General features: G+C 65.6%; 47 protein-coding genes and 1 pseudogene (2 of these 48 running past the window's edge). 22 read left to right on the plus strand and 26 right to left on the minus strand.

Annotation, left to right across the window (positions count from 1 at the left end):
• Nucleotides 1-2,184: the 5' portion of a phosphoenolpyruvate synthase gene (gene ppsA / locus N5C28_RS00570; RefSeq protein WP_279818872.1), read on the minus strand. Its footprint begins 189 nt before the window's first position; 2,184 of the gene's 2,373 nt are visible here — the first part of the coding sequence; it begins with the start codon at nt 2,182-2,184; its stop codon lies beyond the left edge, outside the window.
• Between the two features lie 219 nt (nt 2,185-2,403).
• Between ppsA and N5C28_RS00575 the strand changes: the two genes are divergently transcribed.
• Nucleotides 2,404-3,222, plus strand: a complete 819-nt coding sequence (locus N5C28_RS00575) for a kinase/pyrophosphorylase (protein ID WP_279818875.1) — start codon at nt 2,404-2,406, stop codon at nt 3,220-3,222.
• A gap of 22 nt (nt 3,223-3,244) precedes the next feature.
• Here N5C28_RS00575 and N5C28_RS00580 read toward each other — a convergent pair whose 3' ends face one another.
• From N5C28_RS00580 to N5C28_RS00605, 6 genes are all read right to left on the minus strand, one after another.
• Nucleotides 3,245-3,775: a GNAT family N-acetyltransferase gene (locus N5C28_RS00580; protein WP_279818876.1), complete on the minus strand. Its 531-nt coding sequence runs from the start codon at nt 3,773-3,775 to the stop codon at nt 3,245-3,247.
• Nucleotides 3,776-3,808: 33 nt separating this feature from the next.
• The gene (gene prpF, locus N5C28_RS00585; protein WP_279818878.1) at nt 3,809-4,996 is read right to left on the minus strand and encodes a 2-methylaconitate cis-trans isomerase PrpF; all 1,188 of its coding nucleotides are present in this window, start codon (nt 4,994-4,996) and stop codon (nt 3,809-3,811) included.
• 201 nt (nt 4,997-5,197) lie between these two features.
• Nucleotides 5,198-7,807, minus strand: a complete 2,610-nt coding sequence (acnD, locus tag N5C28_RS00590; RefSeq protein WP_279818880.1) for a Fe/S-dependent 2-methylisocitrate dehydratase AcnD — start codon at nt 7,805-7,807, stop codon at nt 5,198-5,200.
• Nucleotides 7,808-8,968, minus strand: a complete 1,161-nt coding sequence (prpC, locus tag N5C28_RS00595) for a 2-methylcitrate synthase (RefSeq protein WP_279818882.1) — start codon at nt 8,966-8,968, stop codon at nt 7,808-7,810. It abuts the gene before it with no gap.
• Between the two features lie 118 nt (nt 8,969-9,086).
• Nucleotides 9,087-9,974: a methylisocitrate lyase gene (gene prpB / locus N5C28_RS00600; RefSeq protein WP_279818884.1), complete on the minus strand. Its 888-nt coding sequence runs from the start codon at nt 9,972-9,974 to the stop codon at nt 9,087-9,089.
• Nucleotides 9,971-10,681, minus strand: a complete 711-nt coding sequence (locus N5C28_RS00605; protein WP_279818886.1) for a GntR family transcriptional regulator — start codon at nt 10,679-10,681, stop codon at nt 9,971-9,973. The genes prpB and N5C28_RS00605 overlap by 4 nt, the downstream gene beginning before the upstream one ends.
• 309 nt (nt 10,682-10,990) lie before the next feature.
• Here N5C28_RS00605 and N5C28_RS00610 point away from each other — a divergent pair, with 309 nt between their 5' ends.
• Genes N5C28_RS00610 through N5C28_RS00620 form a run of 3 tightly spaced genes read left to right on the plus strand, consistent with a single transcriptional unit; the run spans nt 10,991 to nt 14,049 of the window.
• Nucleotides 10,991-11,527: an ATP-dependent zinc protease gene (locus N5C28_RS00610; protein WP_279818888.1), complete on the plus strand. Its 537-nt coding sequence runs from the start codon at nt 10,991-10,993 to the stop codon at nt 11,525-11,527.
• Nucleotides 11,528-11,532: 5 nt separating this feature from the next.
• Nucleotides 11,533-13,059, plus strand: coding sequence for an inactive transglutaminase family protein (locus N5C28_RS00615; protein WP_279818891.1), 1,527 nt, complete (start codon nt 11,533-11,535; stop codon nt 13,057-13,059).
• Between the two features lie 6 nt (nt 13,060-13,065).
• Nucleotides 13,066-14,049 carry an alpha-L-glutamate ligase-like protein gene (locus tag N5C28_RS00620; RefSeq protein ID WP_279820295.1) on the plus strand — a complete coding sequence of 328 codons (984 nt, stop codon included), beginning with the start codon at nt 13,066-13,068 and terminating at the stop codon, nt 14,047-14,049.
• A 90-nt stretch (nt 14,050-14,139) separates the two neighbouring features.
• Here N5C28_RS00620 and N5C28_RS00625 read toward each other — a convergent pair whose 3' ends face one another.
• Both N5C28_RS00625 and N5C28_RS00630 read right to left on the minus strand, forming a co-directional pair.
• A complete protein-coding gene (locus N5C28_RS00625) occupies nt 14,140-16,857 on the minus strand; it encodes a LuxR C-terminal-related transcriptional regulator (protein WP_279818894.1) in 2,718 nt (905 codons plus the stop codon).
• The gene (locus N5C28_RS00630; protein WP_279818897.1) at nt 16,854-19,568 is read right to left on the minus strand and encodes a LuxR C-terminal-related transcriptional regulator; all 2,715 of its coding nucleotides are present in this window, start codon (nt 19,566-19,568) and stop codon (nt 16,854-16,856) included. The genes N5C28_RS00625 and N5C28_RS00630 overlap by 4 nt, the downstream gene beginning before the upstream one ends.
• Nucleotides 19,569-19,730: 162 nt before the next feature.
• Between N5C28_RS00630 and pabB the strand changes: the two genes are divergently transcribed.
• On the plus strand, nt 19,731-21,080 hold the full coding sequence (pabB, locus tag N5C28_RS00635; protein ID WP_279818899.1) for an aminodeoxychorismate synthase component I: 1,350 nt from the start codon (nt 19,731-19,733) through the stop codon (nt 21,078-21,080).
• Nucleotides 21,081-21,128: 48 nt separating this feature from the next.
• On the opposite strand, the gene thrH is transcribed toward pabB, so the two are convergent.
• A complete protein-coding gene (gene thrH / locus N5C28_RS00640; protein WP_279818902.1) occupies nt 21,129-21,746 on the minus strand; it encodes a bifunctional phosphoserine phosphatase/homoserine phosphotransferase ThrH in 618 nt (205 codons plus the stop codon).
• Between the two features lie 220 nt (nt 21,747-21,966).
• Between thrH and N5C28_RS00645 the strand changes: the two genes are divergently transcribed.
• The gene (locus tag N5C28_RS00645) at nt 21,967-22,701 is read left to right on the plus strand and encodes a phosphoadenylyl-sulfate reductase (protein ID WP_279818905.1); all 735 of its coding nucleotides are present in this window, start codon (nt 21,967-21,969) and stop codon (nt 22,699-22,701) included.
• A 61-nt stretch (nt 22,702-22,762) separates the two neighbouring features.
• On the opposite strand, the gene N5C28_RS00650 is transcribed toward N5C28_RS00645, so the two are convergent.
• Entirely contained in the window at nt 22,763-23,245 is a 483-nt protein-coding gene (locus N5C28_RS00650; RefSeq protein ID WP_279818907.1) for a GAF domain-containing protein, read from the minus strand.
• Nucleotides 23,242-24,129 (minus strand): ATP-binding protein, encoded by an 888-nt coding sequence (locus tag N5C28_RS00655; RefSeq protein ID WP_279818910.1) that lies wholly within the window; start codon nt 24,127-24,129, stop codon nt 23,242-23,244. Before N5C28_RS00655 ends, N5C28_RS00650 begins: the two co-directional genes overlap by 4 nt.
• A 107-nt stretch (nt 24,130-24,236) precedes the next feature.
• Here N5C28_RS00655 and N5C28_RS00660 point away from each other — a divergent pair, with 107 nt between their 5' ends.
• Nucleotides 24,237-26,555, plus strand: a complete 2,319-nt coding sequence (locus N5C28_RS00660) for an ATP-binding protein (RefSeq protein WP_279818913.1) — start codon at nt 24,237-24,239, stop codon at nt 26,553-26,555.
• Here the strand turns inward: N5C28_RS00660 and N5C28_RS00665 are convergent.
• From N5C28_RS00665 to msrB, 3 genes are all read right to left on the minus strand, one after another.
• Entirely contained in the window at nt 26,542-27,012 is a 471-nt protein-coding gene (locus N5C28_RS00665; protein WP_279818916.1) for a MarR family transcriptional regulator, read from the minus strand. The genes N5C28_RS00660 and N5C28_RS00665 overlap by 14 nt on opposite strands.
• A complete protein-coding gene (locus N5C28_RS00670) occupies nt 27,009-27,494 on the minus strand; it encodes a glutathione peroxidase (RefSeq protein WP_279818919.1) in 486 nt (161 codons plus the stop codon). The genes N5C28_RS00665 and N5C28_RS00670 overlap by 4 nt, the downstream gene beginning before the upstream one ends.
• Nucleotides 27,495-27,614: 120 nt before the next feature.
• Nucleotides 27,615-28,016, minus strand: a complete 402-nt coding sequence (msrB, locus tag N5C28_RS00675; protein ID WP_279818922.1) for a peptide-methionine (R)-S-oxide reductase MsrB — start codon at nt 28,014-28,016, stop codon at nt 27,615-27,617.
• A 265-nt stretch (nt 28,017-28,281) separates the two neighbouring features.
• On the opposite strand from msrB, the gene N5C28_RS00680 reads away from it, so the two are divergent.
• The 4 genes from N5C28_RS00680 to htpX all read left to right on the plus strand — a co-directional run bounded on the left by N5C28_RS00680 (nt 28,282) and on the right by htpX (nt 31,666).
• On the plus strand, nt 28,282-29,493 hold the full coding sequence (locus N5C28_RS00680; protein WP_279818925.1) for a pyridoxal phosphate-dependent aminotransferase: 1,212 nt from the start codon (nt 28,282-28,284) through the stop codon (nt 29,491-29,493).
• A gap of 12 nt (nt 29,494-29,505) precedes the next feature.
• Entirely contained in the window at nt 29,506-30,249 is a 744-nt protein-coding gene (locus N5C28_RS00685) for an SDR family NAD(P)-dependent oxidoreductase (protein WP_279818927.1), read from the plus strand.
• Complete coding sequence (locus N5C28_RS00690; RefSeq protein ID WP_279818929.1) at nt 30,249-30,701, plus strand: hypothetical protein; 453 nt, start codon at nt 30,249-30,251, stop codon at nt 30,699-30,701. The genes N5C28_RS00685 and N5C28_RS00690 overlap by 1 nt, the downstream gene beginning before the upstream one ends.
• 92 nt (nt 30,702-30,793) lie before the next feature.
• A complete protein-coding gene (gene htpX, locus N5C28_RS00695; RefSeq protein ID WP_279818930.1) occupies nt 30,794-31,666 on the plus strand; it encodes a protease HtpX in 873 nt (290 codons plus the stop codon).
• 56 nt (nt 31,667-31,722) lie between these two features.
• Here htpX and N5C28_RS00700 read toward each other — a convergent pair whose 3' ends face one another.
• Nucleotides 31,723-32,379, minus strand: a complete 657-nt coding sequence (locus N5C28_RS00700) for a thiopurine S-methyltransferase (protein ID WP_279818935.1) — start codon at nt 32,377-32,379, stop codon at nt 31,723-31,725.
• A 253-nt stretch (nt 32,380-32,632) separates the two neighbouring features.
• Between N5C28_RS00700 and N5C28_RS00705 the strand changes: the two genes are divergently transcribed.
• Nucleotides 32,633-33,400 (plus strand): class III extradiol ring-cleavage dioxygenase, encoded by a 768-nt coding sequence (locus tag N5C28_RS00705; RefSeq protein WP_279818937.1) that lies wholly within the window; start codon nt 32,633-32,635, stop codon nt 33,398-33,400.
• Here the strand turns inward: N5C28_RS00705 and N5C28_RS00710 are convergent.
• Both N5C28_RS00710 and N5C28_RS00715 read right to left on the minus strand, forming a co-directional pair.
• A complete protein-coding gene (locus tag N5C28_RS00710; protein WP_279818939.1) occupies nt 33,397-35,337 on the minus strand; it encodes a DEAD/DEAH box helicase in 1,941 nt (646 codons plus the stop codon). The two genes, N5C28_RS00705 and N5C28_RS00710, sit on opposite strands and share 4 nt — an antisense overlap.
• 155 nt (nt 35,338-35,492) lie before the next feature.
• A complete protein-coding gene (locus N5C28_RS00715; protein WP_279818942.1) occupies nt 35,493-35,894 on the minus strand; it encodes a hypothetical protein in 402 nt (133 codons plus the stop codon).
• Nucleotides 35,895-36,099: 205 nt separating this feature from the next.
• On the opposite strand from N5C28_RS00715, the gene N5C28_RS00720 reads away from it, so the two are divergent.
• Nucleotides 36,100-36,987 carry a Ku protein gene (locus N5C28_RS00720; protein WP_279818944.1) on the plus strand — a complete coding sequence of 296 codons (888 nt, stop codon included), beginning with the start codon at nt 36,100-36,102 and terminating at the stop codon, nt 36,985-36,987.
• A gap of 27 nt (nt 36,988-37,014) precedes the next feature.
• Nucleotides 37,015-39,543, plus strand: coding sequence for a DNA ligase D (gene ligD, locus N5C28_RS00725; protein WP_279818947.1), 2,529 nt, complete (start codon nt 37,015-37,017; stop codon nt 39,541-39,543).
• 24 nt (nt 39,544-39,567) lie between these two features.
• Here the strand turns inward: ligD and N5C28_RS00730 are convergent, their stop codons facing one another.
• The 4 genes from N5C28_RS00730 to N5C28_RS00745 form a co-directional block, all read right to left on the minus strand.
• Nucleotides 39,568-40,179, minus strand: coding sequence for a response regulator transcription factor (locus tag N5C28_RS00730; protein WP_347881246.1), 612 nt, complete (start codon nt 40,177-40,179; stop codon nt 39,568-39,570).
• Between the two features lie 79 nt (nt 40,180-40,258).
• Nucleotides 40,259-41,332: an EAL domain-containing response regulator gene (locus N5C28_RS00735; protein ID WP_279818950.1), complete on the minus strand. Its 1,074-nt coding sequence runs from the start codon at nt 41,330-41,332 to the stop codon at nt 40,259-40,261.
• Between the two features lie 187 nt (nt 41,333-41,519).
• A complete protein-coding gene (locus N5C28_RS00740; protein ID WP_279818951.1) occupies nt 41,520-41,867 on the minus strand; it encodes a hypothetical protein in 348 nt (115 codons plus the stop codon).
• Entirely contained in the window at nt 41,864-42,316 is a 453-nt protein-coding gene (locus tag N5C28_RS00745) for a sigma factor-like helix-turn-helix DNA-binding protein (protein ID WP_279818954.1), read from the minus strand. Before N5C28_RS00745 ends, N5C28_RS00740 begins: the two co-directional genes overlap by 4 nt.
• A 348-nt stretch (nt 42,317-42,664) precedes the next feature.
• On the opposite strand from N5C28_RS00745, the gene N5C28_RS00750 reads away from it, so the two are divergent.
• On the plus strand, nt 42,665-43,003 hold the full coding sequence (locus tag N5C28_RS00750; protein ID WP_279818957.1) for an FKBP-type peptidyl-prolyl cis-trans isomerase: 339 nt from the start codon (nt 42,665-42,667) through the stop codon (nt 43,001-43,003).
• 65 nt (nt 43,004-43,068) lie between these two features.
• On the opposite strand, the pseudogene N5C28_RS00755 reads toward N5C28_RS00750, so the two are convergent.
• A pseudogene (locus N5C28_RS00755) lies at nt 43,069-44,773 on the minus strand (DEAD/DEAH box helicase).
• 379 nt (nt 44,774-45,152) lie between these two features.
• Here N5C28_RS00755 and N5C28_RS00760 point away from each other — a divergent pair.
• Entirely contained in the window at nt 45,153-45,944 is a 792-nt protein-coding gene (locus N5C28_RS00760; RefSeq protein WP_279818960.1) for a crotonase/enoyl-CoA hydratase family protein, read from the plus strand.
• Nucleotides 45,945-45,987: 43 nt separating this feature from the next.
• Here the strand turns inward: N5C28_RS00760 and N5C28_RS00765 are convergent, their stop codons facing one another.
• Nucleotides 45,988-46,761 carry a spermidine synthase gene (locus tag N5C28_RS00765; RefSeq protein ID WP_279818963.1) on the minus strand — a complete coding sequence of 258 codons (774 nt, stop codon included), beginning with the start codon at nt 46,759-46,761 and terminating at the stop codon, nt 45,988-45,990.
• 147 nt (nt 46,762-46,908) lie between these two features.
• Here N5C28_RS00765 and N5C28_RS00770 point away from each other — a divergent pair, with 147 nt between their 5' ends.
• From N5C28_RS00770 to N5C28_RS00790, 5 genes are all read left to right on the plus strand, one after another.
• The gene (locus N5C28_RS00770; RefSeq protein WP_279818967.1) at nt 46,909-48,255 is read left to right on the plus strand and encodes an NAD(P)-binding domain-containing protein; all 1,347 of its coding nucleotides are present in this window, start codon (nt 46,909-46,911) and stop codon (nt 48,253-48,255) included.
• Complete coding sequence (locus tag N5C28_RS00775; RefSeq protein ID WP_279818970.1) at nt 48,236-49,165, plus strand: bile acid:sodium symporter family protein; 930 nt, start codon at nt 48,236-48,238, stop codon at nt 49,163-49,165. The genes N5C28_RS00770 and N5C28_RS00775 overlap by 20 nt, the downstream gene beginning before the upstream one ends.
• Nucleotides 49,162-49,944 (plus strand): SDR family NAD(P)-dependent oxidoreductase, encoded by a 783-nt coding sequence (locus N5C28_RS00780; RefSeq protein ID WP_279818973.1) that lies wholly within the window; start codon nt 49,162-49,164, stop codon nt 49,942-49,944. The genes N5C28_RS00775 and N5C28_RS00780 overlap by 4 nt, the downstream gene beginning before the upstream one ends.
• The gene (locus N5C28_RS00785; RefSeq protein WP_279818975.1) at nt 49,944-50,681 is read left to right on the plus strand and encodes a sulfite exporter TauE/SafE family protein; all 738 of its coding nucleotides are present in this window, start codon (nt 49,944-49,946) and stop codon (nt 50,679-50,681) included. The genes N5C28_RS00780 and N5C28_RS00785 overlap by 1 nt, the downstream gene beginning before the upstream one ends.
• Before the next feature lie 90 nt (nt 50,682-50,771).
• Nucleotides 50,772-52,118 carry a 3-deoxy-7-phosphoheptulonate synthase class II gene (locus N5C28_RS00790; protein WP_279818977.1) on the plus strand — a complete coding sequence of 449 codons (1,347 nt, stop codon included), beginning with the start codon at nt 50,772-50,774 and terminating at the stop codon, nt 52,116-52,118.
• Nucleotides 52,119-52,406: 288 nt separating this feature from the next.
• On the opposite strand, the gene N5C28_RS00795 is transcribed toward N5C28_RS00790, so the two are convergent.
• Entirely contained in the window at nt 52,407-53,321 is a 915-nt protein-coding gene (locus N5C28_RS00795; RefSeq protein WP_279818979.1) for a response regulator, read from the minus strand.
• Between the two features lies 1 nt (nt 53,322).
• Nucleotides 53,323-54,639 carry an ATP-binding protein gene (locus N5C28_RS00800; RefSeq protein ID WP_279818981.1) on the minus strand — a complete coding sequence of 439 codons (1,317 nt, stop codon included), beginning with the start codon at nt 54,637-54,639 and terminating at the stop codon, nt 53,323-53,325.
• 366 nt (nt 54,640-55,005) lie between these two features.
• Between N5C28_RS00800 and N5C28_RS00805 the strand changes: the two genes are divergently transcribed.
• On the plus strand, nt 55,006-56,341 hold the 5' portion of the coding sequence (locus tag N5C28_RS00805) for an ethanolamine ammonia-lyase subunit EutB (protein ID WP_279818984.1). The gene runs 59 nt beyond the window's last position; only the first 1,336 of its 1,395 coding nucleotides appear in the window; its start codon is at nt 55,006-55,008; its stop codon lies beyond the right edge, outside the window.

Consider the following 56,341-nt stretch of genomic DNA (forward strand, 5'->3'; position numbering starts at 1 on the left):
CTTGACCGCCGGGTTACGCTCGTCGAACAGGTGCGCCACGATGCCGGAGTCGCGATCCAGACCCAGCGTCAGCTGGGTCAGGTCGTTGGAACCGATGGAGAAGCCGTCGAAGAACTCCAGGAATTCCTCGGCCAGGATGGCGTTGGACGGCAGCTCGCACATCATGATGACCTTCAGGCCATCCTGACCGCGAACCAGGCCGTTCTCGGCCAGCAGGTCAACCACCTGGCTGGCTTCGCCCAGGGTGCGCACGAACGGCACCATGATCTCGACGTTGGTCAGGCCCATCTCGTTGCGCACTTTCTTCAGCGCACGGCATTCCAGCTCGAAGCAGTCGCGGAACGATTCGCTGATGTAGCGCGAGGCGCCACGGAAGCCGAGCATCGGGTTCTCTTCTTCCGGCTCGTACAGCTTGCCGCCGATCAGGTTGGCGTATTCGTTGGACTTGAAGTCCGACAGGCGCACGATGACCTTCTTCGGCCAGAACGCCGCGGCCAGGGTGCTGATGCCCTCGACCAGCTTCTCGACGTAGAAACCGACCGGGTCATCGTAGCCGGCGATGCGCTTGTCGACGCTGTCCTTGATCTCCGGCGGCAGGCCGGCGACGTTCAGCAGCGCTTTCGGGTGCACGCCGATCATGCGGTTGATGATGAATTCCAGACGGGCCAGGCCCACCCCTTCGTTCGGCAGCTGGGCGAAGTCGAACGCGCGGTCCGGGTTGCCGACGTTCATCATGATCTTGAACGGCAGCTCCGGCATGGCATCGACGGAGTTCTTGCGGATGTCGAAGCCCAGTTCGCCTTCGAAGATGAAGCCGGTGTCGCCCTCGGCGCAGGACACGGTCACGCCCTGACCGTCTTTCAGCACCTGGGTGGCGTTGCCGCAACCGACCACGGCCGGAATGCCCAGCTCACGGGCGATGATCGCCGCGTGGCAGGTACGGCCGCCGCGGTTGGTGACGATGGCGCTGGCGCGCTTCATCACCGGCTCCCAGTCCGGGTCGGTCATGTCGGAGACCAGCACGTCGCCCGGCTGGACCTTGTCCATTTCCGAGACGTCATTGATCACGCGGACCTTGCCGGCGCCGATCTTCTGGCCAATCGCGCGGCCTTCGACCAGCACGGTGCCGGTTTCCTTGAGCAGGTAGCGCTCCATCACGGTGGCGCTGGCGCGGCTCTTCACGGTTTCCGGACGGGCCTGGACGATATACAGCTTGCCGTCGTCGCCGTCTTTGGCCCACTCGATGTCCATCGGGCGGCCGTAGTGTTTCTCGATGATCAGCGCCTGCTTGGCCAGCTCGCTGACTTCGGCGTCGCTGAGGCAGAAACGGGCACGGTCGGCGCGGTCGACGTCGACCACCTTGACCGACTTGCCGGCCTTGGCTTCTTCGCCGTAGATCATCTTGATGGCTTTGCTGCCCAGGTTGCGGCGCAGGATGGCCGGGCGGCCCGCTTCCAGGGTTTTCTTGTGCACGTAGAACTCGTCGGGGTTCACCGCGCCCTGCACCACGGTCTCGCCGAGGCCGTAGGCGCCGGTGATGAACACCACGTCACGGAAGCCCGATTCGGTGTCCAGGGTGAACATCACGCCGGCGGTGCCGGTTTCCGAACGCACCATGCGCTGCACACCGGCGGACAGGGCGACCAGCTTGTGGTCGAAGCCCTGGTGCACACGGTAGGCGATGGCACGGTCGTTGAAGAGCGAGGCGAACACTTCCTTGGCCGCGCGGATCACGTTGTCCACGCCGCGGATGTTGAGGAAAGTCTCCTGCTGGCCGGCGAACGAGGCGTCCGGCAGGTCTTCGGCAGTAGCGGAGGAGCGCACGGCGACGGCCATGTTGTCGTTGCCGGCGGACATGGCGGCGAAGGCGGTACGGATCTGCACGTCCAGCTCGGCCGGGAACGGCGCGTCCATGACCCACTGACGGATCTGCGCACCGGTCTTGGCCAGGGCGTTCACGTCATCGACATCCAGGGCATCCAGGGCAGCGTGGATCTGGTCGTTCAGGCCGCTCTGCTCGAGGAAATCCCGATACGCCTGGGCGGTGGTGGCGAAGCCACCGGGAACCGATACACCGGCGCCGGCCAGGTTGCTGATCATCTCGCCCAGGGAGGCGTTCTTGCCCCCTACGTGCTCGACATCGTGGTTGCCGAGCTTATCGAGGGAAACTACGTACTCTGCCAAGGTGATCTCTCCACTAAAATGTTGGAAAAGCTCAGAACCGGGTCGAGGTCCGCCGTGCAGGCTCGAAACGGTTCTCTGGGGCTGGGAAAGCTCGGCGGACATGTCCGCACGATTGTGGCCTGGCCCTGGAAAATAAGTAACAATGCCAACCCGTTCAGGCCAGCAAAAGCGGGCCTATGATAGCCAAGATTCGTCCTCAGCTTAAGGCCCATGGCGCAAATGAAACGAACCGCTTTCTTCATCTCCGATGGCACCGGCATCACCGCCGAAACCCTGGGTCAGAGCCTCTTGGCGCAGTTCGAAACCATCGCGTTCACCAAGCTCACGCGGCCGTACATCGACAGCGTGGAAAAAGCGCGCGCAATGGTACAACAAATCAATACCGCTGCCGAGAAAGACGGCTCCCGGCCGATCATCTTCGACACCATCGTCAACCAGGAGATTCGTGAGGTCCTGGCGCAGTCCAATGGCTTCATGATTGACATCTTTTCGTCCTTTCTTTCTCCCCTGGAGCAGGAACTGACCTCCCATTCGTCCTATTCGGTCGGCAAATCCCACTCCATCGGGCACAACTCCAACTACATGGAGCGTATCGAAGCGGTGAACTTCGCCCTCGACAACGACGATGGCGCCCGCACCCACTACTACGACAAGGCCGACCTGATCCTGGTTGGCGTCTCGCGCTGCGGCAAAACGCCCACCTGCCTGTATATGGCAATGCAATACGGAATTCGTGCGGCCAATTATCCGCTGACCGAAGAGGACATGGAGCGCCTGCAGTTGCCCAATGCCCTGAAGAAGTACAAGGACAAGCTGTTCGGCCTGACCATCGACCCGGACCGCCTCACCGCGATCCGCAACGAGCGCAAGCCCAACAGCCGCTATGCCAGCTATGCGCAGTGCGAGTTCGAGGTGCGCGAGGTGGAGAACCTGTTCCGCCGCGAGAACATCAACTTCATCAATTCCACGCATTTTTCCGTGGAAGAGATTTCCGCCAAGGTCCTGGTAGAAAAAGGCGTCGAGCGGCGCCTCAAGTAACCCCCGCAACGCCGGACGCCACTCAGGCCTGACCTGGCGTCCGGTCGCCCACCCCCAGGCTGCGCTGCATGAGCACCGTGTCCAGCCAGCGCCCGTGCTTGAACCCCACCGACTCGAACACGCCCACCCGGCGGAAGCCCAGGCGCTCATGCAGGGCGATCGAGGCGCGGTTTTCGCTGTCGCCGATCACCGCCACCATCTGCCGCCAGTCGCCACGCTCCACCAGGGCGATCAGCTCACCGAGCAAGGCCCGGCCGATGCCCTGGCCCGCCAGGTCGGCACGTACGTAGACCGAGTTTTCGATGGTGTGCCGGTAGGCCGGACGCGGCCTGTACGGCGTCGCGTAGGCATAACCGAGCACCTCCCCCGCCCGCTCCGCGACCAGGTAGGGCAGACCGGCGGCCAGGACGGCCGCGTGGCGCCGGTGCATGTCCTCGACGCTCGGTGGTTCGATCTCGAAAGAAGCCGTCCCGTGCAGCACGTGATCGGTGTAAATGGCGGCCACCGCCGGGATATCCAAGGCGACGGCGGCGCGTAGCGTCAAAGCGGGCATAAGGTTCTCGGGTTGTTCAGGTCCGGTACAGCATCAAAAGGCATCCCCGGGCACGCGCACCCAGCCTTCCATCAGGATGCGGGCGCTGCGGCTCATGATCGCCTTGGTCACCGTCCATTCGCCGTCGACCTGTTTCGCCTCGGCGCCAACGCGCAGGGTGCCGGACGGGTGGCCGAAGCGCACCGCGCTGCGCTCACCGCCACCGGCGGCCAGGTTGACCAGGGTGCCGGGCACCGCCGCCGCCGTGCCAATGGCCACTGCGCAGGTGCCCATCATCGCGTGGTGCAGCTTGCCCATGGACAGCGCACGGACCAGCAGGTCGACGTCGCTGGCCTGCACTGCCTTGCCACTGGACGCCTGGTAGGTCTGCGGCGGGCTGACGAAGGCGATCTTCGGCGTGTGCTGGCGGGTTGCGGCCTCTTCGGCCGTCTTGATCAAGCCCATGCGCAGTGCGCCGGCCACGCGAATCTTTTCGAAACGCGCCAGTTGCGCCGGGTCGCCATTGATGGCCTCGCGCAATTCGGTGCCCTGGTAGCCAATGTCCGCGGCGTTGACGAACACCGTGGGAATGCCGGCGCTGATCATGGTGGCCTTGAAGGTACCGACACCGGGCACCTCCAGATCATCGACCAGGTTGCCGGTGGGGAACATCGAACCGCCGTCCTCGCCATCATCCGACGGGTCGAGGAATTCCAGCACGATCTCCGCCGCCGGGAAGGTCACGCCATCGAGCTCGAAGTCGCCGGTTTCCTGGACCTGGCCGTTACGGACCGGCACGTGGGCGATGATGGTTTTCTGGATATTGGCTTGCCAGATGCGCACCACACAGGTGCCGTCCTGCGGAATGCGCGCCGGATCGACCAATCCAGCGTGGATGGCGAACGCCCCGGCGGCGGTGGAGAGGTTGCCGCAATTGCCGCTCCAGTCGACGAACGCCTTGTCGATGGACACCTGGCCGTAGAGGTAGTCCACGTCGTGCCCCGGCTGGCTGCTCTTGGACAGGATCACGCATTTGGAGGTCGACGACGTGGCGCCGCCCATGCCGTCGATGTGGGCGGAATACGGGTCGGGGCTGCCGATCACCCGCATGAACAGGCGGTCGCGGGCCTCGCCCGGCACCTGGCAGCGCTCGGGCAGGTCCTGCAGGCGGAAGAACACGCCCTTGCTGGTGCCGCCACGGAAATAGGTGGCGGGGATCTTGATCTGCGCGTGAAAGGCCATGATTGCTTCCTGGCTGACAGGTGACATGAAAAAAGGTGGGTGAATCGCAATGGCGATCCACCGCGGTATTTGCCTGGTGGATGAAAAAAGCGTTAATCCACCCTACGGTACTGCGATGTCTCGTAGGGTGGACCACGCTTCACCGATCCTCCATCGGTGTTTGCCCGGTGGATGAAAAAAGCGTCATCCACCCTTGCTGCGTCAGGCCACCGCCCCTTGCAGGAAGTCCTTGGCAAAACGCTGCAGCACACCACCGGCGTTGTAGACGCTCACGTCCGCGGCGGTGTCCAGGCGACAGGTCACCGGCACCCGGACCACCTCCCCGTTGCGGCGGTTGACCACCAGGGTCAGGTCGCAGCGCGGCGACACCACGCCTTCAATATCGTAGGTCTCGGTGCCGTCCAGGCCCAGGGTCAGGCGCGTGGTGCCCGGCTTGAACTCCACCGGCAATACGCCCATGCCCACCAGGTTGGTACGGTGGATGCGCTCGAAGCCCTCGGCCACGATCACCTCGACCCCCGCCAGGCGCACGCCCTTGGCCGCCCAGTCGCGGGACGAGCCCTGGCCGTAGTCGGCACCGGCGACGATGATCAGGTTCTGCTTGCGGTTCATGTAGGTCTCGATGGCTTCCCACATGCGCATCACCTGGCCTTCCGGCTCGACCCGGGCCAATGAGCCCTTCTTCACCTGGCCATCGACCACCACCATTTCATTGACCAACTGCGGGTTGGCGAAGGTGGCGCGCTGCGCGGTCAGGTGGTCGCCGCGGTGGGTGGCGTAGGAGTTGAAGTCTTCTTCCGGCAGGCCCATTTTCGCCAGGTATTCGCCGGCCGCGCTGTCCAGCAGGATGGCGTTGGACGGCGACAGGTGGTCGGTGGTGATGTTGTCCGGCAGGATCGCCAGCGGCAGCATGCCCTTGAGCGTGCGCTCGCCGGCCAGCGCGCCTTCCCAGTACGGCGGGCGGCGGATGTAGGTGGACATCGGGCGCCAGTCGTACAGCGGGCTTTCCGCTTCCTGCACGCTGCCCAGGTCGAACATCGGGATGTAGACCTGCTTGAACTGCTCGGGCTTCACCGACGCGGCGACGATGGCGTCGATCTCCTCGTCGGAGGGCCACAGGTCCTTCAGGGTGACGGGGTTGCCGTCACGGTCGGTGCCCAGCGGGTCCTGCTCGATGTCGAAGCGCACGGTGCCGGCGATGGCGTAGGCCACCACCAGCGGCGGCGAGGCGAGGAACGCCTGCTTGGCATAGGGGTGGATGCGTCCGTCGAAGTTGCGGTTGCCCGAGAGCACCGCGGTGGCGTACAGGTCGCGGTCGATGATTTCCTTCTGGATCACCGGGTCCAGCGCGCCGGACATGCCGTTACAGGTGGTGCAGGCGTAGGCGACGATGCCGAAACCGAGTTTCTCCAGCTCGGGCAGCAGCCCGGCCTCCTCCAGGTACAGGCGGGCGACCTTGGAACCCGGCGCGAACGAGGTTTTCACCCAGGGCTTGCGCACCAGCCCCAGGGCGTTGGCCTTCTTCGCCACCAGACCGGCGGCGACCACGTTGCGCGGGTTGGAGGTGTTGGTGCAGCTGGTGATGGCCGCGATGATCACCGCGCCATCGGGCATCAGGCCCTGGGCTTCTTCGGCCCGGCCGCTGAGCAGCTTGGCGCCGTCGGCAATGCCGCGCTCGGCCAGGGCCGAGGTCGGCAGGCGGCGGTGCGGGTTGGACGGGCCGGCCATGTTGCGGCCCACGGTGCCCAGGTCGAAGCTCAGCACCCGTTCGTATTCGGCGGTCTTCAGCGCGCTGCCCCACAGGCCGAGGGTCCGGGCGTAGTGCTCCACCAGCGCCACCTGTTCCGGCTCGCGGCCGGTGAGCTTCAGGTAATCGATGGTCTGCTCGTCGATGTAGAACATCGAGGCGGTAGCGCCGTACTCCGGGCACATGTTGGAAATGGTCGCGCGGTCGCCGATGGACAGGCTGTCCGCCCCCTCACCGAAGAATTCGACCCAGGCGCCCACCACCCGCTCCTTGCGCAGGAATTCGGTAATGGCCAGGACGATGTCGGTGGCGGTGATGCCGGGCTGGCGCTTGCCGGTCAGCTCGACACCGACGATGTCGGGCAGGCGCATCATCGACGGATGGCCGAGCATCACGGTCTCGGCTTCCAGGCCGCCGACGCCGATGGCGATCACGCCCAGGGCGTCCACGTGCGGGGTATGGCTGTCGGTGCCGACGCAGGTGTCAGGGAAAGCCACGCCGTCGCGCGCCTGGACCACCGGGCTCATTTTCTCCAGGTTGATCTGGTGCATGATCCCATTGCCGGCGGGGATCACGTCGACGTTCTTGAACGCGGTCCTGGTCCAGTCGATGAAGTGGAAGCGGTCCTCGTTGCGGCGATCCTCGATGGCGCGGTTCTTCTCGAAGGCGTCCGGGTCGAAGCCCGGCGCCTCCACGGCCAGGGAGTGGTCGACGATCAGCTGGGTCGGCACCACCGGGTTGACCTTGGACGGGTCACCGCCCTGCTCGGCGATGGCGTCGCGCAGGCCAGCCAGGTCGACCAGGGCGGTCTGGCCGAGGATGTCGTGGCAGACCACCCGCGCCGGGTACCAGGGGAAATCCAGGTCGCGCTTGCGGTAGACCAGTTGCTCCAGCGAGGCGGTCAGGTCCTGCGGCTCGCAGCGGCGCACCAGCTGTTCGGCCAGCACGCGGGAGGTGTAAGGCAGCTTTTCCCAGGCGCCGGCCTGGATCGACTCGACCGCCTCGCGGGCGTCGAAGTAGTCCAGTGCCGTACCCGGCAGGTTCTTGCGGTAGAGGCTGTTCATTTACTGGCGGTCCTTGAGGGGCACGAAGGCCAGGTCTTCGGGGCCGACATAGTTGGCGCTCGGGCGAATGATCTTGCCGTCGATGCGTTGCTCGATGACGTGGCTTGACCAGCCCGAGGTGCGGGCGATGACGAACAACGGGGTGAACATGGCAGTGGGCACACCCATCATGTGGTAGCTGACGGCGCTGAACCAGTCGAGGTTGGGGAACATCTTCTTGACCTCCCACATCACGCTCTCCAGGCGCTCGGCGATGTCGTACATCTTGGTACTGCCCTGCTCCTGGGACAGCTCGCGCGCGACGTCCTTGATCACCTTGTTGCGCGGGTCGGCCACGGTATAGACCGGGTGGCCGAAACCGATCACCACCTCCTTCTTCTCCACCCGGGCACGGATGTCGGCTTCGGCTTCGTCCGGGTTGTCGTAGCGTTTCTGGATCTCGAAGGCCACCTCGTTGGCGCCACCGTGCTTGGGCCCGCGCAGCGCACCGATACCGCCGGCGATGGCGGAGAACATGTCGGAGCCGGTGCCGGCGATCACCCGGGAGGCGAAGGTCGAGGCGTTGAATTCATGCTCGGCGTACAGGATCAGGCTGGTGTGCATGGCCCGCACCCAGCTGTCGCGCGGGGCTTCGCCGTGCAGCAGGTGGAGGAAGTGCCCGCCGATGGAGTCATCGTCGGTTTCCACCTCGATGCGCTTGCCGTTGTGGCTGAAGTGGTACCAGTACAGCAGCATGGAGCCGAGCGAGGCCATCAGCTTGTCGGCGATGTCCCGGGCGCCCGGGTGGTTGTGGTCGTCCTTCTCGGGAGACAGGCAGCCCAGCACCGACACCCCGGTGCGCATCACGTCCATCGGGTGCGCGGAAGGTGGCAGCTGCTCCAGGGCACTCTTCAGCGCGGCCGGAATCCCGCGCAGGGCCTTGAGCTTGGCCTTGTAGCCCTTGAGTTCGGCGGCGGTGGGCAGCTTGCCGTGCACCAGCAGGTGGGCGATTTCCTCGAACTCGCAGGTGGTGGCGACATCGAGGATGTCGTAGCCACGGTAATGCAGGTCATTGCCGCTGCGGCCGACGGTGCACAGTGCGGTGTTGCCGGCGGCGGTGCCGCTCAGGGCGACGGATTTCTTCGGCTTGAAGCCCGGGGCGGTGGTGTCAGTGGCGCTCATGGTTATCTCCTCCGATCTTTATTGTTCTGGTGCGCTCGGCGTACGGTGGGCTGGGCGGCGATCCGCTCCAGCCCCCCGTAACGCTGATGCGGTGGGCTGAAGCCCACCCTACGTTGATTTACTTTTTACTGGCGAAGAGCGCGTCGAGCTTCTGCTCGAAGGCGTGGTAGCCGATACGGTCATAGAGTTCGGCGCGGGTCTGCATCTGCTCGATCACGTCCTTCTGGTGGCCGTTCTGGCGAATCGAGGTGTAGACACTTTCCGCCGCCTTGTTCGCCGCGCGGAAGGCCGACAGCGGGTAGAGCTGGATCGCCACGCCGACCGAGGCCAGCTCGTCGCGGGTGAACAGCGGCGTGGCGCCGAATTCGGTGATGTTGGCCAGCACCGGCACGTTCAGCGCCTCGACAAAACGCTGGTAGGTCGGCAGGTCATAGGCGGCCTCGGCAAAGATGCCATCGGCCCCCGCCTCCACGTAGCGCTGGCAGCGTTCGATGGCCGCCTCCACGCCCTCGGCCTGGATGGCGTCGGTGCGGGCGATCAGGAAGAAGGCCGGGTCGGTCTTGGCATCGGCCGCCGCCTTCACCCGATCGACCATTTCCTCGCAGGAAACGATTTCCTTGCCCGGACGGTGGCCGCAGCGCTTGGCCCCGACCTGGTCCTCAATGTGCGCGGCAGCGGCGCCTGCCTTGATCAGGCTCTTGACCGTGCGCTCGATGTTGAAGGCGCTGGGGCCGAAGCCGGTGTCGATGTCCACCAGCAGCGGCAGGTCGCAGACATCGGTGATGCGGCGCACGTCGATCAGCACGTCATCCAGGGTGTTGATGCCCAGGTCCGGCAGGCCGAGGGAGCCGGCAGCCACCCCGCCGCCCGACAGGTAGATCGCCTTGAAGCCGGCGCGCTTGGCCAGCAGCGCGTGGTTGGCATTGATCGCACCGATCACCTGCAACGGGTGTTCGGCGGCCACCGCGTCACGGAAACGCTGGCCAGGGGTAGCGGGCTTGTTCATGCATCACCTCGTGGTTCGCGGGCGTCCTGGTAATGACGCTCGATATTGCGCTTGGACGCGCCGATGTGGCGGCGCATCAGGAGTTCAGCCAGCTCGCCATCGCGATCGGCAATGGCGTCCAGGATCCGGTGGTGTTCGGCAAAGGCCTGGCGCGGGCGGTTGGGCGTGGCGGAAAACTGCAGGCGGTACATGCGCACCAGCTGATACAGCTCGCCGCAGAGCATCTGCACCAGCGTGCGGTTGCCGCTGCCCTGGATGATCCGGTAGTGGAAGTCGAAGTCGCCTTCCTGCTGGTAATAGCCGACGCCGGCCTGGAACGCGGCATCGCGCTCGTGCAGCTCCAGCACCTGGCGCAGCTCGTCGATTTCGCCCTGACTCATGCGTTCGGCCGCCAGGCGACAGGCCATGCCTTCGAGGGATTCGCGGATTTCGTAGAGCTCGATCAGCTCGGCATGGCTGAGCGACACCACCCGGGCACCGACATGGGGCACGCGCACCAGCAGCCGCTGGCCTTCCAGGCGGTGGATGGCCTCGCGCAGCGGCCCGCGGCTGATACCGTAGGTACGAGCCAGTTCCGGTTCGGAAATCTTGCTGCCCGGGGCGATTTCGCCCTTGACGATCGCCGACTGGATACGCCGGAAGACGTTTTCGGACAGGGTTTCCGAATCATCCTGAAGCACTTGGGGTGTTTCGATGGTATCCAGCATATTGTCGACACTGCCGTTTCATTTACGGCAAAAACTACGCCTCAAGTCATCAGGAGTCAAACCATGCCAACACATTGTCGACAATCCAGCGAAAGACGATGATTTCGCTCCGTTCGCTGACCTTACTTGCAGAAACCCTTATAAGCGTCTGTCGCAGCAGAAAAACCCCATGGTAGAATGCCGCCCAATTCGGCCTGGCGAGCACGCCCGACAGGCCTGCTAGACTCCAAGCCAGAGGCACGGGGCCACTAGTGTCCTCCCCGCCGGCGTTCCCCCTGATCCACCGATAGCGAGCACCCACCAGGACTCATGAGACTCAAGCCCTTCGCCCTGTTCTTTTGCCTGCTGCTGTCACCCGGCCTGGCGCTCGCCGCCGAAAAGACCATTTATGGCCTCAACGAATACGTCCGCCTGAACACCCTGGACCTGGAAGTCGCCGCCAAACTCGACACCGGCGCCAAGACCGCCTCGCTCAGTGCCCGCGACATCCAGCGCTTCAAGCGTGACGGCGAAACCTGGGTGCGTTTCTACCTCGCCATCGACGACGCCCACGCCCACCCCATCGAGCGCCCGCTGGCGCGCATCAGCAAGATCAAGCGCCGTGCCGGTGACTACGATCCTGATGAAGAAAAGACCTATACCGCACGCCCGGTAATCGAAATGGATATCTGCATGGGCCGAGCCCTGCGCAGGATCGAAGTGAACTTGACCGACCGAAGTGCATTCCAATACCCGCTGTTGATTGGCTCCGAAGCCCTCAAACGCTTCAGCGCACTGGTCGATCCAAGCCTTAAATACGCAGCAGGGAAACCTGGCTGTGCCACTGACGCAAACCCTGGCGAGTAATTTCCATGCGCTCTCTGACCCTGCATCTGAAAGTCCTGATCACGCTCCTGGTGAGCCTGGGCATTCTGATTACGGCTTACCAAATCTTCGTTCTCGGCATTCCGGTCACCGAGGATGAAACCGACGACCTGTGGAACATCGATGCCAGAGTCGAATTCCAGGCCAACCCGCGCGAGCCGGTAAAGCTGCAGATGTACGTGCCGCCGCTCAACCAGGACTACGTCAGCCTCAACGAGAGCTTCATCTCGAACAACTACGGCGTGAGCATCAACCGCGCCGACGGCAACCGCCGCGTGACCTGGTCCGCGCGCCGTGCCAGTGGCAAGCAGACCCTCTACTACCGCCTGGTCCTGACCAAGCGCTACAGCGGTGAGCAGACCACCACCAAGGGCCCGATCTTCCGCGACAGCATCCCGGTCGAAGGCCCGGAGAAAATCGCCGCCGAAGCACTGCTGGCCCCGATTCGCCAGCACTCGGCCGACGTCGAGACCTTCATCAGCGAAACCATCAAGCGTTTCAACAACACCAACGACGACAACGTGAAGCTGTTGCTGGCCGGCGATGCCTCGACCATCAACAAGGCCAAGGCCATCGAGCTGCTGCTGTCCATCGCCCACGTGCCGATGGAGCGCGTGCACACCATCCGCCTGGCCGCCGAGATCCAGCAGAGCCCGGAACTGTGGCTGCGCAGCTTCAACGGCGACAAGTGGCTGTACTTCAACCCCGAGACCGGTGAGCAAGGCATGCCGGCCGACCGCCTGGTGTGGTGGATCGGCGACGACAACCTGGTCACCCTCGAAGGCGGCAAGCAGGCCCAAGTCAGCTTCAGCCTGAACAACAGCGAGATGAACGCCATCCGCCTGGCCAAGCTGACCGACGAGAACACCGACGCCGACTTCCTCGAGTATTCGCTGTACGGCCTGCCGCTGCAGACCCAGCAGACCTTCATGATCATGGTCATGATCCCGATCGGCGTGCTGGTCATCCTGATCCTGCGCAACCTCGGCGGCCTGCAGACCCTGGGTACCTTCACCCCGGTGCTGATCGCCCTGGCGTTCCGCGAAACCCAGCTGGGCTTCGGCATCATGCTGTTCACGGTGATCACGGCCCTTGGCCTGTCACTGCGCTCGTACCTGGAACACCTCAAGTTGCAGATGCTGCCGCGCCTGTCGGTGGTGCTGACCTTCGTGGTGGTGCTGATCGCCGCGATCAGCCTGTTCAGTCACAAGCTCGGCCTCGAACGTGGCCTGTCGGTCGCCCTGTTCCCGATGGTGATCCTGACCATGACCATCGAGCGCCTGTCCATCACCTGGGAAGAACGTGGCGGCAGCCATGCCTTCAAGGTCGCCATCGGCACCCTGTTCGCCGCGACCCTGGCGCACCTGCTGATGAGCATTCCGGAGCTGGTCTACTTCGTGTTCACCTTCCCGGCCGTGCTGATGGTCCTGGTTGGCTTCATGCTGGCGATGGGTCGCTACCGCGGCTACCGCCTGACCGAACTGTTCCGTTTCAAAGCCTTCCTGAAGGATTGAGCCATGATCGGTCTGTGGAAGACATGGAAGGCCCTCGAAGCCAAAGGCATCATGGGCATCAACCGACGCAATGCGGACTACGTGCTGAAGTACAACCAACGGCACCTCTACCCCATCGTCGATGACAAGATCATCACCAAGGAGCGCGCCATCCAGGCCGGGATCCATGTCCCGGAAATGTATGGCGTGATCTCCACCGAGAAGGAAATCGACAACCTCGACACGATCATCGGCGGGCGCACCGATTTCGTCGTCAAGCCGGCACAGGGTGCCGGCGGTGACGGCATCCTGGTGATCGCCGACCGCTTCGAGGACCGCTACAAGACCGTCTCGGGCAAGATCATCAGCCACGAGGAAATCGAGCAGCAGATCTCCAGCATCCTCTCGGGCCTGTACTCCCTGGGCGGTCACCGCGACCGCGCGCTGATCGAATACCGCGTCACACCGGACCAGATCTTCAAGAGCATCAGCTACGAAGGCGTGCCGGACATCCGCATCATCGTGCTGATGGGCTACCCGGTCATGGCCATGCTGCGCCTGCCGACACGCCAGTCCGGCGGCAAGGCCAACCTGCACCAGGGCGCGATCGGCGTGGGTGTGGACCTGGCCACCGGCGTGACCCTGCGCGGCACCTGGCTGAACAACAAGATCACCAAGCACCCGGACACCACCAACGCGGTGGACGGCGTGCAACTGCCCAACTGGGACGGCTTCATGCGCCTGGCGGCGGGTTGCTACGAGCTGTGCGGCCTGGGCTACATCGGGGTCGACATGGTGCTGGACCAGGAAAAGGGCCCGCTGATCCTGGAGCTCAACGCCCGCCCGGGCCTGAACATCCAGATCGCCAACGACTGCGGCCTCACCCACCGCGCCCACGCCGTGGAAGCGCGCCTGGTCGAGTTGGCCGCCAAGGGCATCAAGGAAACCGCGGAAGAGCGCATGCGCTTCTCCCAGGAGCTGTTCGGCCACATCCCGGCCGCCCCGCTCTGAGCCTTGCCTGCCCACAAAAAAGCCCGGCCATGTGCCGGGCTTTTTCATGGGGCAATGACGCGCCTGCCACTCGCAGCGCCCCTCCCCCCATCAGGCCTCGCTCAACAGCCCCAGGCTTTTGCCTTTGAGCACTGCCTGGGTGCGGCTGCGCACCCCGAGCTTGGCGAACAGGTTGTGCAGGTGCCACTTGATCGTCGCCTCGGACAGGTGCACCGCCTGGGCGATATCGCGGTTCGACAGGCCGGCCGCGACAAAGCGCAGGATTTCCCGCTCGCGGTGGCTGACGTCCTGGTTGTCCTCGAAGGTCTCCAGGTCAACGGACAATCGCCGGCACTGCTCGCGCAACTGTTCGGCCAGGCCCTGCCAGGCCCGCGCCTGGTCCGGCTGGGCGGCATGCCAGGCCTCCCACAGCGGCAACAGCCACAGGGCATCGTCCAGGAACATGCGCCGGTAGCCCTCGCGCCAGGCCTCTTCCAGGGTCGGCTGCAGCAAGGCGAAGGCCTTGTCGCTATTGCCCTTGCGCCAGTAGGCCACGGCCAGCAGCAGCGACAGGCGCAGGCTGCGGTCGCGCTGGTGTTCCGCCGACTGTTTCGACAGACAGGCCTCCAGCACGGCCTGGGCCCTGTCGGCACGCCGCTCGACCAACGCCAGGCGCGCCTCGCTGAGCACCAGGGCGGTGCCGGCATCGGTGTAGCGATCGGCCGGCAGCACCTCCAGGTGCCTCTGCAGTTGCAGGCAGATGCGTTCGGCCTCGTTGGGGCGCTTCAGCCACAGCAGGAACTGCACCTTGCAGCTCATGCCCAGGGCGTACACCCGCTCATAGCCTGGCCCGTGCAGGCTGGCCAGCCACTCGTCGAGCTCGGCCAGAGCCTGCTCCCCTTCCCCGGCGAAGAACCGCGCCCGGGCCATCACCAGCTTGCCGCGGCTGATCAGTTCGATAGGCGTGGCCACGTCACGCCAGGTGGTGGCCAGCGGCAGTTCGGCGAGGATCGCGGCGTGCCGGTCCTGCTCGTACAGCAGGTCGGCATAGGCCAGCGACAACGGCCCGCCGACCCGGCTGCGCCGACCGAACACCTGCTCGACCCGCGCCCGGGCGGTTTCCGCCAGCACCCGGCCGCGCTCGGGTTCGCCCAGTTCCTTGCAGATCAGCGATTCGATCAGGCTGACCACCACGTGCAGGTACTCGCTTTCGGTCTGCCGCAGGTTGTCGCGGGCCACGCTGATCGACTTGGCGGCGTCGCCGAACTCGCCCATCAGCCCATAGGCCGCCGCCTGGATGCAGCACAGGCTGGCGCGAAACACCGGCTGGTTGTCCGGCACCAGGCTCAGCCAGTGCCGGGCCACCTTGAGGCAGTTCTCCAGTTTGTCCTGGTAGAGCAGCACCAGGGCCTTGAGCACCTGGGCCGCAGCCAGCAGCTCGGCCAGGCCGAAATGCAGAAGCTTGCCGCGCCCCTTCAGCAAGCGCGTGCTGACCTCTTCGATCAGCGCTTCGGCTTCGGCGTATTTCTGCTCGAACGCCAATTGCCAGGCATAGAAGATCTGAAACACCGGGTGCTCGCGGATCACCTCGGCCGGCATGTCCTTGAGGATCGCCAGGATGCCGTACACCCGGTTGCCGGCGATCAGGCGCGCGCCTTGGCGCTCCAGCAGGTCGGCGGCAAAACCGTAGTCCCGGGCCCGCAGCGCGTACTTGATCGACTTGTCGGCCTGGCCGTGGTTCTCGCACCAGCGCGCGGCGGCATGCAGCAGGTGCGTCGGGTCGCCGTGGCGCGCCAGCCGCCCCTGGAGGAACTCGGCGAACAGGTGGTGGTAGCGGAACCACTGGCCCTGGTCATCCAGGGGGATGATGAACAACTGCTTGCGCTGCAGGCGCTGCAGCATCTCGTTGGCGTCGCTGCGCCCGGTCAGGGCGTTGCACATCTCGGCATTGAATTCATCCAGCACCGAGGTCTGTTCGAGAAAGCGCTGCAAGGTCGGCGGCAGGCCGTCCAGCACGTCTTCCGCCAGGTAATCGGCGATGTTGCGCTCGCTGCCGGACAACACGCGCAGGAACTGGGCCCGGTCCATATGGCGCGACAGCGCCAGCGACACCAGATGCAAGGCGGTGATCCAGCCCTCGGTACGAGCCTGGATCACCGTGAGCTCCGACTCGCTCAAGACCATCTGCTTGACGTCGCGGAAATAGGCTTCGGTCTCGGCCGTGGTCAGGCGCAGGTCTTCGGCCCGAATCCACAGCCCCCAGGACATCAAGGCCGGGTGTTCGTCGGCGAAGATCGAGTTGAAGCGCGTGCTGGCGATCAGGCGGACATTGGCCGGCACATGCTCGATCAGGTGATTGACCAGCGGTCCCAGCGCCGGGTGGCGCACCCGATGAAAGTCATCGAGCACCAGGTACAGCTCGCCCTCGACCCGGCGCAGGTCGGCCACGAAGGCATCGAGCAGCCCCTGGTTGGACAGGTTCTCCTGCAACAGGCGCGCGGTGGTGCGGCCGAACCCCGGCAGCTGCGCGTCGATCGCCGCGAGCAGGTACTGCAGCAGGCGCTGCGGCTCGCTGTCCAGCTCGTCGCAAGACAGCCAGGCGACCCGTGCCCCGGAAGCCTGCAGGCGCCGACGGAACTGGCTGAGCACCGTGCTCTTGCCGAAGCCGGCGGGGGCGCTGAGGACAATGGCGCGGCAAGTCCGGGCAGCGAACAGGCGCTCGATCAGTGCCGCCCGCTCCAGCAGCGGCCCGGCGCCCGAATCGGCGGGAAACAGCTTGGTGCGCAGCAGAGGAACGGCCCGCGGCCGTGGATGGGTCTGACTGTTCATGATTCAAGCAGGCTCAGCTCGCGGGCACGACGGATCGCCTGGGTGCGATTGCGTACCTTGAGCTTCTCGTAGATGTTGTGCAGGTGCCATTTGACGGTGCCCAGGGCCAGCGACAACTGCTGGCCGATCTCGTCGTTGGACATGCCCTGCGCCGCCAGGCACACCACCTCGCGCTCGCGCTCGGTCAGCCCCTCCTCCGTCAGGTCAAGGGCGACACGCGCCGCGTGCCCCGGCCAGCCAGCCAACAGCGAGCGGATGAAGCCCTGCAACGCCGGCTGGCGCTCGGCCGCCTCCAGTTGCTGCAGGAGCAGGCGGATCGCCTCGCCTTCCTCGATGAACAGGCTGCGCACCCCTTCGCGCTCGGCACCGACCAGGCACTGGACCAGCAGGCTCTGGGCACGCTCCTGATAGCCCAGGCGCTGGTAGCTCAGGGCCGCCAGCAGGTCCAGGCGCAGGCGCTGCAGGCCATGCCAGTCATCGATGAGCAGGCTGCGCAGTTGGGTGATTTCGTGCAGGGCCTCGCTGTAATGCCCCCGGGCCTGCTGCAGGCGAATGCGGGTCAGGCCCTGGACCCAGCTCACCGGGTTGAAGCGCAGCCCCTGGTAATGCTCGGCCAGCTTTGGCCAGTCGACGCTCTTGAGGCGCTGCTCGGCGCGTTTCAGGCGGTCGGTGGCCGGTTCCTGGAGAATCTGCGCCACTTCGTCGCCCACGGCCTGGGCATAGAACCGCCAGGACTGGTTGCGCGCGGCCAGGTTCTGCATCAGCACCAGGCTGGCGTAAGCCTCTTTCGGCGCATCCTGGCGCCGCTGCACATGGGCCATGCACAGCATGCCCTGGGCGTAGAGGTCGATGGGGTTGATCACGTCCACCGTGGCCAGGGCCCAGCGCAGGCGCTCTTCGATGCCCTCCAGGCGCCCCTGGTGGTAGGCGATCAGAGCGTCGGTGATGGTCGGCAGCGCCAGGGCCCGGGAGCGCTCGGCGAACCAGGGGATGGTCTTGGCCCGCAACTGGCCGAACAGCAGCTCCGCCTGCTTCACCTGGCCCTGCTCCAGGCACAGCAGAATCTCCACGTTGCCCAGCTGCATGTCCAGGTAGCGCCCTTCCAGGAAGTGGTTGCGCTGCTGGGCCAGGGCCAGCAGACGGCGTGCCTGCTCGGGCTGGGCCAGCACCACATTAGCCAGCGCGCCGACAATCAGTATCGCCACTTCGAGAAAGGCGGTGTGCTGCCCCAGCTGCCCTTCCACCCGCCGCGCCAGGGCGATGCAGGTGCCCAGATCATCCTTCTGCAGGGCGATCACCGATTTGACCGCCAGGGTGGCCAGCAGCTTGTCGCTCAGGGGCTCGCTGGTGGTGCGGTCGCCCCAGCGCTCCAGCAGCTCATCGAGCATGCGGTTGGCTTCCGGCAGGCCCAGCTCGGCGGCGCGGGTCCAGACGTCGGCCAGCACCAGCACCGGGAAGCGCTCGGCGATGGCATCCGGCACGTGCTGGCGCCACTTGTAGATCAGGTTCAGCTGCCCGCGGTTGATCAGTTCCAGCCCGCAGCCATCGACCAAGGCCGCGAGCATTTCCGGGTCTTCGGCCAGGCAGGCGTGCTCGATGGCCAGGTTCTGCATGTGGTGGTTGGTGAACCACAGGCAGGCGTTGAAGTGCAGTTGCTTGAGGCGTTCGGGATCACGGTCCTTCAGGCGCCCGCGCAGGAATTCGGCGAACAGGTTGTGGAAGCGGTACCACTGGCGCTCATGGTCCAGCGGCAGCAGGAACAGCTGCATGGCCTCCAGCTCTTCCAGCAGTTGCTGGCCATCCTGGCGCCCGGTCAGGGCGTTGGCCAGGTCGCCGCTCAACTGCTGGGCGACGCCCAGGGCCAGCAGCAGCTCCTGCTTGTCGACCGGCAACTGCTCGAACACGGTGCGCAGCAGGTAGTCGCCGACCGCGGCCGGGTCGGTGCTCACCTCGACCCGCTCGGCATAGGCCTGGGGCTGATGGCGCAGCCACAGGCTGGCCAGGTGCACGCCAACCATCCAGCCCTCGGTCTGGTTGTAGATCGCCCCGAGGGCCACGGCGTCCACCTCCAGGCCACCGCGGGACAGGTAGTCCAGGGTTTCCGCCTTGCTCAGGCGCAGGTCCTGCTCGCCCAGCTCGACCAGCAGCCCCTTGGCCCGCAGTGTCGCCAGGTTCAGGGCCGGCTGCGAGCGGCTGCCGATGGCCAGGACGAAGCCGCTCGGGGCGAATTTGACCAGGCGATTGAGGGCGCTCAGCAGCTCGCTGTCCTGGATCAGGTGCGCATCGTCGAGCACCAGCAGCAGCGGCTGCTCCAGGGTGGACAGCTCCACCAGCAGGCTTTCCATCACCGCCGCCACCGGCACGCGCATGGTGTTCTGCAGGTAGGCCAGGGCCTCGCTGCCCAGGCCGGGAACGACGCGCGAAAGCGATTCGATCAACTGGCGGAAGAAGCGCGACGGCTCATCGTCCTCAGGACCCAGGGACACCCAGGCAACAGCGGTGCCCGCCTCGATCCGGGACTGGGCCAGCGCCGCCAGGGCGCTGGTCTTGCCGAACCCGGCCGGCGCGCAGACCAGCAGCAGACGGGCATGGGAATGGGCATTGAGTGCGGCCTCGACCTGAGGTCGAGCCAGGTAGTCAGCCGACGCCTGGGGCGGCATGAGCCTGGAGCGCAGCAGGCTCCCGGCGGCTGGATTGAGCACGTCATCCATGGCCTGATCCCTTCATAATTATTGTTTTTGCACGCACGTTCAGCATCGTGGGACCTTTTCATACTAATCAGCCCGGGCCGGCCGAGCAAACCACGCACAGGCCCTAGGATGAATGGTGGCCGCGTTCTACAATCGACGTCCGCGCACCGCCGAAAACCCTGCATGCCAACCTGCGATCTCCACCCTCTGCCCTACCGCGCTGATCCGTCAGCCTACTTTGGCGTCCTTCGCCAGGCGCCTGGCGCCGTGCTGCTCGATGCAGGACGCCCCGTGGCGCAACGTGGACGCTATGACCTTATGAGCGCCTGGCCATTGGCTGTGCTGGCACCCGGCGTCGACGAATCGGCCAACGACTTCCTCGCGCGCCTGCGCGCGGCCCTGGGCCAGCTCGGGCCGGCCCAGGCGCCTACGGGCTACGACATACCCTTCACCGGCGGCCTGATCGGCTACCTCGGCTACGACTTCGGCCGACGCCTGGAACAGTTGCCAGACCACGCCACCGACGACCTGCACCTGCCGGACGCTCAGCTGGGACTCTACGCCTGGGCCCTGATCAGCGATCACCAGCTGGCCACCAGCCACCTGCTGTTTCATCCGACACTGCCCGACGCCGAACGTTACCGCCTGATCGAATTGTTCGAGCAAACCGCCCCCCTGCCAGCCGAGCCGTTCCAGTTGCTGGAGGGGTTTCGGGCCGACCTCGCCGCGGACGACTACCGCCAGGCCATCGAACGCATCCAGGCCTATATCCAGGCCGGTGACTGCTACCAGGTCAACTTCGCCCAGCGCTTCCGCGCGCCCTACGCAGGCGATCCGTGGCAGGCCTACCTGGCGCTGCGCAGCGCCTGCCCGACGCCCTTCGCCGGGTTCCAGGCCCTGGACGACGATGCGGCGATCATCAGCCTGTCGCCGGAGCGTTTCCTGCGCGTCAGCCAGGGCCAGGTGGAAACCCGGCCGATCAAGGGCACCCGCCCCCGCGGTCAAACCCCTGACGAAGACGCCGCCCAGGCCCAGGCGCTGCTGGACAGCCTCAAGGACCGGGCCGAGAACCTGATGATCGTCGACCTGCTGCGCAACGACCTCGGGCGCAGCTGCACCACCGGCTCGGTGCGCGTGCCGGAGCTGTTCACCCTGGAGAGCTACCCGAACGTGCACCACCTGGTCAGTGCCGTGACCGGCGAACTGGCGGCGGACAAGGACGTGCTGGACCTGATCGCCGGCAGTTTCCCCGGCGGTTCGATCACCGGGGCGCCGAAGATCCGCGCCATGCAGATCATCGACGAACTGGAGCCCACCCGCCGCGGCCTGTATTGCGGCTCGCTGCTGTACCTGGACGTGCGTGGGGAGATGGACAGCTCGATCGCCATCCGCAGCCTGCTGGCCAAGGACGGGCAAATCAGTTGCTGGGGCGGCGGTGGCATCGTCGCCGACTCGGACTGGCAGGCGGAGTACCAGGAGTCGATCACCAAGGTGAAGGTGCTGCTGGACACCCTGGAGCGCTTCCAGGCATGAAAAAGGCCCGCAGATGCGGGCCTTTTTCGTACGGGGCGCTGGCGCTGCTTACAGGCTCAGCGGACGGTTCGACGCCTTGAGGAACTCGCGCTTGAGGTCTTCGTAGGTGTGCACTGCCGGGAACTGCGGGAACTCGCGGATCACGTTCTCCGGCGCATGGAACAGGATGCCGGCATGGGCTTCGCTGAGCATGGTGGTGTCGTTGTACGAGTCGCCAGCGGCGATCACGCGGTAATACAGGCTCTTGAAGGCGATGACCGACTGACGCTTGGGGTCTTTCTGGCGCAGTTGGTAGTCCACCACACGATCGGTTTCATCGGTGATCAGCTTGTGGCACAGCAGGGTCGGGAAGCCCAGTTGGCGCATCAGCGGCTGGGAGAATTCGTAGAAGGTGTCGGACAGGATCACCACCTGGAAACGCTCGCGCAGCCAGTCGACGAACTCCACCGCGCCGTCCAGCGGCTTGAGGGTGGCGATCACTTCCTGGATGTCCGACAGCTTCAGCCCGTGCTCGTCGAGAATGCGCAGGCGCTGCTTCATCAGCACGTCGTAGTCAGGGATGTCCCGGGTGGTCGCTTTCAGCGATTCGATGCCGGTTTTTTCCGCGAAGGCAATCCAGATTTCCGGGACCAACACGCCTTCCAGGTCAAGACACGCGATTTCCACAGGACACTCCTAGGTTGGGCTGAAAAGAAGGCCGCACTCTAGGGGCTGTTGCAGGGGCAGCGCAAGCGGCGTGCCCGCGAAAGCGCAGCGGCATCGGGCAGCGACTTATTCCTGAAAAGCAGGTGCACTGCTGTACTTGGTTATTTAGCCGTATAACGCGCTTTTGCTACCATCGCCGCACAAGACGCCCGACGTCACCATAACTAGGAAATTCAGCCTGATGAGCCTTCCCTTCGATGCAGCCGAATTGGCGGCCACCTACGCCAGCAAGTCGCCGCAGGACATCCTCAAACTCGCTTTCGAGCACTTCGGCGATGACCTGTGGATCTCCTTCAGCGGCGCCGAAGACGTGCTGCTGGTGGACATGGCCTGGAAACTCAACAAGAACGTCAAGGTGTTCAGCCTGGACACCGGCCGCCTGCACCCGGAAACCTACCGTTTCATCGAGCAGGTGCGCGACCACTACGGCATCGCCATCGAAGTGCTCTCCCCCGACGCCGCCGCGCTGCAGGCGATGGTCAAGGAAAAGGGCCTGTTCAGCTTCTACCGGGACGGCCATGGCGAGTGCTGCGGCATCCGCAAGACCGCACCGCTGCGCCGCAAGCTGTCCACCGTGAGCGCCTGGGCGACCGGCCAGCGCCGCGACCAGAGCCCGGGCACCCGCAGCCAGGTCGCCGTGGTCGAGATCGACGGCGCCTTCTCCACCCCGGACAAGCCGCTGTACAAGTTCAACCCGCTGGCGCAGATGAGCAGCGAAGACGTGTGGAACCACATCCGCATGCTGGAGATTCCCTACAACAGCCTGCACGAACGCGGCTTCATCAGCATCGGTTGCGAACCCTGCACCCGTCCGGTGCTGCCGAACCAGCACGAGCGCGAAGGTCGCTGGTGGTGGGAGGAAGCCACCCAGAAAGAATGTGGCCTGCACGCCGGCAACCTGATCAGCAAGATCTGAGGCCCCGCCGTCTTTCAGACCCTAACGGCCAGGCCTATGGACCTGGCCGTTCATTTCCCCTTCAGCAGTCGGTAGCCGCCAGGAAGATCGCCGCCAGCGCTTCGATGCCCTGCTGATCAGCTTCGCCAAAACGCGCCAGGCGCGGGCTGTCCAGGTCCAGCACGCCGATCAGTCGACCCTCCTTCACCAGGGGCACCACCAGCTCGCTGTTGGACGCGCTGTCGCAGGCGATGTGCCCGGCGAAGGCATGCACGTCCTCGACCCGCTGGGTCTGCCGGCTGGCAGCCGCCGTACCGCACACGCCACGGCCGAAGGGAATGCGCACGCAGGCTACCTTGCCCTGGAACGGGCCCAGCACCAGCTCCTCGCCGCGGGCCAGGTAGAAGCCGGCCCAGTTGAGGTCCTCCAGTTCCTGGAACAGAAACGCGGAAAACTGCGCGGCGTTGGCAATGAAGTCGCGCTCATCGGCCAGCAGCGATTGCAGCTGTGCGGCCAGCAGCGGGTAGCCGTCGAGGCCTTGGCCCGCCTGGTTCAGATCGATCATGCGTTCTCCAGCATTTTGAGCCCGACCCATTGCCGGGCGAATTGGTAGGCACATCGGCCATTGCGGTTGCCGCGGCCCAGGGCCCAGCGGATGGCGGCCTTCTCCAGGTCCTCGTCCCACTGCCACTGCAGGCCGGCCTGCCTGGCCTGGACGTCGACCCAGTGGCGCACCACGTCGAGGAAGTGTTCCTGGCTGAAGGGGTAGAACGACAGCCACAGGCCGAAACGGTCGGACAGCGCGATCTTGTCTTCCACCGCCTCGTTCGGGTGCAGCTCGCCGTCCACCATCTGCCAGTTTTCGTTGTCGCTCTGCTTCTCCGGCACCAGGTGGCGGCGGTTGGAGGTGGCGTACAGCAGGACGTTTTCCGGCGCCCGCTCCAGCGAGCCGTCAAGTACGCTTTTCAGCACTCGGTAGTCGCCCTCGCCCGCTTCGAACGACAGGTCGTCACAGAACAGCACGAAGCGCTGCGGCAGCTTGGTCAGCAGTTCGACCACCCGCGGCAGGTCGGCCAGGTGGTCGCGCTCGATTTCGATCAGGCGCAGGCCGTTGGCCGCGTGGGCCGCCAGCAAGGCGCGCACCAGGGACGATTTGCCCGTGCCACGTGCGCCCCAGAGCAGCGCGTGGTTGGCCGGCAGGCCCTGGACGAACTGGCGGGTGTTGCGCGCCAGCTGCTCGCGCTGGGTGTCCACGCCGATCAGGTCGTCCAGGTTCAGGTCCAGGCTGACCCGCAGCGGCTGCAGGTAGCCGCTGCGGCCCTCGCGGTGCCAGCGGGCCGCCAGGCTCTGCTGCCAGTCGATGTCATCGCGCTGGGCCGGCAGCAGCGGCTCGAGGCGGGTCAGCACGCGCTCGGCACGCTGCAGAAAAGCGTTCAATTGGGAATCCATGACGTGTTCCTCAAGGGGGATCTAAGCACCGTGCTCCCCCCTGCCGAGAGAGGGGGGAGATGGGCTATGCTAGGCAGGCGGACGGACACGGGGCAACACACTCACTCATGGATATATCGCTAACCCAGCGCCTGTCGTTCAAACAGGCCGGCCTGACCGTTCTGGTGGCGTTTATCCTTGGCACGGCCCTCAGCCTGATCCAGGTGGGCATCGATTATGCCAGTGAAGACGCCTCCATCAACCGCGAAATCAATGCGCTGATGGAGATCAGCCACAACCCCGCCGCCCGCATCGCCTACAACATCGACGCCGAACTGGCCCAGGAACTGGTGCTGGGGCTGTTGCGTTCGCCCGCGGTGATCCGCGCGGAAATCATCGACAACAGCGGCATGACCCTGGCCAGCGTCAGCCGCCCCCCGGCCGACAGCAGCTACCGGGTGTTCAGCGACTCGCTGTTCGGCGAACGGCGTCAGTTCCAGAGCCCGCTGTTCGTCAGCCACGCTCCCGAGGAAGACCTCGGCGTCCTGCGCCTGGAAGTCGACACCTACGCCTTCGGCAGCCATTTCCTCAAGCGCGCCCTGCTCACCGTGGTCACCGGTTTCACCCGCAGCCTGCTGCTGTCGCTGATCCTGCTGGTGCTGTTCTATTTCATGCTGACCAAGCCCCTGGTCGAGGTGATCCGCGGCCTCAGCACCCGCGACCTGCGCTCGCCCAACCCCAGCAAGCTGCCCTGCCCACCCCACCACGAGCACGATGAAATTGGTGTGCTGGTCAACGTCACCAACCAGCAGCTGAGCAGTATCGCCACGGAAATCGAGCAGCGCCGCAACGCCGAGGACCGCCTGACCCAGTACCTCGGCGAGCTGGAAAACATCGTCTCGGCGCGCACCGCCGAGCTCAAGGCGACCAACGCCCGGCTGGTCGATTCCAACCAGGAGCTGGACCAGGCGCGGCGCATCGCCATGGAAATGGCCCAGGCCCGCTCGACCTTCCTGGCCAACATGAGCCACGAGATCCGCACCCCGCTCAACGGCCTGCTGGGCATGCTCGCGCTGTCGCTCGACGGCCCGCTGAACAACGAGCAGCGCCAGCAGCTGTCGATCGCCCATGACTCCGGCAAGGTGCTGGTGGAACTGCTCAACGACATCCTCGACCTGTCGAAATTCGAAGCGGGCCAGCTGGAGCTGGAGCGGATTCCGTTCGACCTCGGCGCCCTGGTCGAGGACACCGCCAGCCTGCTGTCGCAGAACGCCACCCCCGGCGTGGAGCTGACCTGCCTGATCGACCCGCAGTTGCCCGCCCAGGTGATCGGCGACCCGACCCGGGTCCGCCAGATCGTCAGCAACCTGCTGTCCAATGCCCTGAAATTCACCCGCCTCGGCCGTGTCGATGTGCGGGTAGAGCAGGCTCCCGGCGGGATTCGCATCGTGGTGCGCGACACCGGTATCGGCATTGCCGAGGCCGACCACGGCCGGATCTTCCAGCCCTTCGCCCAGGCCGACGTGGGTATCACCCGGCAGTTTGGCGGCACCGGCCTCGGCCTGGCCCTGACCCGCAAGCTGTGCGAGGCCATGCACGGCAAGCTCGACCTGCAATCGAAAGAAGGCTTCGGCAGCCAGTTCACCGCCACGCTGCCCCTGGCGAGCCAGGCGGCCACTACGCCGGAGCCTCGGCTACACGGGCGGGTGATCGCCATGAGCGCCGCCAGCTCGGGGCTCAGCGAGCTACTGGGCACCCTGCTGCCGCGCTGGGGCCTGGATTACCAGCGCCTGGACATCGATGAAAGCCTGGGCAACCGCGAGGCCGACCTGCTGATCAGCGACTGCCCCGAATGCCTGTTCGGCCTGCGCCCGGCCAAGGACATCCCGATCCTGCTGGTGACCGCCTACGGCAGCTTCCTGCCCGCCGAGCAGGCCCAGGAGCTGGCCCCCCTCGAACAACTGGCGCGGCCACTGTCGCGCCAGGCCCTGTTCCAGGCGGTACAGCGTAACCTGGGCCAGCAGACCGAGCAGGGGGCGCCCGCAGCGCCGAGCCTGCCCAACCCCAAGCACCCGGCGCGGGTGCTGCTGGTGGAGGACAACCCGGTCAACCAGTTGGTGGCCAAGGGCATGCTGAGCAAGCTGGGCTACGAGGTCCTGCTGGCCAACCACGGCGGCGAAGCCCTGAACCTGCTGGAGGCGCAGACCGTCGACCTGGTGCTGATGGACTGCAATATGCCGGTGATGGATGGCTACGAGGCCAGTCGGCGTATCCGCCAGGGCGGTCGCCACCCGGACCTGCCGATCATCGCCCTGACCGCCAACGCCCTGTTCGACGAACGCGAGCGTTGCCGGGCAGCGGGCATGAACGACTACCTGGCCAAGCCGTTCCGCCGCGAGGAACTGGCCGCCCTGCTCGACCAGTGGCTACCGGTCAACGCCGAGTGATGAAGCGGTCGAGCAAGGCGCCGACCTGATCGCGCAACGCCGCCAGTTCGTCGGCGCTCACGCCCTGCTCGCAGAGCAATTGGTTCTTCAATGGCAGTACCTGCTCACGCAGCGCCTGCCCGGCCTCGGTCAGCCCCAGGTGCACCTCGCGCTCATCGCTGCGCGAACGCGTGCGCAGCAGGAACCCGAGCTGCTCCAGACGTTTCAACAGCGGCGTCAGCGTCCCGGAATCGAGCAGCAGGCGCTCGCCGAGGGCCTTGACCGTCGGCTGGGCCGGCAGCGCCCCCTGCCACTCCCACAGCACCAGCATCACCAGGTACTGCGGGTAGGTCAGGTTGAGCCGGTCGAGCATCGGCTTGTAGCCACGGATGACCGTGCGCGAGGCGGCGTAGAGCTTGAAGCACAGCTGGTTGTCCAGCAGCAGCGCCGCCTCGGTATCGAACAGCGGCTCGGTCATTTGAGCAGCGCTTCGATCTCGGCCGTCAGGTCTTCCGGCTTGGTGGTCGGCGCGAAACGCTTGACCTGCTTGCCGTCGGCGCTGACCAGGAACTTGGTGAAATTCCACTTGATACCCTGGCTGCCAAGCAGACCGGGGGCGCGCTTCTTCAGCTGCACGTACAGCGGGTGGGCCTGGGCGCCGTTGACGTCGATCTTCTTGAACAGCGGGAAGCTCACGCCGAAGTTCAGCTCGCAGAACTCGGAAATCGTCCCTTCGTTGCCCGGCTCCTGCTTGCCGAACTGGTTGCACGGGAAGCCGACGACCACCAGCCCCTGGTCCTTGTACTGCTGCCACAGGTTTTCCAGGCCCTTGTACTGCGGGGTGAAACCGCATTTGCTGGCGGTATTGACCACCAGCACAGCCTTGCCGCCGAAATCGCCGAGGGTTTTCTGTTCGCCCTGGATGGTGGTGACCGGGATATCGAAGAGTTCGTTGCTCATGCGGGGTCGTCTCGGGAGAGAAAAGGTGCACTCAAAGTAGCGTGCAATTGAATTGCATGCAATTCAATTGCACGAAAATAAGGCCCGCTGATAGCGGGCCTGTGCCTCGACGCTATGCCGTCACTCGGCGTCGCGCGGTATCAGTTTCAGTGACACCGAGTTGATGCAGTAACGCAGGCCGGTGGGCGCCGGACCATCCGGGAACACGTGCCCCAGGTGGGCATCGCACTTGGCGCATTTGACTTCGATGCGGTGCATGCCGTGGCTGAAATCGTCCAGGCTGGCGATGGCGTCGTCACTGACCGGCTGGAAGTAGCTCGGCCAGCCGCTGCCGGAGTCGTACTTGGCATCGGAATCGAACAGTGCCGTGCCGCAGCAGGCGCAGTGATAGAGGCCCGGGGTCTTGCTGTCATGGTATTCACCGGTAAAAGCACGTTCGGTGCCCCCCAGGCGACAGACATGGAACTGCGTGTCCGACAGTTCTTCGCGCCAGGCTTCCAGCGGTTTTTCGAGCTTGTCCACAGGCTGGTCTCCTCAACAGAAAAAAGCCCGACCTGTACCTTTGCCAAGGTCGGGCTGCCACGTATCATTCGCCCCCAGTCTGTCACTGGTATCACACCCTGCCAAGGCTTCGCGGATCGCAGGAAGGCCAGGGCACCCGGTTCGGCCGCTCCTGCGCAACGGACACACCGTTTCGCCACGCCACCGCCATGCCCTCGCCCCTTCGACGATTCGCCAGCCGCACCCCGGGTGTCGCGCGGTATTTCCTCATTTCGGGATCACTCACATGCAACTCAGCAAATCGAACAAGCTCGCCAATGTCTGCTACGACATTCGTGGGCCCGTGCTCAAGCACGCCAAGCGCCTGGAAGAGGAAGGCCACCGCATCCTCAAGCTGAACATCGGCAACCCGGCGCCGTTCGGTTTCGAAGCCCCGGAAGAAATTCTCCAGGACGTGATCCGCAACCTGCCCACCGCCCAGGGCTACAGCGACTCCAAGGGTCTGTTCAGCGCGCGCAAGGCGGTGATGCAGTACTACCAGCAGAAGCAGGTCGAAGGCGTCGGCATCGAGGACATCTACCTGGGTAACGGTGTGTCCGAGCTGATCGTCATGGCCATGCAGGCCCTGCTCAACAACGGCGACGAAGTGCTGATCCCCGCCCCGGACTACCCGCTGTGGACCGCCGCCGTGGCGCTGTCCGGCGGCAAGCCGGTGCATTACCTGTGCGACGAGCAGGCCGGCTGGTTCCCGGACGTCGCCGACATGCGCGCCAAGATCACCCCCAACACCAAGGCTCTGGTGCTGATCAACCCGAACAATCCCACGGGCGCGGTGTACTCGCGCGAAGTCCTGATGGACATCGTGGAGCTGGCGCGCCAGCACAACCTGGTGCTGTTCTCCGACGAGATCTACGACAAGATCCTCTACGACGAGGCCCAGCACATCTCCACCGCCTCCCTGGCGCCGGACGTGCTCTGCCTGACCTTCAACGGCCTGTCGAAGTCCTACCGTGTCGCCGGCTTCCGCTCCGGCTGGGTGGCGATCTCCGGTCCCAAGCACCGGGCCCAGAGCTACATCGAAGGCCTGGATATCCTGGCCAACATGCGCCTGTGCGCCAACGTGCCGAGCCAGCACGCGATCCAGACCGCCCTCGGCGGCTACCAGAGCATCAACGACCTGGTACTGCCCAACGGCCGTCTGCTGGAGCAGCGCAACCGCACCTGGGAACTGCTCAACGACATTCCCGGGGTCAGCTGCGTCAAGCCCATGGGCGCGCTGTACGCCTTTCCGAAGATCGACCCGAAGGTCTGTCCGATCCACAACGACGAGAAGTTCGTCCTCGACCTGCTGCTTTCCGAAAAGCTGCTGATCGTCCAGGGCACTGCCTTCAACTGGCCGTGGCCGGACCACTTCCGGGTGGTCACCCTGCCCCGGGTCGACGACCTGGAGCAGGCCATCGGCCGCATCGGCAACTTCCTCAAGTCCTACCGCCAGTAAGACGGCGCCGCCATGACCCAGGCCAGACGCTACCTGTTGACCGGCGCCAGCTCCGGCATCGGTGCGGCCCTGGCCCGTGAACTGGCGTCCCGCGGCTATGACCTGGCGCTGGCCGCCCGCCGCGAAGAGAGCCTGCAGCAGTTGGCTGCCCAGTTGACCGCGGACTTCGGCCACAAGGCTGTCGTGCTGCCGCTGGACGTGACCGATTACGCTGCCTGCCAGGACACCATCGGGCTGGCCCACAACGCCCTGGGCGGCCTGGACGGGATCGTCGCCAACGCTGGCATCGGCCTCTCCGGCAAGGCTGGCAGCGGGCGCTTCGAGCGCTACCGGCAGACCGTGGAAACCAACCTGCTGGGCGCGATCGCCTGCCTGGACGCCGCCACCGAGCTGTTCCGTGAGCAGGGTCATGGCCACCTCGTGGCCATCGCCTCGGTGGCCGGCAAGCGCGGCCTGCCGGGCACGGCAGGCTATTCGGCGAGCAAGGCCGGGCTGATCAGTTACATGGAAGCCCTGGCGCTGGAGCTGCACCGCAGCCCCCTCGACACCACCCTGCTCCTGCCGGGCTACATCGACACCCCGATCAACCAGAATGGCGGCCCCCGGCCGTTCCTCATCGGTGTCGAACGCGGCGCCCGGCTGATCGCCGACCACATCGACGCACGCACGCGCAGCGCCTACGTCCCGGGCTGGCCCTGGGCACTGATCGGCCGCCTGCTGCCGCTTCTCCCCACCTCACTGATGGCCAGGCTCTGATGGACCTCCAGATCGACGATTTCTACAAGGATGCGGCCAGCGGCCTGCTGATGCTGTACCAGGCCTTCCCGCGCAAGATGGCGCTGTACATCGAAGACCTGATCGGCCGGGAAGAGCCCGACGAGTTCGGCCTGCCGAGCAAACGCCACGAAAGTTGCCTGGGCGCCCTGCTGTGGCTGGCCGAGGAAGGCTACATCCGCTTCGATTCGACCATCGGTTACGACGCCCTCGACCAGGCTGTGCTTACCGAAAAGGGCTTCCTGCGCCTGAGCCGCGGGGTGCCTCACGCCCTGCGCGACGGCGAGCCGTTGCCCGCCAGCGTACGCCGCGTACAGGCCACGCTGGCCTTCCAGTTGCGCGAATCCCTGGCCCAGCAACATGGCGAACGAATTGCCCGGCTGACCCGCCTGCTTTTCGAAAGCACCCTCTCTGGCGCGGGCGACACAGTTTGAAATAGTCCCTGAGTTGAAGATGCCTGGGGCGCACCCTTATATAGCCCGCATTAGCCGTACGTCTTTTTTCCCGTGAGGAGTAGTTTCACACCATGATGCGCATTTTGCTGTTCCTGGCCACTAACGTGGCGGTGCTGATCATCGCCAGCATCACCCTCAAACTGCTGGGGGTCGATCGCTTCACCGGTCAGAACCATGGCAGCCTGCTGATCTTCTGCGCCGTGTTCGGCTTCGCCGGCTCGCTGGTCTCTCTGTTCATCTCCAAGTGGATGGCGAAGATGAGCACCGGCACCGAGATCATCACCCAACCGCGCACCCGCCACGAACAATGGCTGCTGCAGACCGTCGAAGAACTGTCCCGCGACGCCGGCATCAAGATGCCGGAAGTGGGTATCTTCCCGGCCTACGAGTCCAACGCCTTCGCCACCGGCTGGAACAAGAACGACGCCCTCGTCGCGGTCAGCCAGGGCCTGCTGGAGCGTTTCTCCCCCGATGAAGTGCGCGCCGTACTGGCCCACGAGATCGGCCACGTCGCCAACGGCGACATGGTCACCCTGGCGCTGATCCAGGGTGTGGTGAACACCTTCGTGATGTTCTTCGCCCGCATCTTCGGCAACTTCGTCGACAAGGCAATCCTGAAGAACGAAGACGGCCATGGCATCGGCTACTTCGTGGCGACCATCTTCGCCGAACTGGTCCTGGGCATCCTGGCCAGCATCATCGTCATGTGGTTCTCGCGCAAACGCGAGTTCAAGGCCGACGAAGCCGGCGCCCGACTGGCCGGTACCGGCGCCATGATCGCCGCCCTGCAGCGCCTGCGTGCCGAACAGGGCGTGCCGGTGCAGATGCCCAGCAGCCTGACGGCGTTCGGTATCAACGGTGGCCTGAAGAATGGCCTGGCTGGCCTGCTGATGACCCACCCGCCGCTGGAAGAGCGTATCGAAGCCCTGCGTCAGCGCGGCTAAGACCGGCAGCAACGAAAAAGGCGACCCTCGGGTCGCCTTTTTTCATGGTGCAGCAGTCACACCACGCCCAGGCGGTAGACCCGCTCCTCCAGCCGCGTGAGGCCACGTTGCAGGAATCGCCAGTTGTCCCCCAGCACATCCCCCTCTTCCAGTATCTCGACCCGCCAATGTCCGGCGAGCAGCGCCTGCACCTCTGCATCCGGCACCGAGAACGGTGGCCCGCTCATCTGCGCCTGGTCATAGTCCAGGCTCACCAGCAGGCCAGGCGTGCCGGGCTTCAGCAGGCGCTTCAGGTGCGCCGCGTAGGCGACCCGCATCTCGGGCGGCAGGGCGATCAACGCAGCGCGGTCGAACAGGGCGTCACACACACCCAGGTGCTCGGGCGTGAGGGCGAAGACGTCGCCGCAGAAAATCTCCAGGCCGGCGGCGCGATAGACTTGGAACCCATCCCGCTGCTCGACCTGCGGCTGCAGGTGCTGTTCCTGAAAGAAGTCCTCCACGGCCTTGGGCGACAGTTCCACTCCCACCACCCCGTGCCCCTGGGCGGCCAGCCAGCCCAGGTCGAGGCTTTTGCCGCACAGCGGCACCAGCACCCGCGCCTGCGGCGCAAGCCCGAGGGCCGGCCAATGACGCTGTAGATAGGGGTTGACCTCATCGAGGTGAAAACCGATTTCGTTGCGCGACCAGCGCGTCTGCCAGAACTCTGCGTGCATGCTGTCCTCCCTAGGTGACTTGCCAATCCTCGCCTAAACACCAGGGAAAGGCCAACGGCTCGACGCGCCCTGTTCAGGCGTAGATCAGCGCCAGCTGTACGACTGTGGTCACGGATTTCCGCGTCGATATCGAAGCGGCTTCGGCGCCAGCCTGCCCTGATCCATCGAGCCAGTCGATCAAACCGTCGCGCATTCCCGTTTGCTTCCGCTGAATCCCTGATCGAATATCGCTTCACGTCCTCAGGAGTTCACCATGCTACCCAGCCTGTTCATTTCCCACGGCTCCCCAATGCTGGCCCTGGAGCCCGGCGCCAGCGGGCCTGCCCTGGCGCGACTGGCAGCAGAACTGCCGCGCCCCAGGGCGATTCTGGTCGTATCTGCTCACTGGGAAAGCCAGGGACTGTTTCTCAGCAGCGCTGCTCAGCCGGAAACCTGGCACGACTTCGGTGGCTTCCCCCGGCCGCTCTACCAGGTGCAGTACCCGGCACCCGGTTCACCGGCACTCGCTGCCGAGATCGCCGAGCACCTGAGCCAGGCCGGCCTGCCCGCCCAACTGGACGCGCAGCGCCCGTTCGATCATGGCACCTGGGTGCCGCTGTCACTGATGTACCCCGAGGCGGATATCCCGGTGGTCCAGCTGTCGCTGCCCAGCCGCCAGGGCCCGGCCCTGCAGACCCGGATTGGCCGTGCGCTGGCCGGCCTGCGGGAACAGGGGGTGCTGGTGGTCGGCTCCGGCAGCATCACCCACAACCTCGGCGAACTCGACTGGCGCGCCGGTCCCGAGACCATCACACCCTGGGCGAAAGCGTTTCGCGACTGGATCGTGGACAAGCTCAGCGAAGATGACGAAGCTGCCCTGCACGACTACCGCCAGCAGGCGCCCCACGCGGCACGCAACCACCCGAGCGACGAGCACCTGTTGCCGTTGTTCTTCGCCCGCGGCGCCGGTGGATCATTCCAGGTCGAGCACAGCGGATTCACCTACGGCGCGCTGGGCATGGACATCTACCGCTTCGGCTAGCTCCGATTGGCGCGAGCCGCCAGCACCTGGGTCGCCCCCTGGGCTTTCTGGGTGTACCAGAACACTCGGCTGACGCCCCGGGTCACCGCCACATAGGCCAGGCGCAGCGCCTCGTCGCGCATCGCCTGGTCGTAGCTGTTCCTGAAGAAACCAGACCGGGCATACCAGGCATTGCGCAACGGGTGAGCGTCCGGCGGCTGGCAGTCATCGACGATGATCGCCACCTCTGCCTGCAACCCCTTGGCCCGGTGAATGGTGTACGCCTTGACCGGCAGGCGTTTGTCGAGCTGCGCCTGGATGCTCTGGAGCGCGTCATTGCGCCGGCTGAGCACCAGCACCGCGGTGCGTTCCGCCGACTGGCGCGTGGCGACATGGGCGCATTGCGCCTCGATGTCCTTGAGCAAGGTCGGCAGCTGGTGCTTCAGGGAAAACCGCTGGATGACTCGGACCCCATGATCGCCGGGCGCCGTGGCCTTGAAGGCCCGGCAGGTCTTGTCCTGCTTGAACGCCACCCCGTTCAGCACCGCCTCGGCATCACGGATCACCGGGTCGATGGAGCGGTAATTGGTTTCCAGCTTGAGCACCGCACTGCTGCCGGCCTTGCCCTTGCCGGGGAAGTGCCGGTCGAAGTCCATGAACAGCTCCGGCGAACTGCCGCGCCAGCCATAGATGGATTGCCAGTCGTCACCGATCGCCATCAGCGTCACCGCGTGCCCCTGGCGCGCCAGGCGGCGTTGCACCGCCTGCAGCCATTGGACGATCTGGGGCGAAATGTCCTGGAATTCGTCGATCAGCAGGTGCGTGCAGGCGTTGAGCGCTGCTTCGTCGCCCGCCCCCTCTTCCGCCGCCAGACGCTGGGTAAGCTGGTCGAACGCCTGGTTGAAGGTCATCACGCCCTGCTCCTGCAGGTGCTTGTGCAGCGCCCGGGAGAACAGCACCAGAGCCTCGGTGAAACAGCGCTCCCTGGCGGAACAGTTCAACGTGCTGGCGTCCAGGCGATCCGGGACCAGGCCGATACTCTCCATGAAGCCCGCCTGTTGGTGGAACGCCTCGAACAACGGCAGCGCGGCAAATTCGCCGGCAATGCGGTAGGTGTCGAGGGGCGCCCGGGCGCTCTTGCGCAGTTGACCGTTGGCCATCAGCGGCGGAGCAGGCAAATCGAGCAGCTCATGCACCCGCTGCCGGAACTCGGGCTCATCGCTGTAACACTGCTGATACACCTGCTTCAGCACACGCTGCTGCGCCGCCCCCAACCGTGAAGAGGCGAGCGGGTTGTCCAGCTCTGCCTTGGCGGCGCCCTTGTCGTCCAGCAGTTCGAACCAGGTCGGGTTGCCCAGCAGCGCCTTGGCCTGCAGGCCCATGGCCGAATGGAAGGTACGCACGCACTGCCGCGCCTGGGAGGCGTCGAAGGGGTAGGACCAGAACGCGAGGACCTTCATCAGGTGCTCACGCAACTGCGCGCAGGAGGCGTTGGTGAAGGAAATGACCGTCACCCGGGCCGGGTCGATGCCCAGGTGGCAGAGCATGAACACCACCCGCAACACCAGGGTGGTGGATTTGCCGGAACCGGCGCCGGCAAACACCCGGGTCAGGGGGTGGTCACCGAGAATCATGGCCCACTGCTCGTCCGAGGGCGCACTGATCACGCCGGCACTCACCGCCAATGCCACCCGCTCACGCATGGCACTGACCTGGCTGCTCTCGACCGGCAGCAGCGCCGGGCCATAGATCGCGCCGCCCTTGGCCTTGGCAGTTTTTCCGGTCTTGCCTGCGGCCGCCTTGCGAGGCGCTGCCGCACGTTTGCGCTGGCGCGGCGCCGGCTTCTTCTGCTGTTCGGCGGCTTCGCGCTCGGCACGCAGGTACGCCGCCGTCCTTGGGAAATAGCGGGCCAGGACCGTGGAAACGAACGACTTGTAACGTGCGACGGCAGAGCGCATTCGACGATTTTCATCCAGGGCGTGATGTATACCGTTGAATGATAAGTGGTTTTAGCCGCCGTCGGGATACTGGCAGAAGGCTTTGGTAGGGCGCCCCAAGCGCCCCCTCCCCTCACAGCCGTGCCGGTACTCGCTATGGCGCCATTGGCATGGCGCTACTCGCTGCCCGCCTCGAGGTCGCCGGTCTGCGCCAGGATTTCGAGGGTGTGCACCAGGGTCCGGATGGACTCGAGGGCCGGCAGACCGGCCAGGGTCACCACCATCGGCTCACCCTCGCCCCGGGGAATGTGGGTACCGGGCAGCCCGGTGCGGTTGTAGACCAGGAGGTGTTGCGCCAGGGCGCTGCCCTTCAGGAAACGGGTCACGTCCACACCGGCACTGCGGGCCAGGCCATCATTGATGATCAACAGGTCGAATGGCTCGTCGGTGTACTGGGCTCGCAGGCGCACCTCATCGAAGTGGCTCACCAGCACGATCCGGTACTGGCCGATACGGTTGAGCATGGCTTCGATGCTCAAGCGGTTACTGGGAAGGGCGTCGGCGACAAGCATGCGCATCGATGTATTCACCTTGAGCTCCCTGCGTGTCCAGTGAATGGACGGTCAGGCTAAGGCTCGAAAACCGCGCATCCATAGAGTCCGATTCTCGCTCCGGCGTAGGAAATATCCGCCATTCCGGCGGCTGCCAGCCTGGGAAAAAGCTGAAACTTTTGCCAGGCGCCGCGGGTCACCAGAAAACCCATCCCCTGGAGGAAACACGGCAATGGCACGGGCAATCTGGAAAGGCGCGATCAGTTTCGGCTTGGTGCACATCCCGGTGGCCCTGGTGTCGGCCACTTCCTCCCAGGGCGTCGATTTCGACTGGCTGGACAAGCGCAGCATGGACCCGGTCGGCTACAAGCGCATCAATAAGGTCACCGGCAAGGAAGTCACCAAGGAGCACATCGTCAAAGGAGTGGAGTACGAAAAGGGTCGCTATGTGGTGCTGAGCGAGGACGAAATCCGTTCCGCCCACCCCGTTTCCACCCAGACCATCGATATCTTCGCCTTCGTCGACAGCCCACAGATTCCCCTGCAACACATCGACACCCCCTACTTCCTGGCCCCGGACAAGCGCGGCGGCAAGGTGTATGCCCTGCTGCGCGAAACCCTGCGCAAGACCGACAAGGTGGCCCTGGCCCATGTGGTGCTGCACACCCGCCAGCACCTGGCCGCCCTGATGCCGCTGGAGTCGGCGCTGGTCCTGGTGATGCTGCGCTGGCCCGCCGAGGTGCGCGGCCTGGACGAACTGGGCCTGGGGGCCGACGTGATCAAGCCGCAACTGGCCAAGAGCGAGCTGGACATGGCCAAGCGCCTGGTCGAGGACATGAGCACCGACTGGCAACCGGATGATTACCGCGACAGCTTCGAAGACAAGATCATGGCCCTGGTGGAGAAGAAAGCCCGGGCCGGCAAGCTCGAAGACGTGGAGCGCGCCCCGGGCGAGCAGGAACGCAAGTCCGCGGATGTCATCGACCTGACCGAAATGCTCAAGCGCAGCCTGGGTGGACGCCCCTCCGGCAAGGCCCCGCGCAAGACCGCGAGCAAGACCGGCAAGAGCAGCGATGGCTCCGCTCCCACCAGGAAAACCGCCAAGAAATCCCAAGCCTGATACAGGCCGGTCAACAGGTCGCCCTCCATGGCCAAGTCAGTGAGCGAGTACACCCGCAAGCGCAACTTCGACATCACCTCCGAACCGCCAGAGGTCGCGCCGCCGCGCCGAGGCAAGAAGGCCGCCTCTTCCCTGCGCTTCGTGATCCAGAAGCACGACGCCCGCAACCTGCACTATGACTTTCGCCTGGAGCTCGGCGGCACCCTGAAAAGCTGGGCCGTCCCCAAGGGGCCCAGCCTGGACCCGACGCAGAAACGCCTGGCGGTGCATGTCGAGGACCATCCGCTGGGGTATGGCACCTTCGAGGGCACCATTCCGGAAGGCCAGTACGGCGCTGGCGACGTAATCGTCTGGGACCACGGCGTCTGGCAGCCCCAGGGCGATCCGCAGGCGGCGTACGAGGCCGGCAAACTGAAATTCACCCTGATCGGCGAAAAGCTCTCCGGCGACTGGACCCTGGTACGCACCCGCCTGCGCGGCAGCAGTGACAAGCAGCAGTGGCTGCTGATCAAGGAACAGGATTCGCAGGCTCGCCCCGTCGCGGACTACGACGTGCTGCAGGCGCTGCCCAAAAGCGTGCTGAGCGACGCCGCCGTCGGCGAAAAAAGGGCGAAGCCCAAGGCCAGGAGCAAAGCCGCACCGCGCCGCACCCGGCAGACGGCACCTGCCCTGCCCGAACAGCTTTCGCCCCAACTGGCGACCCTGGTGGATCGCCCGCCCAGCGGTGACTGGCATTACGAGGTCAAGCTCGACGGTTACCGGATCATGGCGCGTATCCAGGATGGCAACGTCCAGCTCCTGACGCGCAACGGCCACGACTGGACTGAGCGCCTGCCCCGGCAGGTCAAGGCCCTTGCCGCACTCAAGCTGCGCGACAGCTGGCTGGATGGCGAGGTGGTGGTGCTCAACGAAAACGACCTTCCGGACTTCCAAGCCCTGCAGAATGCCTTCGACACGGGGCGCAGCCTGGACGTCATCTACTACCTGTTCGATGCGCCGTTCCTGAATGGCGAGGACCTGCGCGAACGACCGCTGGAGGAGCGCCGCGCCGCCCTGAAAGCAGCGCTTGGCAGCAAACGCAGCAAGCTGCTGCGCTACTCCGAGGCCTTCGCCGCGCACCACCGGGACATTTTCGAAAGCGCTTGCGCCCTGTCGCTGGAGGGCGTGATCGGCAAGCGGGCCGGCAGCCCGTATGTGTCACGGCGCAGCCCGGACTGGATCAAGCTCAAATGCCGCCTGCGCCAGGAGTTCGTGATCCTGGGCTACACCCGCCCCCAGGGATCGCGCAGCGGCTTCGGTGCGTTGCTGCTGGGCGTCAACGGGGCGGATGGCCTGACCTACGCCGGCCGCGTGGGCACGGGCTTCGACCAGGCCATGCTGAAGCACCTGCATGAGCAGATGCGCGAGCGCGAGCGCCGTACCTCCCCCCTTGACAAACCGCTGACGGCTGCCCAGGCACGCGGGGTGCAGTGGATAGAGCCAGACCTGGTGGGTGAAGTCGAGTTCGCCGAATGGACCCGTGAGGGCGTGGTACGCCAGGCGGCATTCATCGCCTTGCGCACGGACAAGCCAGCCAGCGAAATCGTCCGCGAGCAGGCGCAATCGCCGAAACAGCTGGCGTCCAAAAAAAACGCGACCTCAAGCTCACGCGCCAGCAAAAACGCCACCGTGGCTGGTGTGCGGATCACCCACCCCGAGCGGGTGATCGACCCGCAAAGCGGCACCACCAAGCTGAAACTGGCCGAGTTCTACGCCGCCATCAGCCCCTGGCTGCTGCCCCAGTTGAGCGAACGCCCGGTGTCCCTGCTGCGGGCGCCAGAAGGGGCCGAGGGCGAGCAGTTCTTCCAGAAACACGCCGAGCGCCTGGCCATCCCCCATATCAAGCACCTGGACCCGGCGCTGGACCCCGGCCATGCCCGGCTGATGGAGATCGACAGCGTCGAGGCACTGGTGGGCGCGGTGCAGATGGGCACCATCGAGCTGCACACCTGGGGCGCTACCACCGACCGGATCGAAACCCCTGACCTGTTCGTTCTCGACCTCGACCCGGACCCGGCCCTGCCCTGGAAAAGCATGCTGGAAGCGACCCAGCTGACCCTCACCGTGCTGGATGAGCTCAAGCTGCAGGCGTTTCTGAAGACCAGTGGTGGCAAGGGTATGCACATCATCGTACCGCTGGCCCGCAAGGACGACTGGGACAGCGTCAAGGCTTTCGCCAAGGCCATCTCCCAGTTCCTTGCCCGGCAGTTGCCGGAACGCTTCACCGCCACCATGGGACCGAAGAACCGGGTGGGCAAGATTTTCGTCGATTACCTGCGCAACGCCCGGGGTGCCAGCACCGTGGCCGCCTATTCGGTACGTGCCAGACCGGGCTTCGCCGTGTCGGTGCCAATCAGTCGGGAAGAACTGCCGACGCTGCAGAGCGCCCAGCAATGGAACATCGACAGCCTGCCAGGACGCCTGGAGGGGCTGAAAGCCGACCCCTGGAAGGGCTACGCCCACCGGCAACGGCTGACGGCGGGCATGTGGGATCGGCTGGAAGCCGAGAAGCCTTGAAACGCAGCCGCTTGAGGTACGCACTCAGGCCAGGTCATTGCGCTTGGCGAATTCGGCAAGCGTGATCAGCGACTTCATGTGCAACTTGTCGATCAGCCGCATCTTGTAGGTGCTGACCGTCTTGTTGCTCAGCAGCAGGCGCTCGCCGATCTCCTTGTTGCTGTAACCCCGGGCAAGATGCTGGAGAATCGACAGCTCGCGATTGGACAACTTCTCGATCAGCGCCCGCTCGCTGTTGCTCGCCTCTCCCTGGGCCGGCCGTGCCGCCAGTACGGGGAAGTGAATGAACCCGGACGTGACCGCACGCAATGCCCGCTGCAGCTCTACCAGGCTATCGGTCTTCGAGAAGAAGCCGTTGGCACCAGCGGTCATGCAGCGCACCGAATAGCTTTCGGCCGTTTGGGCGGTCAGCACCAGGATCTTGCAGGGCAGCCCCAGTTGCCGAACGCGGCTGATCACCCCCAGCCCGTCCAACCGAGGCATGCCGATATCCAGCAGGATCAGGTTCGGCCTGTGCTGACGCGCCAGCTGAACAGCCTCGACGCCATCACCACACTCGGCCACCACCTCGTAACGCTCTCGCTGGAGCAGCAACCGCAGGGACAGACGGATAAGTGGATGGTCATCCACGATCATCGCCGTGCTCATCATTGTCCCTGCCTGTCGTTGCACACCAATGCCACAAGGTCAGCACCTTCCGTGTACAGGGCACGACTCATTGCACGTTCTCCTTCTCACATTCACGCCGCTCCAACCACTCGAGCAGGCTCGGAGTGGTCATCGGCTGGGCAAAGTAAAAGCCCTGGCCCAGGCTGCAGCCCATGGCCAGCAGGTTGTCGCAGGCCATTGCACTGCTGACGCCCTTGGCGACCATCTGAATATCCAGCGCCTCGGCGAGCGACAGCGCACCGAGCACCACCGCCCTGTTGCGCGGGTCGGACAGATCCTCCGTGAACTCCGGGCCCAACAGAATCCGGGCAATGGGAAACTGGCAAAGTTGCTTGAGGGACAAGGCCCCCGTGCCGAAGTCGTCGATGCCGATCTTGCACCCCAGCCGGTGCAGCCGCAGGAGTTGCAGGCGCATGGCCCGGGAGGTGTTCAACAGATCGTATTCCCCGATTTCGAACACCAGGGCAGAGGCCGGCACCTGGTACTGCTCGAGCACCCGTTCGACCAGGCTGATCGTTTCGGGGCCTTGCAGTTGCGACCCATGCAGATTGAACGCCAGTTCAAGCGTGCGACCCTCGCGCAACAAGCGCTGGGCCAGTGCCACCCCGGGTTCGAACAGGTGCTCGAACAACTCACCGAGCAGGTTGCAGGCGAGCATCGCGGGCAGAAAATCCTGGGGCAACAACAGGCCGCTGCGCGGATGATTCCAGCGAGCCAGGGCCTCCAGTCCCACCAGGGACTGGCTGTTGATGTTCACCCTGGGCTGCAACCAGAGACTGAACTCCCCCAGGTCCAGCGCCCGGCGCAGCTCGGGCTCCGCGATGCGTGAGACAGGCAGGGAACGCTGGCGGGTCTCAGGGTACTTGAAGCGTTGCAGGGCCTTTTTCAGCGTAACGGCCTGCAGCGGCGAGGCCAGCGCCCCCAGAAACTGCAGGCCGCTCAGGGACACGATCTGCAGCACCCGTCGGCATTCCTCGCCGTCGATATCTCCGCAGATGATCAGCGCACTTGCCTGCTGCAACTGGTGCTCGCCCTGCAGGTACTCCAAGGCGGCCATGCCGCCGAAATCCAGGTCGCACACGATGACGTCCGTTCCGCCCTGCTCGTGCAGAATGGCCATTGCCTGCTTGCCGTTACACGCTTCGAGAAGGCCCTCGGCACCCGCTTGCAGCAGCAATTCGGCGGCGTGGCCTGCCCGATGTATATCCGCACTTAGTACCAAAACCCGTGGATACATGAACGTCCTTTGCTGTCTGAAAAACGATTGATGACACCGCGTTGTTCCGGAGCGCGGCCTACTTTTCACCTCACGCCACCCACGGCACCCCACTGGCGGTGAGCGTTTGCACGGCCCGCTGTGCGCCCCAGCCGACCACCGCTCCGGCGAGGAAGAACAGGAGGCCGCCGCAGGACCACCGACGGGGCCTGATGGGCGCCCGGACGACGCTCTGGATCAGGTAGCCGGGCACGGCATCGTCCTGCCCGCCACCGGCATAAGCCCTGATCACCTCCCGTTGCGCCTGGTAAGCCCGCACCCGTGCAGCCTCGGCCCTGCACAGCAGCAGGCGGGCCTCCACCTGCGCCCGCTGCCGCGGGGACAACCAACCGTCGACATACGCCTGCAAGATCGCCTCATCGACCACGTCGCGGGTCATTTCACGATGGCCAGGGAACGCGGCCCTTTAAGGATCGCGTGCAACCGGGCGCGCCCCTGTGAAAGCAGGGAGGCGACCCGCTCGGCCGGCAGGTCGAGTACGGCCGCCACCTGCTCGTACGGCAGGTCCTCCAGCACCGCGAGCAGAATGACCTGGCGCTGCTCCAATGGCAGCAGCTGCAGGGCCTCGTCGACATGCGGGGTAAAGCCGGCGCGTGGAGGTGCTGGACGTTCGCTCACGGCAGGTTCGCGGTGCTCCCGGTGCATGAGCCTCAGCAACGCAGTGCGCAGGTCACCGGCGTCCACCGGCGCCGAACGGAAGGTCTCCAGGGTGTCGTGCACCAGCTCGTCGGCAACGCCCGGATCACCCACCAATGCCAGGGCATGGCGGCGCAAGCGCGGTAACAGCATCAGCAACGCATAGCGGGTGGGCAGTTCCTCACCGTCCATTGATCACTCCCGGCATCCTCACTGAAAACAGGTGCCCCAGCCGAAACGCCGGGTACCCGCTTGGGCTTCCTGCCCAGTCAACGGCCTGCCCGATCGGTTGCGCGAGGAAATCATCGGTGTACACGGCATACTCACGCGGAAACTCAAAGGCAAAACCAGGCCTCGTATTTTCTCGCTCACACCCCTGAAAACAATCCGGACAACTCCTAAAATGCCGCCCGACAACGCCTGCCAGCCGTAGGAAACGTCTTAAGGCATGCGTAGGGAGTCACCATCGCCCCTTGCCAGGGCTGGCGTTTCCTGAGAAAACGCAGCCCGGCCACACGGGCAAACGAACGAGAGCAACACATGAGCAATGAACTGCAGATCGAGGATGTTCAGCTGGGTGATGGCAAGGAGGTGGTCAAGGGCGCACTGATCACCACCCAATACAGCGGGACCCTCGAGGACGGCACCCCCTTCGACTCGTCTTACGCGCGCGGCAAGCCGTTCCAGTGCGTGATTGGCACCGGTCGCGTGATCAAGGGCTGGGACCTGGGGTTGATGGGCATGAAGGTGGGCGGCAAGCGCAAGCTGTTCGTGCCGGCGCACCTGGGCTATGGCGAACGCAAGGTCGGTGACATCCCGCCGAACGCCAACCTGCTGTTCGACATCGAGCTGCTGGAGGTCCTCACCCGGGACGACTGAGCCGGAGCGTCAGCCAGGCATAAAAAACCCCGCATCAGCGGGGTTTTTCGTCACTCGGCGCGCGATCAGTCTTCGCGATAACGGCGCAGCTTGAGCGGCTTGCCACCCACACGGGTGTCTTTCAGCTTGGTCAGCAGGCGATCGAGACCGTCTTCCGGCAGCTCGACCAGGCTGAAGCTCTCGCGCACCTGGATGCGACCGATGGCGTCACGGGCCAGACCACCTTCGTTGAGGATGGCACCCAGCAGGTTCTTCGCGGCGATACCGTCACGGGCACCCAGGGCGGTGCGGCAACGGGCACGGCCTTCGGCCAGCGGCAGCGGTGCACGGCGCTCGCGGCTGTCGCTGCGCTCGCCACGGTCAGGACGCTCGCTGCGCTCACGCGGGCCACTGCCCGGCACCAGCGGCTGCTCACGCTCGACCTCGGCCAGGGTCAGGGCCTGACCATTGGTGGCCTTGCGCAGCAGAGCCGCGGCCAGGGCGCGTGGGCTGCAGCCGATTTCAGTGGTCAGGCGATCGAGCAGATCACCGTGGCTGGCTTCGGCATCAGCCACCAGCGGCGCCAGGCTGCTGGTGAGTTTCTTGATACGCGCGTCCAGCACCTGCTGGGCGTTCGGCAGCTTCACTTCGCCAACCTTCTGCCCGGTCACGCGCTCGATCACCTGCAGCATGCGGCGCTCGCGCGGGGTGACCAGCAGCAGCGCACGACCGGTACGGCCGGCGCGGCCGGTACGACCGATACGGTGCACGTAGGACTCCGGGTCGTACGGCATGTCGACGTTCATCACGTGGGTGATACGCGGTACGTCCAGACCACGGGCGGCGACGTCGGTGGCGACGACGATGTCCAGGCGGCCGTCCTTCAGCGAGTCGATGACGCGCTCACGCTGGTTCTGGGCGATGTCGCCGTTCAGCGCAGCAGCCTTGTAGCCCTTGGCTTCCAGCGCGGCGGCCAGGTCCAGGGTGGCTTGCTTGGTGCGGACGAAGGCGATCAGCGCGTCGAATTCCTCGACTTCCAGCAGACGCAGGACAGCAGCGTGCTTCTGGTCGGCGTGGACCATCAGGTGCGCCTGCTCGATAGCGGTCACGGTCTGGGTCTTGGAAGCGATCTTGATGTGCTGCGGGTTGCGCAGGTGCTTCTCGGCGATCGCGCGGATCGAGTGCGGCAGGGTCGCGGAGAACAGCACGCTCTGGCGGGTGGCCGGCATGGCTTCGAAGATCACTTCGAGGTCGTCCATGAAGCCCAGCTTGAGCATTTCGTCCGCTTCGTCCAGCACCAGGTACTGGATGGTCGACAGGACTTTCTCGTCGCGACGCAGGTGGTCGACCAGACGGCCCGGGGTGGCCACGATGACCTGGGCGCCCTGGCGGATGGCCTTGAGCTGTGGGCCCATCGGCGCGCCGCCGTAGACAGCGACCACGTTCAGACCGGGCATCTGCTTGGAATAGGTTTCGAAGGCGGTGGCCACCTGCAGGGCCAGCTCGCGGGTCGGGGCCAGGATCAGTGCCTGGGGCTCACGCTTGGACGGGTCGATCTTCGACAGCAGCGGCAGTGCGAAGGCCGCGGTCTTGCCGGTACCGGTCTGGGCCTGGCCGATCATGTCCTGGCCGGACAGGATGACGGGAATGGCCTGCGCCTGGATCGGGGACGGCTCTTCGTAGCCGACGGCCGCCAGTGCGGTGAGAATATTGGGATGAAGTCCGAGCGCGGCGAAGCCGCCGATTTCCTGGGTCATGGGTCTGCCTCTGAGTGCATCCGCAAAGACCCATGCTCCAAAGCTGCGCATGCCGTGTAAGACTCTAAGAGTCACCCTGGCAGCCCTGTCGGCGGGGATTTGCGAAAACGGTGATGAATGAATCGTCAAGGATAGCCCGCTGGGCGGACTGGCTGCCGAAGATAGCCTTCGAGCGAGTTGCACTACCTGAACGTGGCCAGAAATTGGCCGGCGCGCACTATACCGGAAAACGTGACGCGTGTGCTGGTTTTCCCCGAATTAAACGCCTGCGCCGCCGGATGGTCGACCGAGCCCACGCGTCGCGGCCGAAAACCGTCGGTGCCGCACTGCCCTCCGGTACCCTTGGACAAGCCACGGGGACAGCGCTATACAGCTCCCACTCGTTTACCTTTCCTTGCCAGGGACCTTCTGCAATGACCTCAACCTCCAGCGGCCGCGTCAGCCGTGAAAAACGTGGCCAGATCCTGCTGATCGGCATCGACCGCGTCGCCAAACGCAATGCCTTCGACCTCGACCTGCTGAACGACCTGTGCCTGGCCTACGGGGAATACGAGCGTGACGACGAGGCCCGGGTGGCGCTGGTGTTCGCCCACGGCGAGCACTTCACCGCCGGGCTCGACCTGGCCAATGTGGCCGCCAGCTTCGCCGCGGGCTGGAGCATTCCCGAAGGCGGTTGCGACCCCTGGGGCGTATTCGGCGGGCCGCGGGTGAGCAAGCCGGTGATCGTGGCCGCGCACGGCTACTGCTACACCATCGGCATCGAGCTGATGCTGGCCTCGGACATCAACCTCTGCGCGAGCAACACCCGCTTCGCCCAGATGGAAGTCCAGCGTGGCATCTTTCCGTTCGGCGGCGCCACCCTGCGCCTGCACCAGCAGGCCGGCTGGGGCAACGCCATGCGCTGGCTGCTCACCGGTGACGAATTCGATGCCCACGAAGCCTATCGCCTGGGCCTGGTACAGGAAGTGCTGGCCAGTGAAGAACTGATGCCCCGCGCCCTGAAACTGGCCGAACGCATCGCGGCCCAGGCGCCGCTGGGGGTGCGGGCAACCCTGGCCTCGGCCCGGGAGACGGTGCGCGACGGCGAAGCGGCAGCGATCGCCAACCTGCACCCTACAGTTACCCGGCTGATGGCCAGCGAGGATGCCCAAGAAGGCGTACGGGCGATGGTCGAGCGCCGCCCCGGCGACTTCAAGGGGCGCTGATCGCGCAGGCGTGCCGCCCTGGCACGCCTGCGGTCGGAATACGTCAGCTGGCCGGCCGCAACGCGTCGATCAGCGAAGCCATCGAATAGCCCAGGCGAGGCGCCAGCGCCTCGTTGCGGCGGCGCAGCTCGTCCAGGTCCAGGGTCTGGTCCAGGTCGGCCGGGACCAGCAGCACCACGTTGCCCTCTTTCACCGGGCACTCCCAGTAATGCCGGTGATACAGCCCACGCAGCAACGCCGCGCCCAGCGGCCGGCCGTCGTTGCCGGCCCACTGGTTGATGATCAGCCAGCCACCGGGGTTGAGCTTCTTGTGGCAATCGTCGAGAAAGCGCCAGGCCAGGTGGCCGACGCCCGGGCCGTGGTCGGTGTAGAGGTCGACGAAGATCAGGTCCGCGGTTTCCGCACTCGGCAGCAGCTCCAGCGCATCACCGATGCGGATGGTCAGGCGCGGATCGTCCTCCAGGCCGAGGAATTCCATGGCCAGGCGCGGCACGTCGGCACGCAGCTCGATGGTCTCGACGTCGTCCAGGGGCAGGAACTCCAGGCAGGCCTGGGTCAGGTTGCCGGCGCCCAGGCCAAGGAACAGCGCGCTTTCCGGCTGCTCGTGGCACAACGCCCCCAGCAGCATGGCGCGGGTGTAATCGTACTCCAGCCAACTCGGGTCGGCGGTGAACACGCAGCTCTGCTCGATGGCATCACCGAACTCGAGGAAGCGGTAATCGCCGATCTGCACCACGCGAATCACCCCAAAGGCATCGCGGACCTCGGCCAGCACCACTTCGTCCTGCATCTCGTCCACCGGGGGTAAACCTGGCATCCCTCTTTATCTCCACCGTGACATCCCCGACCAGCCTACACCAGGGAAAGGCGCCGATTGTCATTGATGGGGCATGGGCCGGTCACGCGATAATTTGCCCAACGGTATTCGCGCCATAACAACAAAAATGCACTCGAGGTCATCCGTATGTACGCCATCATCGGCGCGGGCCCCATGGGCCTGTGCACAGCCCGGCAACTGCTCAAGCAGGGTATCGACATCGTCGGGTTCGAACTGCATGCCGACGTCGGCGGCCTGTGGGACATCGACAACCCCCACAGCACCATGTACGAATCCGCCCACCTGATCTCGTCCAAGGGCACCACACAGTTCGCCGAATTCCCCATGCGTGACGACGTGGCGCCCTACCCGCACCACAGTGAAATGCGCCGCTACTTCCGCGACTACGCCACGCGCTTCTCGCTGTATCAGCATTACCAGTTCAACACCCGGGTGGTGAGTGTCGAGCGCCTGGAGAAAGGCTGGAAACTGGTCAGCGAGCAGGACGGCGTCCAGCGCGAATGGCTGTTCGACGGGGTGCTGATCGCCAACGGTACGCTGCACACCCCCAACCAGCCCGCCCTGCCCGGCCGCTTCGATGGCGAGCTGCTGCACTCCAGCGCCTACCGCTCGGCCGATGTGTTCGCCGGCAAGCGTGTGCTGGTGGTGGGCTGCGGCAACTCGGCCTGCGACATCGCCGTGGACGCCGTGCACCGTGCGGCATCGGTCGACCTGTCGACGCGGCGCGGCTACTACTTCCTGCCCAAGTTCATCCTCGGCCGCCCGACCGACACCTTCGGCGGCGCGATCCGCCTGCCGCGCCCCCTCAAGCAGCGCCTGGACGGCTTGCTGGTGCGAGCCCTGGTCGGCAAGCCCTCGCAATACGGCCTGCCGGACCCGGACTACAAACTCTACGAATCGCACCCGGTGATGAACTCCCTGGTCCTGCACCACCTGGGCCATGGCGACATCAAGGCGCGTCGCGACATCGCCCGGATCGACGGCAAGCGCGTGACCTTCAGCGACGGCGAGCACGCCGAGTACGACCTGATCCTGCAGGGCACCGGCTACACCCTCGACTACCCGTTCATCGACCGGGCCCACCTCAACTGGCCGGCCCACGCCGGGGCGCCCAAGCTGTACCTCAATGTATTCCACCCCGAGTACGACGACCTGTTCATGATGGGCATGGTCGAAGCCTCGGGCCTGGGCTGGCAGGGCCGTGACGAGCAGGCCGAGCTGGTGGCCCTGTATATCCGCGGCCTGCGCGACGGCAGCAACGCGGCCAGGGAATTCCAGGCCCTCAAGCGCGAACGGGCCAGTGTGCGCCTGGACGGCGGCTACCAGTACCTGGAACTGGAGCGCATGGCCTACTACGTTCACAAGGACACCTACCGCCAGGCCCTGCGCCAACACAGCACCGCCTTGGCCCAGCCGGCCGCTGGCGCCGCCCGCACCGTCAAGGAAGGCCTCGATGCCAGCCGTCAATCTTGAGTTTTCGCCCGGGGCGATGATCGCCCTGAACGGGATCATCGCGCTGATGATGTTCGGCGTATCCCTTGAGCTGCGGGCCGACGACTTCAAGCGCATCCTGCGCACGCCCAAGGCCCCGTTGATCGGCATGCTGGTGCAATTCGTGCTGCTGCCGGCCAGTACCTGCCTGCTCACCGTGCTGCTGCCGATCAATCCGGGTCTGGCCCTGGGCATGATCCTGGTGGCGACCTGCCCGAGCGGCACCTTCTCCAACATCATGACCTGGCTCGGCCGCGGCAACGTGGCGGTGTCGGCCAGCGTCACCGCCGTGTCCAGCGTCAGCGCCGGCGTGCTGACCCCGCTGAACTTCGCGCTCTATGCCGGGCTGAACCCGGAGACCCGGGCGCTGCTGACGGAAATCAGCATCGACCCGGTGGAGCTGGTACTGATGGTGCTGCTGGTCCTGGTGCTGCCCATGGTCGCCGGGATGTTCACCGGCCGCCGCTGGCCACGGGTCGCCCAACGCCTGGAAAAACCGCTGCGCCAGGTCTCGCTGCTGGTGATGCTGGTGTTCGTCGGGGTGGCGCTGAGCAAGAACTTCGACCAATTCACCGAGTACTTCCACCTGTTCTTCTGGCTGGTGGTGCTGCTCAACAGCCTGGCGTTGCTGCTTGGCTACGTCTGCGCCCGGCTCTGGCGCCTGGCCGAGGCCGATGTGCGGGCCGTCACCCTGGAAACCGGGATTCACAACTCGGGCCTGGGCATGGCGCTGATCTTCACCTTCTTCCCCCAGGCCGGCGGCATGTTGCTGATCGCCGCGTTCTGGGGCTGCTGGCAGTTGATCTCCGGGCTGGCCCTGGCGCTGTTCTGGTCGCGCCGTGCGCCGAAGGACGCCCACCCGGCTGCCCTGGACCGAGCCGCGCAACCATGACCGTCACCCTGATCACCGGGGCCGCCAGCGGCCTTGGCTGGCAACTCGCCCAGGCCTGTCACCAGCGTGGCGACAGCCTGCTGCTGACCGACATCAACGGCGAAGGCCTGGCCCGACGCGTGGCCGAGCTGGGCAGCGGCCGTGTGCTGGGCATCGCCGGCGACATCACCGACCCGGCCCTGCACGCCGAGCTGCTGGAAGCCTGCACGACGCAGCTCGGCGGCCTCGACCTGCTGATCAACAACGCCGGGATCACCCACCGTTCGCCGACCTGCCGCACCTCGCCTGCCGTGTTCCGCCAGGTCATGGCCGTGGACTACCAGGCGCCCCTGGAGCTGACGCTGAGCGCCCTGCCGCTGCTGCGCCAGCGCCAGGGGCAGATCGTCACCATCGGTTCCATGGCCGGCTGGATGCCGGTGCTCGGTCGCGCCGGCTACTGCGCGGCCAAGGCGGCGCTGAGCCAGGGTTTCGAAGTGCTGCGCGCCGAAGTGGCGCGGGACGGCGTCGGCCTGCTGATGGTCTACCCCAGCTTTCTCGACACACCCATCGAGCAGCACGCCCTCGGCGCGGACGGCCAGCCGGCGCGCCATGCCCGCTCGACCATCGGCCGCGTGCGCGGTGCCGACTGGATGGCCGCGCGCATTCTCGAGGCCCAGGCAGGACGCCGCGAGCGGCTGTTTCCCGACCCCGGCAGCCTGCTGGCCAGCCTGCTCTGGCGCCTGGCACCTGGGTTCTATTACCGGCAGATGGCCCGGCGCTTCGCCGGGGAAATGGAGTGATGGAGGGCGCCTGGGCGCTCCTGGGCATCGCGATCCTGCTGGCCTACACCCTGGAAGCCATCACCGGGTTCGGCAGCGTGGTGATCGCCCTGGCCCTGGGCGCCCTGTTGCTGCCGATCGAGCACTTGCTGCCGATCCTGGTGCCGCTCAACCTCTGCATGAGCGGCTACCTCAGTTGGCGTTATCGCCGGCTGATCGACCGCCGCCTGCTGCTGGGCACGATTTTGCCGGGCATGCTGCTCGGCACCGTCGCCGGCTACGCCCTGCTGCCCTGGGTGGACGGCGCGTCGCTCAAGCACGGCTTCGGCGTACTGATCCTGTGGTTCGCTGGCCGCGAGCTGTGGCGCCTGTACCGTCACGCCCCCGTCCGCAGCCGCACGCCAAGCTGGGTGATGCGCCTGGCCACCGGCGCGGCGGGTATCTGCCATGGCCTGTTCGCCTCCGGCGGCCCGTTGCTGGTCTATGCCCTGGCCAGCTCGGACCTGAACAAAGCCCGGCTGCGCGCCACCCTGATCAGCGTCTGGTTCACCCTCAACAGCCTGCTGACCCTGGCCTTTCTCTTCGATGGCCGCCTGCTGCCGGCGCTGCCGCAGATTGCCGCCTACCTGCCGTTGCTGCTGGTCGGCATCGTCCTGGGCGAACACCTGTACCGAGGCCTCGGCGAGCGGCAGTTTCGCGTCGCCACCTACCTGATCCTCCTGGTGGCTGGCACGGTCCTGCTTTTACCGGGTTTCTGATGCACCGGTGCCCGGGGCGAGCACCTTGAAGCGCCGGCCTGATCGGGTACCATGCCCGTCTGCCTACCCCGTCCTGAGCCGAGAGCCGCGATGTCGCAACCCTGGAGTCCCGATAGCTGGAGAGCCCTGCCCATCCAGCAGCAACCGCAGTACCCCGACGCCGCTCACCTGGCAAAGGTCGAGCAGACCCTGGCTGGCTATCCGCCGCTGGTGTTTGCCGGTGAAGCCCGCGAGTTGCGCCGCCAGTTCGCGGAGGTGACCCAGGGCCGCGCGTTCCTCCTGCAGGGCGGCGATTGCGCCGAGAGTTTTGCCGAGTTCAGCGCCGCCAAGATCCGCGACACCTTCAAGGTGCTGCTGCAGATGGCCATCGTCATGACCTTCGCCGCCGGCTGCCCGGTGGTGAAGGTCGGGCGCATGGCCGGCCAGTTCGCCAAGCCGCGCTCGGCCAACGACGAAACCATCGAAGGCGTGACCCTGCCGGCCTACCGCGGCGATATCGTCAACGGCATCGGCTTCGACGCCAGCAGCCGCGTACCGGACCCGGAGCGCCTGCTGCAGGCCTACCACCAGTCCACCGCCTCACTGAACCTGCTGCGCGCCTTCGCCCAGGGCGGTTTCGCCGACCTGCACCAGGTGCACCAGTGGAACCTCGACTTCATCGCCAACTCGGCGCTGGCGGAAAAATACAGCGCCCTGGCCGACCGCATCGACGAAACCCTGGCGTTCATGCGCGCCTGTGGCATGGACAGCTCGGCGCAGGTGCGGGAAACCAGCTTCTTCACCGCCCACGAGGCGCTGCTGCTGAACTACGAAGAAGCCTTCGTGCGCCGCGACAGCCTCACCGGCGGCTTCTACGACTGCTCCGCGCACATGCTGTGGATCGGCGACCGCACCCGTCAGGTGGATGGCGCCCATGTCGAGTTCCTGCGCGGCGTCGGCAACCCGATCGGGGTCAAGGTCGGCCCGAGCATGACCGACGAGGACCTGATCCGCCTGATCGACATCCTCAACCCGGACAACGACCCCGGTCGCCTCAACCTGATCGTGCGCATGGGCGCGGACAAGGTCGAAGCCGGCCTCCCGCGTCTGATCCGTACCGTGCAACGCGAGGGCCGCCACGTGCTGTGGAGCTCCGACCCCATGCACGGCAACACCATCAAGGCCAGCAGCGGCTACAAGACCCGCGACTTCGCGCAGATCCTCGCCGAAGTGAAACAGTTCTTCGCCGTGCACCAGGCCGAGGGCAGCTACGCCGGGGGCATCCACATCGAGATGACCGGGCAGAACGTCACCGAATGCATCGGCGGCGCCCGCCCGATCACCGAAGACGGCCTCTCCGACCGCTACCACACCCACTGCGACCCACGGATGAACGCCGACCAGTCCCTGGAACTGGCCTTCCTCATCGCCGAGACCCTCAAACAGGTCCGCCGCTAAGGCGCCTGTGGGAGCGGCGCGGGCCTTGTGCCCGCGTCGCCGCGGTCCTGTAGGAGCGGCTTCAGCCGCGAGCTCGGCGGCATCATGGTCACCGCCGCTACGACGGGAAACCAAAAAGCTCGCGGACAAGTCCGCTCCTACGGTAAGACCACCCCACCGTAGACACCCCGTAGGAGAGGCCTTGGCCTCGAGCTCGGCGGCATCGTGGTCACTGCAACTGCGACGGACAGCCAAAAGCTCGCGGACAAGTCCGCTCCTACAGGGGGGTGTCCGCGAGGTCTTCGGGCCTCAGGCGATCAGGCGTTCGCGCAACCGCCCGAGCATGCCCATCAGGCTGCCGACCTTTTCCCGGTCCCGGTCTTCCTGGGGTTGATCGGCCAGACGCGTCACCACCTGCGCCGGCTGGGCGCGCCACAGCAGGACCTGCTCGGCGGCCGCCTTCAGGCCTTTCTCGAACAGACCGCGGCGGATCGGCTTGGGCAAGTAGCGGAAGATCTGCGCTTCGTTGATCAGCTTGAGCAGCGCCTGGGTGTCGCAGAACGGCGTCACCACCACGCTGAGCAACCGCGGGTGGGCCTGGGCCAGGGTCTTGAGCAATGGCGCGACGTCTTCGCCGGACAGTTTGAGGTCACTGACCAGCAGGTCCACCGGCTCGCGATTGAGCATCTCCAGGGCCTCCGGCAGGTTGCGCACGCGCAGCAGCGTATGGCCACCTTCCACGCAGAAGTCGCCGACGGCGGTGAGCGTGTCCGGGTCTTCGTCCAGCAACAGCACGCTCAACGGCGCGGCCAGGCGGCTGGTGGTCGGCAGGACCGGCGCCTGGGCCTGGCGCGCGGCGATTTCGGCGGCCTGGCGCAGGGTGAAGGCCATTTCCTGCTGGTCCCAGGGCTTGGTCAGGTAACGGAAGATGCCGCCGCTGTTCAGCGCCTCCACCGCCGCGTCCAGGTCCGAATAGCCGGTCAGCAGGATGCGCAGGGTTTCCGGGGCGATCTCCCGGGCCTGGGTCAGCAGCTCGGCGCCGGTCATCTGCGGCATGCGCTGGTCGCTGACGATGATGTGCACCGGCTCGCTGCGCAGGCGCTCCAGGGCCCGCAGCGGGTCGCTTTCGGTGAGGACTTCGTACTGGCGGCGGAACTGCATCGCCAGGCTGCGCAGGATGCGCTCTTCGTCGTCGACGAACAGGATGCGGATGGGTGCGGTCATGTCAGGCGCTCCGTTGCAGTTCGGTGATCGCCACGGCCGTTTCCGGCCGCGGCAGGCGGATCAGGAAGCGCGTACCGCGCCCCGGCTCGGAGGCCACGCGGATCTGCCCGCCGTGGTCCTGGATGATCTTGAAGCTGATCGACAGGCCCAGCCCCGTACCCTGGCCGACCGGCTTGGTGGTGAAAAACGGGTCGAAGATCTTCGACAGTACCTGGGGCGGCATGCCGCGGCCGTTGTCCTGGACGGAGATGAACACCGCGCCGTCATCGGCCCAGCTCTTCACCAGCACCTGACCGAAGCCGTCAATGGCCTGGGCGGCGTTGGTGAACAGGTTGAGCAGCACCTGGTTGATCTGCGACGGCGCACAAGGGATGCGCGGCAGGTCGCCGAGCAGGAGCACCACCTCGGCCTTGTCCTTGATGCTGTTGCGGGCGATCACCAGGGCGCTGCGGATGCACTCGTTGATGTCCACCTCTTCGCTCATGGCCCGGTCCAGGCGCGCGAAGTTCTTCAGCCCCACCACCAGCTCGGCGATCTGCTCCAGGCCATACAGGGTGTCGCCGAACAGCTGGTTGAGGTCATCGGCCAGCAGCTCCGGCGCCGCGGCCTGCCGGGCGCTGGCGGCCGTTTCCAGGGCGCTGGCCAGCCGCGCTTCGTCGCATTGCGGATCGGCCAGGCAGTCGGCCAGGGCCGCCTGGGCAGCCGCCAGTTCGAACAGCGGCGTGGTGAGCTCACGCAGCAGTTGCACGTTGTTCTTCACGTAGCCCAGGGGGGTGTTCAGCTCATGGGCGACCCCGGCCACCATCTGCCCGAGCGAGGCCATCTTCTCCGACTGCACCAGTTGGGTCTGGGACTCCTTGAGTTCCACTAGGGCCTTGCGCAACACGCCGTTGCGCTGGGCGATGCGCGCTTCCATGGCCTTGAGCAGGTCGAGCACCGTGCCCAGCCCCTGATAGAGCCCCTGCTGGTCGACCAGGATGAAGTCTTCGGTGATCGGGTATTTCAGTTGCCCGGTGATCTGCTTCGCCGCATCTTCCAGGCTGGTGTCGAGGCTGACGGTGAGCGGCCTCGGGTTCATCACCTCGCGCACCGGGTGGCGCCCGCGCAGGTCGCGGCCGAAGCGTTGCATGAAGATATCCTGCAAGGTGGTGCGGCTGACCAGCCCGAGCGGGCGGCCTGCGCCATCGACGATGGGCAGGGACAGGAACGCCTTGTGTTCCGGGGTCAGCAAGCGGTCCGCGACATCCGCGACGCTCATGTCCGGTGGCAAACCCGCAACCGGTCTGAGCAAGCGCGCCAGAGCGCTGGCAGTGGTCATTGAGGGGGCTCTCCCTGACGTTGGAAAGCCGACATTCAAACAGCACCAAGTTGCCATCATGTGACACTTTTCACGTCTGCGGCGCGTGGCGGGCTGTCGGTCATCATTCGGTCACAGTGGTCTAGGCCAACGCACCGAAAGCATTTGCCCTCGACGGAATCTGCACCAGAATGAATCAGGCCTGTCCTACGCTGTGGGGACGGCGCCCGCCGCCTCGCCACATACGCCGGGATTGCCCGGCCCTGGCACGGGCGCTGCACGGCAAGCCCGGGCCGGTACGAAGCCATCGCCCGGCTGGCCGCCCCGCCGACAGGCCCCCTGCACGGCCACGACACGCGTCATCTGCAGCGACCGGGAGCACGCCCCATGCCTTACCAGACCCACATCGGCGCCCTGCACTACCGTTTCGCCGATCTCAAGACCCTGCTGGCCAAGGCCAGTCCCGCGCGCTCGGGCGACTACCTCGCCGGCCTGGCCGCCGCGACCTACGAGGAACGCATGGCGGCCAAGCTGGCCCTGGCCGACGTGCCGCTCAAGCGCTTTCTCGACGAAGCGCTGATCCCCTACGAACGCGACGAAGTCACCCGCCTGATCATCGACCGCCATGACGTGCAGGCCTTCGCCCCCATCAGCCACCTGACCGTGGGCGACCTGCGCGACTGGTTGCTGCTGGACAGCACCGACAGCGCCACCCTGAGCCGCGTGGCCCCGGGCATCACCCCGGAAATGGCGGCCGCGGTGAGCAAACTGATGCGCAACCAGGACCTGATCCTGGTGGCCCGCAAATGCCGGGTGGTCAGCGCCTTTCGCAACACCCTGGGCCTGCCCGGCCACCTCGCCGTGCGCCTGCAGCCCAACCATCCCACCGACGACGTGCGCGGCATCGCCGCCAGCCTGCTCGACGGGCTGCTCTACGGCTCGGGCGACGCCACCGTGGGCATCAACCCGGCCAGCGACTCGCTGCCGACCCTGATGCGCCTGTGGCAGATGATGGACGAGGTGCGCCAGCACTTCGAGATTCCCATGCAAAGCTGCGTGCTGACCCATGTCACCACGCAGATCCAGGCCATCGAGGCCGGCGCGCCGGTGGACCTGGTGTTCCAGTCCATTGCCGGCAGCGAGAAGACCAACAGCAGCTTCGGTGTGACCCTGGACATCCTGCGTGAGGCCCACGAGGCGGCCCTGTCGCTGCAGCGCGGCACGGTGGGCGACAACTGCATGTACTTCGAGACCGGCCAGGGCAGCGCGCTGTCCGCCGGCGGCCACCATGGTGTCGACCAGCAGACCTGCGAGGCCCGCGCCTATGCGGTGGCCCGGGAATTCCGCCCCCTGCTGGTGAACACCGTGGTCGGTTTCATCGGCCCGGAATACCTGTACGACGGCAAGCAGATCATCCGCGCCGGCCTGGAAGACCACTTCTGCGCCAAGCTGCTCGGCCTGCCCATGGGCTGCGACGTCTGCTACACCAACCACGCCGAAGCCGACCAGGACGACATGGACACCCTGCTGACCCTGCTGGGCGCGGCCGGGATCAACTTCATCATGGGCATCCCGGGGGCCGACGACATTATGCTCAATTACCAGAGCACCTCGTTCCACGACGCCCTGTACCTGCGTAGCGTGCTGGGCCTGAAACGCGCCCCGGAATTCGACGCCTGGCTGGCGCGCATGGCGATCACCGAGCCGTCCGGCGCTCTGCGCG

It is taken from the genome of Pseudomonas sp. GD03944 (assembly GCF_029839275.1).
Taxonomy (GTDB): domain Bacteria; phylum Pseudomonadota; class Gammaproteobacteria; order Pseudomonadales; family Pseudomonadaceae; genus Aquipseudomonas.

What these genes read in the sequence shown, in the direction of transcription:
- N5C28_RS00795 (WP_279818979.1), bottom strand. Translation starts at nt 53,321, where the DNA reads ATGACCGCACCCATCCGCATCCTGTTCGTCGACGACGAAGAGCGCATC.
- N5C28_RS00765 (WP_279818963.1), bottom strand. Translation starts at nt 46,761, where the DNA reads ATGCCAGGTTTACCCCCGGTGGACGAGATGCAGGACGAAGTGGTGCTG.
- N5C28_RS00745 (WP_279818954.1), bottom strand. Translation starts at nt 42,316, where the DNA reads ATGGACGGTGAGGAACTGCCCACCCGCTATGCGTTGCTGATGCTGTTA.
- prpF (WP_279818878.1), bottom strand. Translation starts at nt 4,996, where the DNA reads ATGGCCTTTCACGCGCAGATCAAGATCCCCGCCACCTATTTCCGTGGC.
- N5C28_RS00740 (WP_279818951.1), bottom strand. Translation starts at nt 41,867, where the DNA reads ATGACCCGCGACGTGGTCGATGAGGCGATCTTGCAGGCGTATGTCGAC.
- N5C28_RS00750 (WP_279818957.1), top strand. Translation starts at nt 42,665, where the DNA reads ATGAGCAATGAACTGCAGATCGAGGATGTTCAGCTGGGTGATGGCAAG.
- N5C28_RS00775 (WP_279818970.1), top strand. Translation starts at nt 48,236, where the DNA reads ATGCCAGCCGTCAATCTTGAGTTTTCGCCCGGGGCGATGATCGCCCTG.
- N5C28_RS00670 (WP_279818919.1), bottom strand. Translation starts at nt 27,494, where the DNA reads ATGAGCAACGAACTCTTCGATATCCCGGTCACCACCATCCAGGGCGAA.
- N5C28_RS00735 (WP_279818950.1), bottom strand. Translation starts at nt 41,332, where the DNA reads ATGGCCATTCTGCACGAGCAGGGCGGAACGGACGTCATCGTGTGCGAC.
- N5C28_RS00575 (WP_279818875.1), top strand. Translation starts at nt 2,404, where the DNA reads ATGAAACGAACCGCTTTCTTCATCTCCGATGGCACCGGCATCACCGCC.
- N5C28_RS00730 (WP_347881246.1), bottom strand. Translation starts at nt 40,179, where the DNA reads ATGATCGTGGATGACCATCCACTTATCCGTCTGTCCCTGCGGTTGCTG.
- N5C28_RS00605 (WP_279818886.1), bottom strand. Translation starts at nt 10,681, where the DNA reads ATGCTGGATACCATCGAAACACCCCAAGTGCTTCAGGATGATTCGGAA.
- htpX (WP_279818930.1), top strand. Translation starts at nt 30,794, where the DNA reads ATGATGCGCATTTTGCTGTTCCTGGCCACTAACGTGGCGGTGCTGATC.
- N5C28_RS00720 (WP_279818944.1), top strand. Translation starts at nt 36,100, where the DNA reads ATGGCACGGGCAATCTGGAAAGGCGCGATCAGTTTCGGCTTGGTGCAC.
- N5C28_RS00780 (WP_279818973.1), top strand. Translation starts at nt 49,162, where the DNA reads ATGACCGTCACCCTGATCACCGGGGCCGCCAGCGGCCTTGGCTGGCAA.
- N5C28_RS00655 (WP_279818910.1), bottom strand. Translation starts at nt 24,129, where the DNA reads ATGGATTCCCAATTGAACGCTTTTCTGCAGCGTGCCGAGCGCGTGCTG.
- N5C28_RS00625 (WP_279818894.1), bottom strand. Translation starts at nt 16,857, where the DNA reads ATGAACAGTCAGACCCATCCACGGCCGCGGGCCGTTCCTCTGCTGCGC.
- N5C28_RS00680 (WP_279818925.1), top strand. Translation starts at nt 28,282, where the DNA reads ATGCAACTCAGCAAATCGAACAAGCTCGCCAATGTCTGCTACGACATT.
- ligD (WP_279818947.1), top strand. Translation starts at nt 37,015, where the DNA reads ATGGCCAAGTCAGTGAGCGAGTACACCCGCAAGCGCAACTTCGACATC.
- N5C28_RS00790 (WP_279818977.1), top strand. Translation starts at nt 50,772, where the DNA reads ATGTCGCAACCCTGGAGTCCCGATAGCTGGAGAGCCCTGCCCATCCAG.
- N5C28_RS00770 (WP_279818967.1), top strand. Translation starts at nt 46,909, where the DNA reads ATGTACGCCATCATCGGCGCGGGCCCCATGGGCCTGTGCACAGCCCGG.
- N5C28_RS00650 (WP_279818907.1), bottom strand. Translation starts at nt 23,245, where the DNA reads ATGATCGATCTGAACCAGGCGGGCCAAGGCCTCGACGGCTACCCGCTG.
- N5C28_RS00665 (WP_279818916.1), bottom strand. Translation starts at nt 27,012, where the DNA reads ATGACCGAGCCGCTGTTCGATACCGAGGCGGCGCTGCTGCTGGACAAC.
- N5C28_RS00610 (WP_279818888.1), top strand. Translation starts at nt 10,991, where the DNA reads ATGAGACTCAAGCCCTTCGCCCTGTTCTTTTGCCTGCTGCTGTCACCC.
- N5C28_RS00685 (WP_279818927.1), top strand. Translation starts at nt 29,506, where the DNA reads ATGACCCAGGCCAGACGCTACCTGTTGACCGGCGCCAGCTCCGGCATC.
- prpC (WP_279818882.1), bottom strand. Translation starts at nt 8,968, where the DNA reads ATGAGCGCCACTGACACCACCGCCCCGGGCTTCAAGCCGAAGAAATCC.
- N5C28_RS00710 (WP_279818939.1), bottom strand. Translation starts at nt 35,337, where the DNA reads ATGCGCTCTGCCGTCGCACGTTACAAGTCGTTCGTTTCCACGGTCCTG.
- N5C28_RS00630 (WP_279818897.1), bottom strand. Translation starts at nt 19,568, where the DNA reads ATGGATGACGTGCTCAATCCAGCCGCCGGGAGCCTGCTGCGCTCCAGG.
- N5C28_RS00715 (WP_279818942.1), bottom strand. Translation starts at nt 35,894, where the DNA reads ATGCGCATGCTTGTCGCCGACGCCCTTCCCAGTAACCGCTTGAGCATC.
- N5C28_RS00615 (WP_279818891.1), top strand. Translation starts at nt 11,533, where the DNA reads ATGCGCTCTCTGACCCTGCATCTGAAAGTCCTGATCACGCTCCTGGTG.
- N5C28_RS00785 (WP_279818975.1), top strand. Translation starts at nt 49,944, where the DNA reads ATGGAGGGCGCCTGGGCGCTCCTGGGCATCGCGATCCTGCTGGCCTAC.
- N5C28_RS00705 (WP_279818937.1), top strand. Translation starts at nt 32,633, where the DNA reads ATGCTACCCAGCCTGTTCATTTCCCACGGCTCCCCAATGCTGGCCCTG.
- N5C28_RS00645 (WP_279818905.1), top strand. Translation starts at nt 21,967, where the DNA reads ATGAGCCTTCCCTTCGATGCAGCCGAATTGGCGGCCACCTACGCCAGC.
- N5C28_RS00580 (WP_279818876.1), bottom strand. Translation starts at nt 3,775, where the DNA reads ATGCCCGCTTTGACGCTACGCGCCGCCGTCGCCTTGGATATCCCGGCG.
- N5C28_RS00700 (WP_279818935.1), bottom strand. Translation starts at nt 32,379, where the DNA reads ATGCACGCAGAGTTCTGGCAGACGCGCTGGTCGCGCAACGAAATCGGT.
- N5C28_RS00800 (WP_279818981.1), bottom strand. Translation starts at nt 54,639, where the DNA reads ATGACCACTGCCAGCGCTCTGGCGCGCTTGCTCAGACCGGTTGCGGGT.
- pabB (WP_279818899.1), top strand. Translation starts at nt 19,731, where the DNA reads ATGCCAACCTGCGATCTCCACCCTCTGCCCTACCGCGCTGATCCGTCA.
- N5C28_RS00690 (WP_279818929.1), top strand. Translation starts at nt 30,249, where the DNA reads ATGGACCTCCAGATCGACGATTTCTACAAGGATGCGGCCAGCGGCCTG.
- N5C28_RS00760 (WP_279818960.1), top strand. Translation starts at nt 45,153, where the DNA reads ATGACCTCAACCTCCAGCGGCCGCGTCAGCCGTGAAAAACGTGGCCAG.
- acnD (WP_279818880.1), bottom strand. Translation starts at nt 7,807, where the DNA reads ATGAACAGCCTCTACCGCAAGAACCTGCCGGGTACGGCACTGGACTAC.
- prpB (WP_279818884.1), bottom strand. Translation starts at nt 9,974, where the DNA reads ATGAACAAGCCCGCTACCCCTGGCCAGCGTTTCCGTGACGCGGTGGCC.
- N5C28_RS00660 (WP_279818913.1), top strand. Translation starts at nt 24,237, where the DNA reads ATGGATATATCGCTAACCCAGCGCCTGTCGTTCAAACAGGCCGGCCTG.